Source organism: Solibacillus cecembensis (genome assembly GCF_050272495.1).
GTDB classification, from domain to species: domain Bacteria; phylum Bacillota; class Bacilli; order Bacillales_A; family Planococcaceae; genus Solibacillus; species Solibacillus cecembensis.
Genome location: NZ_JBNNMF010000001.1, coordinates 170,424 through 228,094, shown reverse-complemented (window position 1 = coordinate 228,094; position 57,671 = coordinate 170,424). Strand labels below are relative to the sequence as shown.

The window sequence follows — 57,671 nt, the reverse complement described above, 5'->3', positions numbered from 1 at the left end:
CAAGGAAGGGAGCGTAAACGGATGAGTTTTATGCAAGTTCAAGACTTAAAAGTTCACTATCCGATCCGAGGTGGATTTTTCAATACAGTAGTTGACCATGTATTTGCTGTTGATGGCGTGACGATGGAATTTGAACGAGGGAAAACTTACGGACTTGTAGGGGAATCTGGTTCTGGTAAATCAACGACAGGTAAAGCGATCATTGGCTTAGAAAAAATTACGTCTGGCAAAATTATTTACGAAGGCAAAGAAGTAACGAATCAACGAAGAGATCGTGAATCTGCCTATAATCGTGACATTCAAATGATTTTCCAAGATTCACATTCTAGTATGAATCCGCGAAAGCGCGTGCTCGATATTTTAGCTGAACCGATTCGTAATTTTATGAAGTTGTCACCGCAAGAAGAACGCAAACGTATTAATGAACTGCTTGCGATTGTCGGGATGTCGGAGGATGTTTTATTAAAATATCCACATGAATTTTCAGGTGGTCAAAAGCAACGTTTAGGCATTGCGCGCTCGGTTGCTTGCAATCCAAAAATGATTATTGCAGACGAGCCTGTATCTGCATTGGATTTATCTGTACAAGCCCAAGTGCTCAATTTCATGAAGGAAATTCAAGAGCAATACGGCATTAGTTATTTATTCATCTCGCATGATTTAGGTGTAGTGCGTCACATGTGTGATCACATTTCGATTATGTATAAAGGGCGCTTTGTTGAGACAGGGAAGCGGGAAGATATTTATTCGAATCCAAAACATATTTATACAAATCGCTTATTATCGGCGATACCTAATATTGAACCTGAAACGCGTATAGAGCGCAAGGTAGAGCGCCAAAAAGTTGAAGCAATTTATCAACAAGAGCAGCATAAATATTATGATGAGCAAGGAAAAGTATACCCGTTAAAATCCATTTCAGACTCGCATAAAGTGGCGATGGCTGGAACAGAGAAAGGGGGATTATAGTATGTGGAAAACAGTCATTCGACGTATTTTAATTATGATTCCGCAACTATTTATTTTAAGTCTCCTTATTTTCATATTGGCAAAACAAATGCCGGGAGATCCATTTACAGGTTTAATTACACCTGAAACTGATCCAAACAGAATTGAAGAGTTACGAGTTAAAGCAGGTTTCTATGACCCTTGGTATGTTCAGTACTATAACTGGATTACAAATGCCGCAAAAGGGGATTTTGGGCAAAGTTATACACATACGAAACCGGTTGCAAGCATTATTGGTGACCGTGCAATGAATACGTTTGCACTTGCTTTATTTAGTGTAATTTTAGTGTATTTAATCGCAATTCCTTTAGGGGTTATTGCAGGACGCTATCATGACACCTTCGTCGATAAAACGATTGTTTTGTACAGTTTTATAAGCTTTGCGATACCTGCATTCGTCCTGTATTTAATTTTCATATTTGTGTTCGGTTACCGACTCATGTGGTTCCCGACCAGTGGCTCTGTCGACGTCGGTTTGGACCCTGGGACGTGGGATTATTACTGGAATAAGATTTATCACTTACTATTGCCAGGTATGTCTTATGCAATATTAGGGACAACTGGAATTATTCAATATTTACGTTCAGAAATTATTGATGCAAAAACGATGGACTATGTGAAAACAGCGAGAAGTAAAGGGATTCCGATGAAAAAAGTATATTCACGTCACATTTTCCGTAACTCATTATTACCAATTGCTGCGTTTTTAGGATTTACGATTACAGGCTTACTCGGTGGATCCATTTTCATTGAATCGGTATTTGCCTATCCAGGGATGGGGAAATTATTCGTCGAGTCCATTTTAAGTCGTGACTATAGTGTCATTACGGCACTTGTTATGTTATTTGGCTTCTTAGCATTATTAGGTAGTCTATTGTCCGATATTATTTTAAGTATTGTTGACCCGCGAATTCGCATAGACTAAACACCAAAAAATGACTAAGGAGAGATGATTTTAAGATGGCGAATAAAAATAAAAAAGCAGTAGAAAACTTTAAATCTGAAAGCTCTCCACCAACAGGTATTCAAGTTGTTTTACGAGAGTTTAAAAAAGATAAATTAGCGATGTTTTCAATAATTGGGATTTTCACATTAATGGCAGCGATATTATATTTATATTTCTTCTATATTGATAGAGATACAGTTATGAAAATTAGCTTAATCGACCGCTTTACGGAGCCGGGCGTGCGAGGCTATATTTTAGGGGCAGATGAAGCTGGACGAGATATGTTTGGACAGCTCATTATTGGTGCCACAAACTCGATTGCTATTGCAGTTGGTATTACGATAATCGCGAACATTGTAGGAATTGCGTTAGGGATTATTATGGGGTATTACGGAGGTTTTATCGATAATTTCTTTATGCGCATTATCGATTTTTTCGTCACTTTACCAACGTTAATGATCATCATTGTAGTTATAACAATTGTTCCGAAATACGGAGTTTGGGAGTTAATCTATATTATTGCAGCATTCCAATGGATGTCGACGGCGAGATTGGTGCGTTCCAAAGCGCTATCTGAAGCACGGCGCGATTACATTAGTGCCTCGAAAACGATGGGGACGAGTGATTTTGCGATTATGTTTAAAGGGTTATTACCGAATTTAAGTTCGCTGTTAATTGTGGAAGTTACACTAAGTTTCGCAGGTAACGTCGGCATTGAAACAGGTTTATCGTTTTTAGGATTCGGTTTGCCACCGTCAACACCAAGTTTAGGGACATTAGTTGCTTATGCGATGAACCCAATTGTTTTATCGGGTAAATGGTGGGTATGGTTACCCGCATCAATATTAATTTTAGTGTTGATGCTTGGTATAAATTACGTTGGACAAGCGTTACGCCGAGCAGCTGACGCGAAACAACGACTAGGATAAAGGGGAGGAAAAAAGATGAAGAAAAAGTATTGGCTACTTCTTTCTACAGTTTTCGCCATCATGTTAGTTCTTGCTGCATGTAGCGGGAAAGATTCAGAAACAGGTTCAGAAAAACCAGCAGATAAAGAACCTGCAAAAACAGAAGAAGGTGCAAAAGGTGAAGGTGGTTCAACCGCGGAGCAACCAACACTTTCGTCGGAAGTAACAAATGAAGGAGACGCGCTTACTGGCGGTACATTAAAATATGCTTTAGTAGCAAGCTCTCCATTCAAAGGTGTTTTCAGTTGGGAGTTATATCAAGATGCCTATGATAAGGAAATTATGGACTTAATGACGAACTCGCTTTTCTCTACAGGTGAGGATTTCTTCATCACTGACGAGGGAATTGCAAAATTAGATGTTGACGCAGATAATAATAAAGTTACTGTAACGATTCAACATGATGTGAAATGGTCAGATGGTACGACTCTAACTGCAGATGACCTAATTTACCCTTACGAAATTATTGGTCACCCAGATTACACGGGTATCCGTTATGATGGCGATTTCCAAAATATCGTTGGTGCTGAAGAGTACCATGCAGGTAAAGCTGATACAATTTCTGGTATTAAAAAAATCGACGACAAATCGATTGAAATTACATTTAAGAAAGTATCACCAGCAATCTTCTCAGGCGGTGATGGTTTATGGGGCTATGCCGCTCCGAAACATCAATTACAAGATATTCCTGTAGCTGATTTAATTAGTTCAGATGCAGTTCGTAAATCACCAATTACTTTAGGTGCATTCAAATTAGATAAATTAGTTGATGGTGAATCTGTTCAATTCGTAGCGAATGAAAACTACTGGCAAGGTAAACCGAAATTAGATAAAGTAGTATTGCAAATCGTGCCGCCAGCATCGATTGGGGAAGGTTTACGTACAGGTCAATACGACATTGCGATGTCATACCCTGCCAATCAGTATGATGGTGTGAAAGATTTAACAAACTTAACGGTGTTAGCTCGTCCTGAATTAGCTTATTCTTATGTTGGTTTCAAATTAGGTAAATATGATACAGCTGCAGGTATTAGCACGACAGATGAAAATGCAAAAATGAATGATGTGAAATTACGTGAAGCGGTTGCTTATGCAATGGATATTGAGCAAGTAGGGGAGCGTTTCTACCAAGGTTTACGTTCACGTGCAACAGGATTAATTCCACCAACATTCGCTTCATTCTATGACAGCACTTTAGAAGGATTCAACTATGACCCTGAAAAAGCGAAAGCATTATTAGAAGAAGCTGGATACAAAGATGTGGACGGCGATGGTATTCGTGAAGATAAAGAGGGCAATAAATTCTTCGTTAACTTAGCTGCTATGGCGGGCTCAGATACAGATGAAGCGATCGTTGAGTATTACCGTCAAAACTGGAAAGATGTTGGTTTAGATGTACAGTTATCGACGGGTCGTTTAATCGAGTTCCAAAGCTTCTACGATAAAGTAAAGGCGGATGATCCTGAAATCGATATGTTCATGGCTGCATGGGGTACAGGTACAAACCCATCTCCAGCAGGAATTTATGAAAAAGAGGCGGCATTCAACTATAGTCGTTTCGTATCGGATGAGTTAACAGCTTTACTTAAAGATATTGACTCGAAAAAATCAATGGACGCTGCTCACCGTGGAAAAGCATTCCGTGCATGGGAAGAGTATATGTTTGCACAAGCAACGACTGTGCCAATGTATTTCCGTACAGAAATCATTCCAGTTAACAAACGTGTAAAACATTATAACATCGACTGGGTGAACGAAATTGAATGGCATGAAGTGGAAGTGGTAGCTGAAGATTCAGTGAAATAATCTTAAACGAAAAACCTCGAACTCTTAAGAGTTCGGGGTTTTTGTTTTGAATGAAGTTGTTATTTAGAAAGCTTTGAAATTTTACATAAGATTAAGCCAGTATTAATTATCTTATACCTTAGTGGGATTTATATGAAAAAACATATTGGATAGGTTAAGTTGAAATATTTCTGTTTTGAGAAGGAATTTTATAACTTAATCTAGAATGTTTCTAACCTAAGGGAGAGTTCGTCCGAAAATAGTATTTCATCATTCGTGGTTTCACCTATGTTTTTAAAATCATTTTGAAAATATGATAAGTATAAAAAACTTTTACTGGAGAATGGGGAGGGCATTTATTATGGATACATTATTCAACGCTAGAATTCGTTGCAATGCATTGGAGGACAAGGTTGTAACAGCAGAAACGGCAGCATCTTGGATTAAGGATGGAATGTCACTTGGGATGAGTGGTTTTACTCGTGCGGGTGATGCAAAAACGATTCCGCTTGCACTAGTTGAAAAGGCAAAAACGGAAAAATTCCAAGTGGATGTATACACAGGGGCTTCATTAGGACCTGAAGTTGACCAAATGATGGCAGAAGCAGGCATTATTCGTAAGCGTGCGCCATATCAAGGAGACCCAGCCATTCGTAAAGCCATTAATACAGGAAAAGTTTTATATACGGATATGCATTTATCTCATAACGCGGAATTAATTCGACAAGGAATTATTGGACCTATTGATTTTGCGATTATCGAAGCGACAGCAATTACAGAGGATGGCATGATTATTCCGACGACCTCAGTAGGAAACTCACCGATTCTTGTTCAAATGGCAAAGGAAGTAATTATTGAGTTAAACCCTGAACAACCAAATTTAGAAGGGATCCATGATATTTATTTACCTGCCGACCAAGGAGAACGCGATCCAATACCGATGCTAACAGCAAGTGATCGCATTGGTACAAAGGGAATTCCTGTTGATATTAAAAAAATTAAAGGGATTGTCCATTCAACAATAAAGGATGCGCCTTCATTAATTGTGGAGCCAGATGAAGAAACAGAGCAAATCGCACAACATTTATTGGGCTTCTTAAGAGCGGAAATTAAAAAAGGTCGTTTGCCAAAAAATCTATTACCGTTACAATCGGGTGTTGGATCTGTTGCCAATGCAGTATTAAACGGTTTCTTAAACTCTGAATTTGAGGAACTAGAAATCTATTCGGAAGTGTTACAAGACGCGGTATTCCATCTATTGGATGCGAATAAAATTAAAATAGCATCGGGCACGTCAATTACTTTAAGTGAAGAATGTGGCACGCGCGTTTACGGAAATATTGATAACTATAAGGACCGCTTAGTATTACGCCCACAAGAAATTTCAAACCATCCAGAAGTCATTCGTCGTTTAGGTATTATTGCGATTAATACGGCGTTGGAAGCGGATATTTATGGCAATGTCAATTCAACGCATGTACAAGGTACGCATATGATGAACGGGTTAGGTGGTTCAGGAGACTTTACACGAAATGCCCGAATTGCTATTTTCGTAACGAAATCGTATGCAAAAGGCGGCGATATTTCATCGATTGTGCCAATGGTCGCGCATCATGATCATACGGAACATGATGTGGATGTTATTGCTACAGAACAAGGGATTGCGGACTTACGTGGATTGGCGCCTAAAGAGCGTGTGCAAGCCATTATCGAAAATTGTGTGCATCCTGACTATAAAGAGGCACTGCGCGAATACTATAATCGCGCGGTTGAAGTAACAGGAAATGCGCATACACCACATAATTTAGAAGAGGCGCTTGCATGGCATGTGAACTATAAAAAAACGAAAACGATGAAGAAGTAAGGAGTTTCCGTTAAATAGTCCCAATAAAAAAATCATGTTGACTGGTAATGGTCAACATGATTTTTTCGTGTTTATATTATTTCTTCATTTGCATGACAATAGCTTCATCTGGTGTGACAAATAGTGTTTTTTGTTCGAAATAAATAACAAAGCCGGGCTTGGAGCCATTTGGTTTTTTGACATGACGAATTTCCGTATAATCAACAGGAACAGCAGAAGATTCGCGTGCCTTACTAAAGTAGGCACTTAAAATCGCAGCTTCCTTTAAAGTTGTTTCATCGGGAGATTCGGTATGTACAACCACGTGCGAACCAGGAATATCCTTTGTGTGGAGCCAGATTTCATGACGCTTTGCTAACTTAAACGTTAAATGGTCGTTTTGTTTATTGTTTTTTCCAACTGAAATCATCGTACCTGTCGAAGAAATAAACTTTTCTGGTTCAGGTTTCGTTGGTTTCTTTTTTCTTTTCGCATGGCGTAAACGTAATAAACCTTGATCGGCTAACTCTTCGCGAATTTCTTCAATATCAGATGGTGAAGCTTGTTGTACTTGTTGTGCAAGCATTTCTAAATAGGTAATATCATCCGTTGTTTTTGCTTGCTGCTCTTCAACCATAATAAGTGCTGTTTTTGCTTTATTGTATTTTGTGTAATAGCTTTGTGCATTTTCGATTGGCGATTTGCGTGGGCTAATAGGGATGCGCACTTTTTCAGCGGTTTCACTATAATAGTTTTCCACATCAACGAACTCTAGACCTTTTTGGAAGTTATACAAGTTAGCCATTAATAACTCACCATAAAGTTGAAACTGCTCTAAATTTGCGGCGCGGTCATAATCTTTTTGAAGTTTTTTTTGTTTGAGCTTCAATTTATTGATTTCATTTTGTAACCAGCGCTCTAAATCTCCAGCTTGCTGTTTGACGCGATCTCGCTGGGCACGAGCAAAAAACACGCGGTCCAATAACTCACCAAGCGTAGCATAGAGCGTCACAGTACCGTTCAAATGCGTGAGTTCAGTAGGTGAAAAATACAGTTTGCCATTTTCCTCAACATAAGTTGGTTTGGCAATCGTCGCAATCTCATTCATCAACTGACGACAAGCGGTAACGGAATCTTGTGTTTTCATCCGGTGCAATAATTCATTGGCATGTAGAGGTGAAAAACCTGCAAAATGCGCGACGATTTCATTTGCTGTTACTTCCTGTGCAAAAAAGCTGCGCAATTCATCATCCGTAAGACCTGCCAAGGAAGCTTTATCTTGTTGGGGTGGCGCAATATAAGTTTGCCCTGGAAGCACCGTCCGATAACTATTTACGGAAGGTGGTAAATGCTTCAAACTGTCGATGATTTTATTGTTTTCTGCATCGATTAAAATCAGGTTACTATGGCGCCCCATAATTTCCATAATTAATACACGTTTAACTGCATCACCAATTTCATTTTTACTGTCAATTTCAAATGTAAGGACACGTTCAAAAGCATCATGCGTTATCGCAGAAATAAATCCGCCCTCGATATGTTTTCGCAATAATGTACAAAACATTGGTGGTTCGGCTGGATTTTCGATTGCTTGTTCTGTCAAGTGTACGCGTGAATAGGAAGGATGAATGGAAAATAAGAGTTTATAGTTACTGCCTGCCGCGCGAACTTGGAATACAACTTCTAACGCATTCGGTTGATAAATTTTTGTAATTCGTCCCGATGAAAGGATTGCTAATTCTTTGCTCATCGAACGTGTAAAAAGACCGTCAAATGCCATATTCGTACCTCTTTCGTAAAGATTGTATTTCTTACTAGTCTACCTATCATAACATTTTTTTCTTCGTAAGTAAGTTATGGATCCATACTAAAATCCGCTTTAGTGAATAGAAAGTTGAAAGTGTTGGATAGAACTGCCAGTTTGATAGATAGGGACAAAAATGCGCAAGTTAAAGTAGTTCAATTTTCTATTAAAACGTTAACACGAATTGGTTTAACATATGATATAATTATTATAATATGCAAAGAAGGGCGTGACGAACCTTGGTGCGTAGTATGACCGGATTCGGCAGGGGGGTCACAACGACGAATAGATTTCAACTCACTGTTGAAATTCGTGCTGTGAATCATCGTTTTTTAGAAATTAATACAAAGTTTCCAAAAGAATGGATGGAATCAGAAGTAATTGTGAAAAAAATGTTGTCGGATACTATTTCTCGTGGGAAAATAGATGTTATTATTTTTCTAAAAGAGTTGCAAAATGCAGAGCAAGTAGTCCGTATCAATTGGCCATTACTAGAAGCGTACTTGAAAGTGAAAAACGAGCTATCGCAATCCGTTATGATGGATGCAAAGTGGACAATGCAAGAAATTTCAAACTTGGATCAAGTGCTGCAAATCGAGAAAGAAGAGTTTTTGCAGGAGGAAATTATTCAAGCTGTGAAAGATGCATTAGCACAAGCCATAACAAGTTTAATGACGATGCGTGAGCGTGAAGGACATGAATTACGCAATGTTATGCTACATTATAAGGATGAATTGCAGCAGCAAGTTGCTAAAATTAAACAAGCAGCCCCACAAGCGGTTGCTAAGTATCGTGAACGTTTAATTGCGCGTTTACAAGAAATCAGTAGTGGACAGATGATTGAAGACCGATTATTAACCGAAGTTGCGTTATTTGCGGAACGAATTGATATAACAGAGGAGTTAGACCGTTTAGAAAGCCATTTTGGTCAGCTGACGGAGACGTTAAATGAATCTGTTGCGATTGGTCGTAAACTGGATTTCATTATGCAAGAGATGCATCGTGAAATTAATACAATCGGTTCGAAAAATCAATCGGCAGACTGTTCCATTGCCGTTGTGCAAGCTAAAACCATTTTAGAAAAAATGAGAGAACAAGTTCAAAATATTGAATAGCTTAAAAGGAGTTACACATGAATAAACGACGTGGCTTATTAATAGTATTATCAGGTCCATCAGGTGTTGGGAAAGGGACTGTTCGTAAAGAGCTGTTTTTACAACCTGATACGAACTATGAATATTCGATTTCGATGACAACGCGAAATCCTCGCGAAGGAGAAGTAGATGGTGTAGACTATTTCTTTAGAACGCGTGAACAATTTGAACAATTAATTACACAAGGTGGTTTGCTTGAGCATGCTGAATTTGTTAGTAATTATTACGGCACACCGCTTGCCTATGTAAAGGAAACGTTAGAAGCAGGTCGTGACGTATTTTTAGAAATCGAAGTTCAAGGTGCCGCACAAATTCGAGAAAAAGCACCAGATGCGTTGTTTATCTTTTTGGCACCACCAAGCATTTCTGAATTAGAGCAACGTTTAGTTGGGCGCGGAACAGAAACAGAAGAAGTGATTGCGCGCCGAATTGCAACAGCTCGTGAGGAAGTTGAAATGATGAGTTTATACGATTATGTCGTAGAAAATGATCAAGTTCAAAATGCATGTGATAAAATTAATGCCATTATTGTGGCAGAGCATTGTCGCCGTGAACGTGTAGAAAAACGATATTTGTCAATGTTGAGAGGAGAATAAAATTATGTTATACCCATCAGTAGATAAGTTAAAAACACAAATCGATTCAAAATATTCTTTAGTGAGCCTAGCTTCAAAGCGTGCGCGTCAAATGCAAGAAGAGGGCGGCGAGCAATTAAGCTCATACGTATCTTATAAGCCAGTTGGCCGTGCTTTAGAAGAAGTAGCAGCAGGAAAGCTTAAAAAAGCGGAACAAGATGCATCAACGATTTATGAGGATGAAATTTAACCTGTTTAACTAGATTCAGCCGGGGTTTGAACCCCTGCTGAATCTAGTTATGCCCCGGCGGATGTCACAGATTTTTAGGGGAGTTTTTCGAGCGACCTCGAAAAAAATCTGGACGCAGTTACGCCGAGGCGTAACTGATTAAAGAAGGGACATCATCTTCTGCTAGTTGGTAGAAGGTCGTCCTTTCTTTGTCATTGAATTCGATATTACTTGTAAAGTAGCTCCCTTAGAATTTTTCTTTGGGAGCTTGTCATTTGAAAGGAAGGTTTCGAACATGAAAAAGAGCAATGTGTTAGTGTGCGTTTCAGGGGGAATTGCCGTGTATAAAGCGGTCGCGCTCGTTAGTAAATTATCACAAGCAGGCATGAATGTGAAAGTGATCATGACCGCTTCGGCGCAACAATTCGTCACACCTTTAAGCTTTCAAGTTATGTCAAAAAATGATGTGTTTTATGATACATTTGATGAAAAAAATTCAGCTGTCATTGCTCATATTGATTTAGCGGATTGGGCGGATTTAATTATAGTCGCACCAGCAACCGCCAATATCATTGCGAAAATGGCCCATGGCATGGCAGATGATATGTTGACAACAACATTACTTGCCACAACATCACCGATTTGGGTAGCTCCGGCAATGAATGTACATATGCATGAACATCCAGCAGTGTTACGAAATATTGCCCAGCTAGCAGAAGATGGTATTCAATTTATTGAGCCATCAGAAGGATTTTTAGCATGTGGTTATGTAGGAAAAGGGCGTTTAGAAGAGCCCGAAAAAATTACGGCGCTTGTTGTCAATCATTTTATGAAAAGTGCTGAAAGTGAAGCGAATGGGTAATGGTTATTGCAGAAGTAATTGTGGATGTATCCGCTTATCCAGTCGATCGTCCATTTGATTATGTCATTCCCGATGAGTGGTCGGAGTTAATAGAAAAAGGCTGTCGTGTAAAAGTACCGTTTGGTCCGAGAAATGTTCTAGGATTTGTTGTAGGGATAAAAGATGAAACGGACGTACCATTAGATAAAATGAAGTCCATTGCAGAAATTTTAGATATCGAGTCTGTGTTAACAGATGAAATGTTGAAAATGGCAAAATGGTTAAAAAATCAAACGATCTGTTATGAAATTGATGCCCTTCAAGTAATGCTACCAGGTGCATTACGAGCAAAGTATGAAAAATTTGCTGTCTTGGTAACAGAAGTCGAACAATTGCCTGAAGTGATTCAACCATATTTTGTGAAAAATGCGAGAGTGAATCTCAAAATTATTGAAAAGGATGCTTTACTAAAGCCATTAAAGCAGGCTGTTCATAAAGGGGATCTCCTAATAGATAACGTTGTAAAGCAACAGGGGCAAATTAAGCAAGTGCGAAAAGTTCAAATTGCTTCACTTGCGCAACTGGAGTCCGTTGAAGCAGAAATGACGACACGAGCTCCGAAGCAAAAACAACTTGTGCAATGGATGAAACAAAATGAAAGTCAATTATTCACAGCAGATGAAATTTGTAAAGCAGTGGACATCACGAATGCCGTGTTAAACAATGTGATTGAAAAAGGGGCAGCGGTATATATTCATCAAGAAGTGTATCGTGATCCGTTTACGAAAGAAGTTGCTCGAACGGAATTTTTACAATTATCCAATGAACAAGATGTTGCTTTAACACAAATAAAGAAAGCGTTAGATGAAAAACGCCAAGAAACATTTTTACTGCACGGTATTACAGGTAGTGGTAAAACAGAAGTGTACCTGCAAGCGATTCAACAGGCGATTGCCGAGCAAAAAGAAGCGATTGTCCTCGTACCGGAAATTTCCCTAACGCCGCAAATGACCGAACGCTTTCGGTCGCGTTTTGGCGAACAGGTTGCGGTTATGCATAGCGGTCTTTCAGTCGGTGAAAAATATGATGAGTGGCGCAAAATCCAACAAGGAAAAGTGAAAGTCGTTGTAGGTGCACGCTCGGCTATTTTTGCGCCGTTTACTAATTTAGGCTTAATTATTTTAGATGAAGAGCATGAATCGACTTATAAGCAAGAAGATTCACCCCGTTATCATGCACGCGATGTGGCCATTTGGCGTAGTCAATATTACGATTGTCCTGTCATTTTAGGGAGTGCAACCCCCGCATTAGAATCCTTTGCACGAGCGAAAAAAGGGGTATATACATTATTGACGTTAGAAAATCGTGCGAAAAACCAAGCATTGCCAACCGTTCATATTGTAGATATGCGTGAACAATTGAAGGAAGGCAATCGTTCGATGTTCTCGCAACCATTAGCAGAAGCATTGCGCGTGCGTCTTGAAAAAAGAGAGCAATCCGTCCTCTTTTTAAATCGCCGTGGCTATTCCTCTTTTGTGCTCTGTCGGGATTGTGGTACGACGGTTCAATGCCCCAACTGTGATATTTCGTTAACATACCATCGTTCGAATGAAAAGCTGAAATGCCATTATTGTGGACATGATGAGTATGTTCCGAGCGATTGTCCACAATGTCAAAGTGAGAACATTCGTTATTTTGGAACGGGTACACAAAAAGTTGAAGAAGAAATTTATAAGCTCTTTCCAGAGGCTCGCGTTTTACGGATGGATGTAGATACGACGAAGCAAAAAGGTGCACATGAAAAAATATTAGATGCATTTGGTGCAGGAGAAGCGGATATTTTATTAGGCACCCAAATGATTGCAAAGGGACTAGATTTCCCTAATATTACGCTCGTTGGTGTGTTAAGTGCAGATACGTCCTTGCATTTACCAGATTATCGTGCGGCTGAAAAGACATTTCAATTAATGACCCAAGTAAGTGGACGGGCGGGGCGTCATGACAAACCGGGTGAGGTATTCGTTCAAACGTATACGCCGGAACATTATGCGATTGAATTATCGAAAGAGCAGTTATATACTCCGTTTTATGAACGTGAAATGTATAGCCGACATACAGCAGGCTATCCGCCGTATTATTACATTGCGCTCATTCAAGTTTCGCATGAAGATGTGATGTTGGCAGCGGAATATGCAGGGCGGGCTACAGAATATTTACGTTCGAACTTATCCTTCGATGTTTCTGTCATCGGTCCAACGACGGCAAGCATTAGCCGACTTCAAAATAGATATCGTTACCAATGTTTGATAAAATATAAAAAAGAACCAAATTTAATTCCAGTGCTTTTACAATTAATTAAAATGTATCGTTCAGATTGGATTAAAAAAGGCATCGTGTTAACGGTTGACTTAGATCCAACAATGATCTAAAGATTAGAAAGAGGTATACAAATATGGCTATTAAAGAAGTAGTAAAAAATCCAGCAAAGATTTTATCGCAAAAAACAAAAGAAGTAGAAGTCATCAATGAAGAGATGATTCAGCTTTTAGATGATTTATATGACACAATGGTTGAACATGATGGGGTAGGTATTGCTGCGCCACAAATTAATGTTGGCTTACGTGTTGCGATTGTTGAACTAGGTGAAGATATTTTAGAAATGATTAACCCGATCATTATTGAAACGCGCGGTGAAGCAGAAGATGTAGAAGGTTGCTTAAGCTTCCCAGATTTATTCGGTATGGTCAAGCGTCCAACGTATGTGAAAATCGAAGCTTCTGACCGTGAAGGCCGAGTTTATGAGCTTGAAGCAGAAGATTTTGAAGCGCGTTGTATTTTACATGAAATTGACCATTTAGATGGTGTGTTATTTGATTCGAAAATGACACGTGTATTAACAGCAGCTGAGCTAGAGGAACTATATGCGGACGAAGAGGAGGAATAATCGATGACAAAAATCATCTTTATGGGTACTCCTGCTTTTTCTGCGCCAATTTTGCGCATGCTACATGAAGAAGGTTATGATGTAGCAGCTGTTGTCACACAGCCAGATCGTCCAGTTGGGCGCAAAAAAGTATTAACGCCTCCACCGGTAAAGGAAGAAGCGTTAGCACTTGAAATCCCTGTTATTCAGCCAGAAAAATTACGTGGTTCACAGGAATTACAAGAAATTTTAGCGTTAAAACCTGATTTAATTGTAACAGCGGCATTCGGTCAAATTTTACCGAAAGAATTACTTGATGCACCAGAGTTAGGTTGCATTAACGTACACGCGTCGTTATTGCCACATTATCGTGGTGGTGCACCAATCCACCAAGCGATTATTGACGGACAAGCAAAAACAGGTATTACGATTATGTATATGGCTGAAAAATTAGATGCTGGCGATATTATTTCCCAACGTGAAATCGCGATTGAAGAGACAGATCATACAGGCGGCATGTTTGAAAAATTAAGTGATGTCGGTCGCGAATTATTAAAAGAAACACTGCCATCTATTATTGCACGTACAAATGAGCGTATTGTGCAAAATGAGGATGATGTGACATATGCACGAAATATTAGCCGTGAGCAAGAGTTAATGGATTGGAATAATGAAGCACGTACATTATATAATCAAGTGCGTGGTTTACATCCGTGGCCAGTTGCTTATACAACTTTTGAAGGGGCGAACTTTAAAGTGTGGTGGGCAAAGTTAGGGGAAACAGTGACAACTGCTACTCCTGGTGAAGTCATCAACATTGCAAAGGATCATTTCGAAGTTGCAACAGGTGATGGCAACACATTAGCACTTTATGACGTACAGCCAGCTGGGAAAAAGCGCATGACAGCAGAGGAGTTTTTACGTGGTACGGGCTCGAAATTACAGATTGGGGACCGCTTTGAATGAGTAAAAAAAAGCCAGTAATTTGGGATGGTAATGTACGTGATGCGGCTTTAACGATTTTATTAACAGTCGATAAAAGCCAAGCGTATAGTAACTTACTATTACACCAAACAATTGAAAAATATAAAATTGATGCAAAGGACCGTGGGCTGTTAACAGAGCTTACATATGGAACTTTGCAACATAAGCTAACGTTAGATTATTACCTAGAGCCATTCATTCGTGGAAAAGTAGATATTTGGGTACGTTGGTTACTGCGTATGTCACTATACCAAATGCATTATTTAACACGTATACCTGCACATGCAGCGGTGAATGAAGCGGTTGAAATTGCGAAACGTCGCGGACATCAAGGGATTGCCTCAATGGTCAACGGTATTTTACGTTCGATTTTACGTGAGGGTGTTCGTTCAACAGATTTAATTACAGGTGACAATGAGCGTCTTGCCATTGAAACGAGTCATCCACAGTGGATTGTCGATCGTTGGGTGGAGAGCTATGGCTTTGATGTGACACGTGAAATGCTACAGGAAAATAATATTGCCCCGTTGCAAACGGTTCGTGTCAATACGACAAAGGCAACAGTAGAACAAGTGTTGACAACATTAGAGCGTGAAGGTGTGAAGGCGCGTCGCAGTAAATATATGCCAGAATGTATTCATCTTGAAAGTGGTCAAGCAGCTCGTACAGGTGCTTTTCGTAATGGATTAATTACGATTCAAGATGAAAGCTCGATGATTCCTGCAACGGTGTTAAACCCACAGCCTGGCATGAAGGTGCTTGATATGTGTGCCGCACCAGGAGGAAAAACAACTCATTTAGCTGAAAAAATGCAAAATGAAGGGTTAATTTTAGCGACGGACTTACATTCGAAAAAATTAGATTTAATCGATGAAAATACAACGCGCTTAGGGCTTGATATCGTTCAAACAGCACCACTCGATGGGCGTAAGGCGGCAGGTATCCTTCCCGCAGAAAGCTATGATGCAATTCTTGTAGATGCGCCGTGTTCAGGGTTAGGTGTTATGCGCCGTAAGCCAGATATTAAATATACAAAACGCGAGGAAGATTTAGAAAGCCTACAATCGATTCAACTTGCGATTTTAGAAAATGCAGTTCAATTATTAAAAACGGATGGTCGATTAGTGTATTCTACTTGTACAGTGGATCGTCGTGAAAATGAAGGTACGGTAAACGCCTTTTTAGCTGCACACCCAGAAATGGAAGCAGTACGTTTAGAAAATTTACCAGCACAATTAGAAGCGAAACAACATGACGGTATGCTACAAGTATTCCCGCAAGATATTGGTAGTGACGGATTTTTCGTTGCTGCATTCGTAAAAAAAGGAGCGTCCAATTAAACAATGGAGCAAGAACAATTAAAACAATTTGATGAACGTATTCAGGATTTGGTAGAAGAAACAGCAGAAACACCAGCGCGTCGTGAGAAAAAAGAAAAGCCACAATTAAAGCCTTCTATTTACTCACTTCGTCTAGATGAATTAAAAGATTGGTTAGTAGAGAATGGTGAAAAAGCATTCCGAGCAGGCCAAATTTATGAATGGCTGTATGAAAAACGTGTTAAAACATATGATGAGATGTCAAACCTATCAAAAGGTTTACGTGAAAAGTTGGAACAACAATTTACATTAACGACGTTGTCAACGATTATTAAACAAGAATCAAAAGACGGCACAATTAAATTTTTATTCCAATTACAAGATGGCTATTCAATTGAAACGGTATTAATGCGCCATGAGTACGGAAATTCAATTTGTGTGACAACACAAGTAGGTTGTCGTATTGGCTGTACATTCTGTGCGTCAACATTAGGCGGACTAAAACGTCATTTAATGGCAGGCGAAATTGTGGAGCAAGTTGTAAAAGTACAACAACAGCTAGATGAATTAGATGAGCGCGTATCAAGTATTGTTATTATGGGAATTGGTGAACCATTTGACAACTATGATGCGATGATGAGTTTCTTAAAAATCATGAATGATGATAAAGGATTAAACATCGGAGCCCGTCATATTACTGTATCTACGTCTGGTATTGTGCCGAAAATTTATGAATTTGCGGATGAAGGCATGCAAATTAACTTTGCGGTTTCATTGCACGCACCTAACCAAGAAGCTCGTCAAAAATTAATGCCAATTGCACGTGCATACAAGCTAGAGGCATTAATGGATGCTGTAAAATATTACACGCAAAAATCAGGTCGTCGTGTCACGTTTGAATACGGCTTAATGTCAGGTCAAAATGATACGGAAGAAGTAGCATTAGAGCTTGCTGCATTAATTAAAAATATTAAATGTCATGTGAATTTAATTCCAATTAACTACGTGCCAGAGCGCGATTATATTCGTACATCACGTAGCAAAATTTTTGCATTTGAAAAAACGTTAAAAGAAAAAGGGATTAATGTAACGATTCGTCGTGAGCAAGGTGCAGATATTGCAGCGGCTTGTGGCCAATTACGTGCGCAGGAACGATCAGAAGAAACAAAGTAGGTGGACTTTATGAACTTTACAGTGAAAAGTGATATTGGATTAAAGCGAACGATAAATGAAGATCGGGCGGCGTTTTTTGAGCGCCCCGATCAATATAAGCTTGCAATTTTAGCAGATGGCATGGGTGGGCATAACGCAGGTGATGTAGCAAGTGAAATGGCTATAAATGAAATGCAGCAGTTATTTATGAATATTGATGCACAACAATTTGCAACAACGCAATCTCAGATGGAATGGCTTCGAGATGCCATTTCCCATATAAATTATAAAATTTATCAATATTCATTATCGCATGAAGGCTGTAAAGGGATGGGGACGACACTCATTGCCGTACTACTTGATCAAAATCATTGCATTATTAGTCATGTGGGAGATAGTCGTACGTACTTGTTTACTAATGACGAAGCAAATTTAATTACGCGTGATCATTCATACGTAAATATTTTAGTGGAAAATGGGGAAATTAGTGAAGAAGAGGCACAGCATCATCCACAGCGTAATTTTATTTTGAAGGCGCTAGGCACAGAACCGCATATTGAACCTGATTTTTATGAAATTGATCTACAGGATGAAGGGTATTTACTCATTTGTTCGGATGGTTTAAGCAATAAATTGTCAATCTTTGAAATGGCTGCCATTATTACACTGCCAGTTAAGCTACATGAAAAAGGTCGAAAACTTATCCAGCTCGCGAATGATAGTGGTGGAGAAGATAATATTTCCCTTGTACTAATTACAACCCAGGAGGAGGTGTAGGAATGCTTGTAGGTAAGCACATAAGTAGTCGTTATAAAATATTGCAATTAATCGGCGGCGGTGGCATGTCCAACGTTTATTTGGCACATGACATTATTTTAAATCGTGACGTCGCTATAAAAATTTTACGCTATGATTTTTCGAATGAAGAAGAATTGCACCGACGTTTTCAGCGCGAGGCATTGTCTGCAACAAGTCTTACACATCCGAATATTGTAAGTATTTATGATGTAGGTGAAGACGGAGATATGCACTACATTGTAATGGAGTACATTAAAGGGAAAACATTAAAGCAATACATACAAGAGTTTTCACCGTTATCTCCAGCGCGCAGTGTACACATTATGAAGCAATTAACATCCGCAATGTCTCAAGCGCATGAAAACGGCATCATACACCGTGATATTAAGCCGCAAAATATATTAATGGATGAAGAAGGTAATGTGAAAATTACAGATTTTGGCATTGCCACTTCTTTAGGTGCAACGTCGTATACACAAACGAATTCTGTAATCGGAACGGTGCATTATTTATCACCAGAGCAGGCGCGCGGTGGCATTGCTTCAATGAAGTCGGATATTTATGCACTTGGCATTGTGTTGTATGAATTACTCACAGGAGAATTACCGTTTTCTGGTGAATCTGCGGTGTCGATTGCATTGAAGCATTTGCAATCAGAAACGCCTTCTGTTCGTGAATTTGATGCATCGATTCCACAAAGTATTGAAAATATCGTGTTAAAGGCAACGTCAAAAGATATGCGCCATCGTTATGCATCCACAGAAGAAATGGAAGCGGATTTAGACACAAGCTTATCTGTGAAACGCAAAGATGAACCGAAATTCATGACACCGCTTGATAATGATGCAACGAAATTAATTCCGATTATTAAAGATCCAACACCAGTGCAGCCATCAATTCCAGCAAATATCGAGCCAACTGTTAAAATAGAACCACAAAAAGCAGAGCCCATTAGTAGTCCACAGCAAAAAAAGAAGAAAAAATGGCCGATTTTTGTAGGAATCTTTGCGGCGCTCGTTGTCATTGGAATTGTATTAGCCTTTGTGTTAACGCCGAATAAAATAGAAGTACCAGATGTTAAGAACTTGCCGATTTCAGAGGCGATTCAAACTTTAGAGCGTGAAGGTTTCGTTGTAGGCGAACAGGAAGAACGTAATTCGGAAGAAATTGAATCAGGCTCCGTTATAGAAATGAAGCCAGCAGCTAATTCAATGGAAGTAAAAGGGACGGAAATTAATTTAGTTGTCAGCATTGGTGAAGAAACAATGCTGATGGAAGACTATGAAGGTAGACCTGTCGAACAAGTGAGAACAGTGCTTGAAACACAAGATATTTTTAGCAGTGTAAGGATTGAAGAAGAGCATTCACCCGAAACAGAGGGGACAATTATTGGCCAATTCCCACGAGCGAATGAAGAAATTATCGCAAAAGAGACAGATGTTGTGTTGACCGTAAGTAAAGGACTAGAGCCTGTTTCTCTTATCAGTTTACTCGGCTACAATGAATCGAATCGTAAAGCCTACGAAAGAAGCTCAGGCTTTAAAATAAATGTTACGAGAAAAGAATATCACGCGACAGTACCGGTTGGCGAGGTGATTAGTCAAACACCATCTGCAGGAACGAAGCTGAACGTTGGCGATACGGTGAATGTCGTCATTTCAAAAGGGCCAGAAGCGAAGGCAGAAAAAGTATATAAAAAACCAATTACTATCCCATTTGAGCCACCAATAATTGAAGAAGGTATCGAACAAGCGATTGAACAAACGGTTGTTATTTATATACAAGATAAAACCCATTCATTGGCAGATCCGTTTGAAACAATCACAATTACAGAGCCAATACCTTATACAATCGAATTAACGATTGTTGAAGGGGAGAAGGGCGCGTACCAAATTATGCGTGATAATGTCGTCATTGAAAATCAAACGATTAAGTATGAAGATATTCCAAATAATTAAGGGGGGATTAGATGGAGCAAGGCCAAATTAGAAAAGCATTAAGTGGTTTTTATTATATAGAGAAAGATGGAAAGCTGATTCAATGTCGTGCGCGTGGGATTTTTCGTAATCGTGGAGAATCCCCGTTAGTAGGAGATTTTGTAGAGTATTCTTATGACGGGGAATCGGATGGATCTGTCGAAAAAATTCATGCGCGTAAAAATGAATTAGTACGTCCACCAATTGCAAATATTGACCAAGCACTTTTAGTATTTTCAGCAAAAGAACCGGATTTTAATACGATTTTATTAGATCGTTTTTTAGTCGTTTTGGAATCTTTTCATGTACAGCCGATTATCGTGCTGACAAAGTTAGATTTATTGAATGATGAGGAAAAACAAGCGCTCGGGCAATATGTCGCGGATTATGAGGAAATGGGCTATGAAGTCATCTTAACGTTTAAAGGTGATCCAACATTACTCTCGACATTAGGTCGTTATTTAAAAGGGAAAACATCGGTACTTGCCGGCCAATCAGGCGTCGGGAAGTCGACGTTATTAAATACGTTAATTCCATCATTGGAACTTAAAACAGCACATATTTCGAAAAGCTTAGGACGAGGCAAGCATACGACACGACATGTAGAGTTGATTGATATAGGTGAGGGTTTGCTTGCGGACACACCTGGATTTAGCTCGTTTGATTTTGATACTATTGAAAAAGAAGAACTATCAGCATGTTTACCAGAATTCCAACGTATTAGTGAAAACTGCAAATTCCGAGGTTGTTTACATATAAAAGAACCGAAATGTGCAGTGAAGGAAGCGGTTGAATCGGGAGAAATTCGTACTTATCGTTATGAACATTATCAACAGTTTTTACAAGAAATTATTGATCGAAAGCCGAGGTACTAAATTATGATTAAAATTGCACCATCTATTTTAGCAGCAAATTTTGCGAAATTAGGCGAAGAAGTGAAAGTAGTTGAAGCAGCAGGTGCTGAGCTGATTCACATCGATGTAATGGACGGTCATTTTGTTCCGAATATTTCATTTGGTGCGATTGCGCTTGAAGCGATTCGCCCTTTATCAACATTACCAATGGATGTTCATTTAATGATCGAAAATCCAGATCAGTACATTGAGCAATTCGCAAAAGCTGGGGCTGATTATATTACAGTCCATGTAGAAGCATGCCGTCATTTACACCGTACAATCCAGTTAATTCGTTCATTTGGTGTGAAACCAGGCGTTGTATTAAATCCGCATACGCCAATCGAAAGTATCCAACATGTATTAGAGGATATTGATATGGTGTTATTTATGACAGTAAACCCTGGCTTCGGTGGACAAAAATTCATTCACTCGGTCGTGCCGAAAGTGGCGGCCTTATCAGAAATTATTAAAGAGCGTGGTTTAAATATCGAAATTGAAATCGATGGTGGGATTAACGCAGAAACAATTATTCCATGTGCTAAAGCAGGAGCTACTATATTCGTAGCGGGCTCTGCTATTTATAGCAAAGAAGATCGCGCACAAGCTTTACAAGAAATTAAACAAGCAGGATTGGACGCTATTAAGTGATTGTAGCAATCTGTGCAGGCGGCCCTATAAAAGAGGTCGCCTTTTCTTTAATGCCTGATAAATGGATTGGTGTCGATCGTGGCGCGCTACATTTAATTGAGCAAAACATCCTGCCACATACAATTGTAGGGGATTTTGATTCAGTGACAGCAGCTGAATTTGCGCGAATTTCAGAAGTTGTCAATCATGTAGAGACGTTTCAAGCTGAAAAAAATGAGACAGATACGGATTTAGCTTTGCAACGAGCATTGCACTATGAACCGACGGAAATATGGCTTACAGGTGTGACAGGTGGCCGTTTGGATCATTACGAGGCCGCATTACGCTCCATTTATTCACTTCAAAAGCAGTTCCCTTCCATAATATTTAAAATCATTAACAGCCAAAATGAAATGCGTTTCTTATTGCCTGGGAAGCATCCTTTACATAAATCGGATTATCCGTTCCTATCTTTTTTTGCATATGGGCAAACAGTAAGAGAGGTGACGTTACGAGGGGTTAAGTATGAAACGACAAATGAAGTGATTGAGCAAGGAACATCTCGCTTCACAAGCAATGAAATCGAACAAGACGGGTATATCTCATTCAGCGAAGGCATATGTTTAATGATAACAAGCAAAGATTAAAGGGGGAGCCAAGCTGAGAGTTTATACTTTTCAATTACCGAGATGGATTAGTGGTATGGCAAGAGGATGCGTTAAATTATTTAGGAGAGATAAGAAAAACTAAGGCTTTTCATTTTAATAAGACTGGTTTAAGTTCATCCTAAAGGTGGGCTTGAATCAGTTTTTTTGTTGGCAAAAATTACGCAAAAAAGAGCATCAGCAAATGCTGATGCTCAGAACGCGATTAAACGCGCTCGATTTTACCTGATTTTAAAGCACGGGCAGAAACCCATACACGTTTAGGCTTACCGTCTACTAAAATGCGAACTTTTTGAAGGTTAGCACCCCAAGTACGCTTCGTTGCGTTCATAGCGTGTGAACGGTTATTGCCTGTACGAGCTTTACGGCCAGTAATTACGCATTGTTTTGGCATTGTAAAATTCCTCCTTACAGCTGAATCTGAAAGCTACATTTCAGTTCGATATTTCACATACCATAATAATTTAACATACCTATCGAATGAGTGCAAGACATTTTACACAACCTTTCAAGAAAAAAACCTTTACACCTATTTTAGCTTGAAAAGTTTAGAAATTGGTGGAAAAGAGAATGTGAAATAGATGGAATCCGTTCAGCATTTCATGGAGGACATAAAAAGAGGATAAACGTGCAAATTAATAGAAATGGTATGGCTGAATATAGCGGAATTAATAGCATAAAAAAATAAGAACTTTATTCTTTATCATGTCGAATTTTGAAAAAATAATAACTTCCAGCTAGACGTAAGTGAACGTTTTCTTTTATAATCGGTTTTTGTGTAGTACAATAGAGATTAGTCAAATAGAGCCAAGGGGGCATTATTATGTCAGTAGAATTGAATAACGAATTCGGCCATATTGATATTTCAAATGATGTGATTGCACAAATTGCTGGTGGAGCGGCAATCGAGTGTTATGGTATTGTAGGAATGGCGTCTAAACACCAAATTCGTGACGGATTAACAGATATTTTGCGTAAAGAAAATTTTGCAAAAGGTGTACTAATTCGCCAAGAAGGTGAAGACTTACATATTGATATGTATATCGTCGTAAGCTATGGTACGAAAATTTCTGAAATCGCATATCAAGTTCAATCGAAAGTAAAATATACAGTAAATAAAACATTAGGTATGAGCGTTAAATCGGTCAATATTTTTGTTCAAGGCGTTCGTGTTGCGAATGTGTAAGAGGAGGAAATGAATCGGATGAAGTCTTTAGACGGAATTAAATTTGCAGAAATGGTTCAAATGGGTGCACATCACCTTTACCAAAATGCAGGTTATGTAGATTCTCTAAATGTATTCCCTGTGCCAGACGGGGATACGGGGACAAATATGAATTTGTCTATGACATCTGGTGCGGATGAAACGAAATTACATGCGAGTGCACATATTGGTAAAACAGCACAAGCATTATCAAAAGGTTTACTTATGGGAGCGCGCGGAAATTCAGGCGTTATTTTATCGCAATTATTCCGTGGTTTCGGTAAGGCAATTGAGAAAAATTCTGAAATCGATGCAAAAGGCTTAGCAAATGCATTCCAAGCGGGTGTTGATACAGCATATAAAGCGGTGATGAAGCCTGTTGAAGGGACGATTCTGACAGTTGCGCGAGAAGCAGCAGCTAAAGGTGTCGAAGTTGCTGAAACAGAGGACAATCTTATTGCTGTTATGGAAGCATTTATTGAAGAAGCGCGTGCATCGCTTGATCGTACGCCTGATTTATTGCCAGTCTTAAAAGAAGTTGGCGTCGTGGATAGTGGTGGACAAGGATTACTTTTCGTTTATGAAGGATTCCTTGCATCGATGAAGGGTGAACCATTACCAGCAAGAAATGAATCTTCTTTAGATGATTTAATTAATGCAGAACATCACCGTGTACAAGACTTCATGGATACTTCTGCAATTGAATTTGGTTACTGTACGGAAATTATGGTTCGTCTTGAAGACGGAAAAGAACCGTTCGATGAAGAGCAATTCCGCCAAGAGCTAAATCCAATGGGGGATTCATTACTTGTTATTTCAGATGAGGAAGTGGCAAAAGTCCATATTCACTCTGAAACACCGGGTGCTGTGCTAGAAGCAGGGCAAAAATATGGTAGCTTAATTAAAATCAAAGTAGATAATATGCGTGAACAACATTCGGCTATTGTCAATGAAACTTCAAAAACACCAGCTAAAGCAAAACAGCAAAAGATTCCATATGCAATCGTTACAATTGCAATGGGTGAAGGTGTAGCTAATTTATTACGTTCAATTGGTGCATCGTATGTAATTGAGGGCGGTCAAACAATGAACCCTTCTACGGAAGACATTGTAAAAGCTGTTCAAGAAATTGGTGCAGAACGCGTACTTATTTTACCGAACAATAAAAATATTATTATGGCAGCAGAGCAAGCGGCAGAGCTTTTAGAAATTGAAGCAGCTGTTGTTCCGACAAAAACAATTCCACAAGGGATGGCGGCGATTTTAGCATTCAACCCAGAGGAATCTGTTGCAAATAATAAAAATTACATGGCAGAAGGATTTGCGCATGTAAAAACAGGTCAAGTTACATTTGCGGTTCGCGATACGTCAATTGACGGTGTCGAAATTCGTAAAGATGACTATATGGCTTTAGCAGAAGGAAAAATCATTTTATCGACATCTGAAATGATGGACGCTGCGAAACAAGTACTTGATAATTTAATGGACGAGGATTCTGAAATCGTGACGATTATTTTTGGTGAGGATGCAACGGCTGAGCAAGCAGAGCAGCTGCAAAGCTTCATTGAAGAAAATTATGAAGATGCAGAAGTAGAAATTGTTGATGGTAAACAATCACTTTATCCATTTATTCTTTCAGTCGAATAATGAATTGAAATTTATATTTTTCTGATAATCGACTCCCATTTACTAAACGGGAGTCGATTATTTAATTTGTAAGGTAGATTAAAACAGGAAATTTGTTTATTGTAGAATAAATAGGTACACTACTATTAATATAGTACATGAACTAGAAGGAGGTTGCACGGTGAAATTTACATCGGTTTTTGATATTATTGGTCCGGTAATGATTGGCCCATCCTCTTCACATACAGCGGGGGCCGCTCGAATCGGGCGTGTTGCAAGGGATTTATTTGGACGTCAACCAAAATGGGTGAAAATTTATTTATATGGATCTTTTGCTGAAACATATCGTGGTCATGGGACAGATGTTGCTTTAATAGGCGGCTTATTAGATTATGATACGGATGATGAAAGAATTAAAACCTCTTTTCAGGAAGCACAGGTAGCTAATTTACAATTTGAATTTTTCCCGGAAACGGCTAATAAAGAGCATCCGAATACAGCCCGACTTGTTATGGGTGATGACGACAATGAAATGAGCGTTGAAGGTATTTCAATTGGCGGAGGAAAAATTGAAATTAGTGAAGTGAATGGTTTTAAATTGCGTTTAACAGGTGGGATGCCAGCAATTTTAGTTGTGCATGATGACCGCGCAGGATGCATCGCTAATGTTGCGAACTGCTTAGCAATGCACAGTGTCAATATTGGGCATATGGAAGTATCGCGTATTGAACGTGGTTTAACAGCATTAATGGTTATTGAAGTGGACCAAAACATAGATAAACGGATTATCGACCAAATTTCGTATATTCCACATATTACGAAAGTGTCGAAAATTAACAACTAAGGGGTGACATGAATGGATGTATTATTCCATAGTGTGCGTGAGCTTGTAGAACGAGCTGAAACTGAAGGGAAGCTTATTTCTGAACTGATGATTGAGCAAGAAATATTAATAAGTGGGCGCACGCGTGAAGAAATTTTCGCGCAAATGGATCGCAATTTAGTTGTGATGGAAGAAGCGGTAGAACGTGGGTTACGCGGTGTTCAATCCGTGACGGGTTTAACAGGTGGCGATGCAGTATTAATTCAAAATTATATCGCTAGCGGTAAGTCATTAGCAGGCGATTTAATGTTAGATGCTGTTAGTAAAGCGGTCGCAACGAATGAAGTCAATGCAGCGATGGGGACGATTTGTGCCACACCAACTGCAGGTTCAGCGGGTGTCGTACCAGGTACATTATTTGCAGTAAAAAATAAATTAAATCCAACGCGAGAGCAAATGGTTCGTTATTTATTTACGTCGGGTGCATTCGGCTTTATTGTTGCGAATAATGCGTCAATTTCAGGTGCTGAAGGTGGCTGTCAGGCGGAAGTAGGAAGTGCTTCGGCAATGGCGGCAGCAGCAATTGTTGAAATGGCTGGAGGTACACCGCAACAATGTTCAGAAGGCTTTGCGATTACATTAAAAAATATGCTAGGTCTTGTATGTGACCCAGTTGCGGGACTTGTTGAAGTTCCTTGTGTAAAACGTAATGCAATGGGGGCATCTAACTCGCTCGTTGCAGCGGATATGGCACTTGCAGGAGTAACAAGTCGTATTCCATGTGATGAAGTCATTGGTGCGATGTATCGTATCGGACAGGCGATGAGCCCGAACTTAAAAGAAACGGCTCGTGGTGGACTTGCGGCAACACCTACTGGTAAAGCGATTACGCATGCCATTTTCGATGGTGGCGACTTAAAGAGTCTATTAAAATCACGAACGGCAAATAATTAAATGAAGGTTAAAAACACGTATTGATTCAGAATGATGAATGCGTGTTTTTTTTCTTGCTTAAAAATAGTGAAATCGACTTCACAAATTGCAACGATTTTTGTCATATGATTTTCAATCGAATTTCACAATTATTCAGTAAACTGAGGTTATATAAATGTTCGACAGGCAAGAGGTGGGAATTTGAATAGAATTCGATTTTCTGTGCGAACATTATAACTAACTGAAAAGAGGGATACATAGTGAGAAAATGGCTTGTGACAATTCCGCTGTTATTTACATTAGCAGCATGTGGAAACGATGAAAATGTGCAAAAAAATGATGCAAACAGTGAGACAAAAGTAAAAACAGAGACAGCTGTTGCACCACAAGCACCGACGTATTTATCGGCTACGGAAGACTGGGAAGTAGATGATCGTTTACAAGAGCCGACAGAGGAATCACTTTGTGAAATGTGTAATATGAAAGTGTATACACGTGAACATGACATGGGCGTGTTTTCTGCACAGGCGATAAAAGCTGATGGGACGACCGCGTTTTATGATGATATCGGTTGTTTAGTGAATGCGGAGTTAAAATTTAAAGAGCAAAATGAAAAATATGTAAGAGACTATATTTCATTGAAATGGCTAAATGTTGAAGAAGCCACAATTGTTAAAACCGAATTAAAATCACCGATGAACTGGGGTTATATTTTCTTTAAATTTGAAGAAGATGCGAAAACATATATAGCAGAAAATCCAACAGCATATGTGGAGGAATTAACAATCATTCAAACAGCTGCAAAAGAACGTATGATGAAAAAGATGAAGGAAAAAGAAGCCCAAGGTAAAGGTTCTGAGGAAATGGATGTTGAAGATCACGACGGTCATATGGAAACAGAATATGAGGAAAATGGGCATGAGTAATAGTGAAAAGGGCGTGTTATTGGCCCTTTTTTTCCTGTTGCATGTATTTTTTTCGGTAAATACTGCGGTGGCTAGCCCATTACAACAGCAAATCGATACATTAGAACCAGGTAAAGAGCTGTTGCTAAATGATGTTGTAATAAAGGAATCACTCACACTGACAAAGCCGATAACGATTCGTGCAAATAATGTCATAATGGACCAACCTTTAAAAATTGAATCTGACGATGTTCGAATTGAAGGGGTTCATTTTCGCGGTGAGCAAGGAATTGTTATGAAAAATGTAAAAAATATAACTCTTTTTAATGTTACATTTGCAACGAGTGGAGAGGGGATTTTTATTGCCGACTCACAAAATATTACACTCAAACAAATTGCGCTAAAGGGCATTTCGGACCAATTAGCTAAACGCAAGCACGGTATAACAGTTTTACGCTCTAAAACGATTTTAATTGATGATGCCAAATTAACGGGAACGCTTGATAGCATTTATGTAGAGGAGAGCAAGCAAGTTCGTATCCTCAATAGCCAATTACGAGATGGTCGATACGGTGTCCATAGTATGTATAGTGAGGATATTATCGTAGAAAGCAGCAATATTTCCGAGTATACAACTGGGATTATGGTGATGATGTCCAAAAATATTATGCTCAAGGATAATTTGGTCGCTCATCAGCAATCCGTTCATGGGACAGCATTGACGATTTATGACAGTCAATTGGCAACGATTCAAGAAAATGAATTACGTGAAAATAAAACGGCCATTCAGCTGCAAAAGGCGTCCGATATCGATATGTTGGGAAATGAACTCGTCATGAATGTTATTGTGATTAGTGGGATGGACGTTTGGGACAGTGTTTTTTCTAATAATCGTTTACGCATGAATGTATTAACAACAGCAAGTTCGATTGAAGGATTAACGTTGGCGCAAAATGCTTACGATGACTATGATGGCTATGATTTAGATGGGGATTATTTTGGGGATTCTCCTTATATTGCAACTTCTACATTTGGTCAATGGGTGTTAAAAAGACCAAGCTATCAATATTTTTTAGGAAGCAGTAGCGTGCAATTATTGACGACTTTAGATGAACTTTTATTGCTATCGTCACAAAATATATTGCTTGATGAACAGCCGAAATACGTTAAAAATGCATCGATTGAAATGAATTTTAAGTGGCCTTATTTCATGGTGAGTTTATTGCTTTTAGGGCTATTAATGACAGGGTGGAGGAAATTACGATGAAACGTAAAGTAATTTTATTATTTATGATGGTGCTTGTATTAACAGGCTGTGGCAATGCAAATTTAACCGCGCGTGAAATTCAGTTGGAAACGGATATTTGTGAAATATGCAATATGGCAATTTCTCATCCAGATTATGCAGCGCAAGCGATTTTTAATAATAACGATTATCAAGTTTTTGATGATTTAGGTTGCTTAATGGATTTTTTGAAAAGTGATTCGGCTAACGATGTCACAATTGCCTATATTTTTTCAGAGGATACAGGGCAATGGATTGATGTGAAGGAAGCACATTATGTTTACAATGCAGATTATTGGACGCCGATGAATTATGGTGTGCTTGCATTTGAACAGGAACAAGCTTTGACGGACTATGTGCATGAAAATGGAGATGGCCAATTAGTAAGCTATGACGCATTATTAACGGACTTTAAATGGGGAGTGCATACGCATTGATACTTTCAGAATTGAAGCAGCTCATTCGCAGTAAATGGCTATATATTGTCCTTGGCTTATTTTTATTATTATTTGTTTCCATTATGCTGTTACAGCAACTAAACGCTGGGCAGCAAATGATATTTGATCGCTACAATGCCTCTTTAGTGAATGTTTTATTATTTTTACTGCCATTATTTATTTTAACAATCGGTGCAATGGGGGTCGCACAAGATACGGAATCCGGGTGGTATCGCTTGCTTCGAACGTATCCACTATCTATTGGCCGTTATGTCTTTTCGAAATTCATTGCACTCGTCATCTTATTTTTACTTATTTTAGGAACAACAGAAGCGATTGTTCTACTAATCGGAAGTTTTCTTGGGGGCATGTCCATTCATCCAACATTTTTACTTTTGGCACTAGTACTTGTACTCATTGTAAGTGCATTAAGCATTTGGATTGGTACATTTGCGCGCCATCGACTTCATGCGCTCGGTTTAAGCTTAGGAGTATGGGGATTCTTTGCGCTGCTAAGTAATTATATCGTAATGGCTCTAGGGACGATTTTACCGAATTATGTGATTGAAAAGCTACTATATGTACACTTACATAGTAATCCATTTGAATGGCTGCGTTTTTTATTTTTATTAATGATTGAACAAACGGGTGTTTTAGGGAAATCCTTTTATAGCCTAACGCAATTTTACGAATCCGCAACGGGCATTGTAGTTGCAATTGCTTTGACACTGCTTTGGATAGTTTTACCGCTCCTACTTGCGGTGTGGCAATTGAGATGGAAGGAGAAGAATTCATGATTGAACTTATAAATTTAACGAAGCGCTATAAAGGCAATCGCGGCATCGGTCCGATTAACTACACGATACAGCCAGGGAAAATTACGGCACTTGTTGGTGAAAATGGGGCGGGGAAAAGTACGCTCATAAAGTTATTAATGCGTCAAATTCAACCTAAAGTTGGTGCGATTACCGGTATCGATTCGAATCGTATTCGCTTTATGCCAGATGACTTAGAGTTTCCGACAACATTAAAAATAAATGAAATTATGCAGCTATTAGGACAGCTGAAAAAATGCTCAGATGCCCTGCAGCAACAAGTATTGCAACATGTTGGATTGGAACGTGCAAGAAACGATGTAGTACGCAGCTTATCTAAAGGGATGCGTCAGCGCCTAAACTGGGCTCAGAGCATGTTAGGAGAAAGTGATTTATATATTTTAGATGAGCCGACAAACGGGTTAGATCCTTATTGGATTGCCAAGCTAAAAAAACATTTGCTAGAGGAAAAAGAGCGAGGGCAAACGATTTTATTTTCAACGCATTTATTAGCAACGGTGGATGAAATTGCAGATGAAGTATTGATGATTCAAAACGGAGAAGTTATTTTAGCGGGTTCTGTACAGCAACTAAAATCACAGTATGGCGTGCCCCATTTAGAACAGCTATGGCTCATGCTACGCAAGGAAAACGAAGGGTAGAGTGAAGGGGCACAGTTTAATTTGCTGTTGCCCTATTTTAATGCAATAAACCCGAACGTGTGCGCCTATTTTATGCTATGCTATAAAAAATAGATAATGCGTAAAGGAGGTCTCGGGAGATGATACAGGAACCGGTATCGAATTTAAAGGGAGTCGGTAAGGAAACGGCAGAAAATTTAGAGAAGCTAGGCATTCATACAATTGCTGATTTAATCTGGACATTTCCGTACCGACATGAAGACTTTCGTTTAAAAGATTTAGTGGAGACCCCTCATAATGAACGCGTGACGATTGAAGCGCGTGTGGAAAGTGCTCCAACCGCTTTATTTTTAGGGAAAAACAAATCGCGTTTGCAATTTTCAGCCCTTGCTGGGAGGCATTTAGTTAAGGTTGTGTTTTTCAATCAAAATTATTTGCGCCAAAAATTAGTTCCAGGGATGGTAGTCACGATCACTGGGAAATGGGACCGTGGGCGCCAAGTGATCGTTGGCACCTCGGTATCTTTTGGACCTAAAACAGAGCAGGTCGATTTTGAACCGGTATATAGTTTAAAAGGGAATATTCAACAAAAACGTTTCCGTAAATATATGCGTCAAGCGCTAGATGTAGCGGCAGCTGAACTTCCTGAATCATTGCCGTTAAAATTGCGGGAAGATTATCAATTGCTAGCTCTTCAAGATGCGCTGGAAGGGATACATTTTCCGACGGATGCCCAACACTCTAAACAAGCCCGTCGTCGTTTCGTTTATGAGGAATTATTAGAATTTCAGTTGCGCATTCAAGCGTTACGAAAAGTGAATAAGGAAAACGAAAAAGGGATTACGATTCATTATAATTTAAATAAACTCAAGGAATTTATCGCAACATTACCGTATGAACTAACGGGTGCGCAAAAACGGGTTGTCAATGAAATTTGTAAAGATTTATTGCTACCGCAGCGCATGAATCGTCTACTACAAGGAGATGTAGGGTCGGGGAAAACAGTCGTTGCTGCACTTGGGTTATACGCAGCTGTCACAGCAGGTTTTCAAGGGGCACTGATGGCTCCGACGGAAATTTTAGCTGAGCAGCATGCAGAAAACTTACATGCTTGGTTCGATCCGATTGATGTAAAGGTAGCCATGCTCTCGGGCTCGACAAAAGCAAAAGCGCGCCGTGAATTACTGGCGCAATTAGCAAATGGAGAAATTGATATACTTATCGGTACACATGCATTAATTCAACCAGATGTTGTCTTTCATAAATTAGGCTTTGTTATTACGGATGAGCAGCACCGCTTTGGCGTCGAGCAACGTCGGGTTTTACGTGAAAAGGGTGAAAATCCAGATGTGTTATTTATGACAGCAACACCAATTCCTCGTACGCTTGCCATTACAGCGTTTGGAGAGATGGACGTTTCCATTATTGACGAGTTGCCGGCTGGTCGTAAGGAAATTGAGACACACTGGATGAAAAAAGAACAAATGAATAGTGTATTAATGCGTATGGCACAGGAGTTAGAAGCGGGTCGCCAAGCGTATGTCATTACACCGTTAATCGAGGAATCCGACAAATTAGATGTGCAAAATGCGGTAGAAGCATATGAACATTTGCAAGCTTATTTTGGCAATCGATTTAAAGTTGGTTTAATGCATGGGAAACTGCATTCAGATGAAAAAGATGCGGTCATGCGTGCGTTTAGTGAAGGATCAATTCATGTACTAGTTTCCACAACGGTTGTCGAGGTCGGGGTAAACGTTCCAAATGCGACATTTATGACCATTTATGATGCCGAACGTTTTGGGCTCGCACAGTTGCATCAGTTAAGGGGACGTGTAGGGCGTGGTGAGCATCAATCGTACTGCGTGTTAATAGCCGATCCGAAATCTGATGAAGGAAAAGAACGAATGACGTCCATGACCGAGACGAATGATGGTTTCCGACTAGCTGAAAAGGATTTAGAATTACGTGGTTCGGGTGATTTTTTCGGTAAAAGACAAAGTGGCCTTCCAGAATTTAAATTAGCCGATCTCGTTCATGATTACCGTGCGCTTGAAACAGCAAGACAAGATGCGGCTCGTATGCTGTATGAGGAAGATTTTTGGCAGCAACCAGAATATGCCGTGTTAAGAGAAAAACTAGTCGATTCAGGTATTCTTGAAGGAGAACGAATAGATTAACGTGTTTAAAAAGTGAACTTTAAGGTAAAATTAAACAAGGATAATTCATAATTACAAAAACGATTATAAATGATGAAGAGGTGCAGAAGAATGTCTAAAATGACTCCTTATTTAGTATTCAACGGTGAAACGAGAGAAGCGGTACAACTGTATGCAAAAGCTTTTAATGCAAAGAATGTGGTTATTTCAACATTTGGTGAAATGCCACCTAATCCAGAGCATCCGATTCCAGAAGAGGCGAAACAATTAGTTATGCACGCATCGTTTGAATTAGAAAATAGTAAAATGATGTTTTCAGACACTTTTCCAGGTTCTCCTCAAGTAACGAAAGGTGACAATATTACGCTGGCCTATACGTCTGACAATGAGCAAGAATTACGGAAGATTTTTGAACTATTTGCTGACGGAGGAAATGTAACGATGCCGTTGCAAGAAACATTTTGGAGTAAATGCTATGGACAAGTAACGGATAAGTTCGGAATCGCGTGGCAATTAAGCTATGAATTAGAGTAGAATTTGAGGAACGTAACAAAAAACTGTTGCGTTCTTTTTTTTATCCATGTATATTGGTATTAGTACCAAGTGCTAATACTAATCAAATAGAAAATTGAAGGCAGGTAATAAGTGCGTATGAAGCGTTCCAAAAAAGAGCGTCAGTCGTTATTGACGGAAAAAATTACCGATAATCCATTCGTCACAGATGAACAACTAGCAGCTGAATTTAATGTGAGTGTTCAAACGATTCGATTAGATCGTATGGAGCTTGCAATACCGGAATTGCGGGAACGCATTAAAGATGTAGCAGCCAAAAATTATGATGAAGTAAAATCACTGCCACTAGATGAAGTAATCGGGGAAATAATTGACATAGAGTTAGATAATCGTGCATTATCGATTTTTGATGTAAGCTCAGAACATGTTTTTCAACGTAATGGAATCGCTCGTGGGCATCATTTATTTGCACAAGCCAATTCGCTTGCGGTGGCAGTAATTAATGATGAGCTCGCATTAACGGCAAAATCCAATGTGGCTTTTGTGAAACCTGTTCGCGCAGGTGATCGTGTTGTAACAAAAGCGATCGTTACGGGAAAGCTTCCTGAAAAAAATCGTACATTTATTGAAGTGACTTCTACCGTTGATAATGAAGTTGTATTCAAGGGTGATTTTGAAATGTACCGCACGAAAGGTGAAGAGAAATGATGAAATTAGCAGTAGATGGTATGGGTGGAGATAACGCCCCACAAGCGATTGTCCAAGGTGTTTTATTAGCGCTTGCGGATTTCCCGAATGTTGAAATCCAGCTTTACGGCGATGAACAAAAAATGGCGCCATTTATTCAGCAGCATGAACGCTTACAAGTAATTCATTGTACAGAAGTGGTTGAAGCAGAGGATGATCCGGCAAGAGCGGTACGTCGTAAAAAAGATTCGTCGATGACACGTATGTTAGAAGCGGTGGCAGAAGGTCGTGCAGATGCATGCTTATCTGCGGGGAACACAGGTGCTTTAATGGCAGGCGGATTATTTAAAGTAGGTCGTATCGATGGTGTTGCGCGTCCAGCACTTGCTACAACATTACCGACGATGAACGGCGATGGCTTTTTAATGCTTGATTTAGGCGCAAATGCAGAAGCAAAGCCTGAAAATTTATTGCAATATGCAATCATGGGCGATATTTATGTGAAAAAAGTGCGTGCTCAACAATCGCCGCGTATTGGGTTATTGAATATCGGTACGGAAGAAAAAAAGGGAAATGATTTAACAAAATCCGCGTATACACTGCTAAACGAAGCCAATTTTAATTTTGAAGGTAATGTGGAAGCACGTGAATTATTAAATGGGGTAGCGGATGTTGTTGTAACAGATGGCTTTACAGGAAATATGGTGCTTAAAAGTATTGAAGGAACAGCAGGAACGATTTTCAAAATGTTAAAAGACTCGTTTATGTCTTCTACAAAATCAAAGCTAGCCGCTGTTTTAGTTAAAAATGACTTAAAACAATTAAAAGATAAAATGGATTACACCGAGTATGGTGGTGCAGCATTATTTGGCCTGAAGTCACCGGTCATTAAAGCGCACGGTTCATCCAATCCAAAGGCAATTTACAGTGCGATTCGTCAAGCGCGTATTATGGTAGAGCATAATGTATGTGAAACGATTGCTGAAACGATTGCACAAATGCCAAAAACAGAGTAAGAGTTATTCACAAAGGGGAACTTATAATGACAAAAATTGCTTTTATTTTTCCAGGGCAAGGTTCGCAAACAGTAGGGATGGGAGCGAGCTTTGTTGCTAATAACGAAAAAAGTAAAGGATTTTATGAGCGTGCAGATGAAGTGTTAGGTTTTTCATTAACGGATTATATGTTAAATGGTCCACAAGAAACATTAACATTAACATATCATGCTCAGCCTGCTTTATTAACAACGGGTGTAATGATTGCACAGCAATTACAAGATGCAGGGATTACACCGGATTTTACAGCGGGGCATTCACTAGGGGAGTATAGTGCGTTTGTTGTCTCGAACGTAGTAACGTTTGAAGATGCGGTAACGACAGTTCATAGACGGGGTGTATTTATGGACGAGGCAGTACCTGCTGGACAAGGCGCAATGGCTGCGATTTTAGCGTTAGATGGTGAAACGTTAGCAGCTGTTTGCAAGGAAGTGTCCGGTGCAGGAGAAGTCGTACAAGTAGCGAACTTCAACTGTCCTGGTCAGATTGTGATTTCAGGGACGAAACAAGGTGTCGATCTGGCATGTGTGAAAGCGAAAGAAGCGGGTGCAAAACGAGCGCTACCGTTAGTTGTGAGTGGTCCATTCCATTCGTCATTAATGCAACAGGCAGCGGATAAGTTGGCAACGGTTGTAGAGGAACTTTCATTAAATAAGCCGCAAATTCCGGTTGTTAGTAATGTAACATCACAAATTTTAACAGATGTAGAACAGGTCAAGCGCGAAATGGTTGACCAAGTAACGAATTCTGTTCAATGGGAAAGTAATATTGAAAAGCTTATTGCAGAAGGTGTTACGGTATTCATCGAATGTGGTCCAGGTAAAGTGTTATCTGGTTTAGTGAAAAAAATCGATCGCAGTGTGCAAACATATTGTGTCTATGACGAAGAGAGCTTAGCGCAAGTTGTTGAAGCATCAAAGGAGTGGACACAATGGGTTTAACAGGGAAATGCGCGGTTGTAACAGGTGCCTCGCGCGGTATTGGGCGTGCAATTGCACTCGAACTAGCAAGTCAAGGGGCACAAATTGTTGTAAACTACAGTGGTAGCGCACAGCATGCCCAAAACGTGGTTGAAGAAATTCAAGCGCTTGGTGGGCAAGCCATTGCAGTACAAGCAAATGTTGCGGATACAGATTCTGTCCAACAATTAATGAAAACAGCAATGGATACGTTTGGCTCTATTGATATATTAGTCAATAACGCGGGCATTACACGTGATAATTTATTGATGCGTATGAAAGATGACGAGTGGGATGATGTCATCAATACGAATTTAAAAGGCGTATTTTTATGTACGAAAGCCGTAACACGTCAAATGATGAAACAACGTGCAGGTCGCATTATTAATATTTCATCTATTGTAGGTGTTGCGGGCAATGCAGGTCAGGCAAACTATGTCGCGGCAAAAGCAGGCGTTATTGGATTAACGAAAACAACAGCTCAGGAATTAGCGAGTCGCAATATTTTAGTGAATGCGGTAGCACCAGGCTTTATTACAACAGAAATGACAGACGGGCTGCCAGCAGATTTAAAAGATGCGATGCTTAAGCAAATTCCGTTAGCAAAATTAGGGCAACCAGAAGATGTCGCAAAAGCAGTAGCGTTTTTTGCCTCAAATAATGCGAACTATATTACCGGACAAACGTTACATATTGATGGCGGTATGGTCATGGTATAAAAATAGTACTACCTACACAATCTTTGAGGGGAGGTGACTGATTTGTCTACAGTAATTGAACGTGTTTCAAAAGTAATCATTGACCGCCTTGGCGTTGATGAAAGCGAAGTAAAAGCTGAAGCATCATTCCGTGATGACTTAGGTGCAGATTCATTAGATGTTGTTGAACTAGTAATGGAACTTGAAGATGAGTTCGATATGGAAATTTCTGATGAGGATGCAGAGAAAATTGCTACAGTTGGTGATGCAATTTCTTACATCGAGAAAAAAATTAGCTAATTCCATATAGAGGCATACTATCGCAAATTCGTTTTGTGATAGATGCCTCTTTTTGATAGTCAAAAAGGATGAAATTCCAAGATAATACATATTAAATACATGTAAATAGGTTGTAAAATGGCAAATGTGGACGCAATTATGCTGAAGCGTAATAGATCATCAATTTTTTGACTGAATACCTTTGCACATTGCTATGGAACAAGGTAAACTAAACGATAGAAACTAGAAGGAAGGCAGAATAGTCTATGATGCAAAGAAGAAAAGGGAATAGTCTAAAAGCAGGTGTACTCCCTGAAAAAGTAAGAAATCAATTTCAAGTTTTACAAGAGGAACTAAATATCCATTTTCAAAATACAAATTTATTACACCAAGCTTTTACGCATTCATCTTATGTGAATGAGCATCGCCGAAAATTATTTACTGACAACGAACGTTTAGAATTTTTAGGAGACGCGGTTTTAGAACTATCTGTGTCGAAATATTTATTTGAAAAATTCCCGCATATGAGTGAAGGTGAATTGACAAAGTTACGTGCTTCGATTGTATGTGAGCCGTCATTAGTCATTTTTGCCAATGAATTAAATTTCGGGCATTTTGTCCTTTTAGGTAAAGGGGAAGAATTAACGGGAGGTCGTGAACGTCCAGCATTATTAGCAGATGTTTTTGAATCATTCGTTGGTGCTCTTTATTTAGATCAAGGTTTAACGGTAGTTGTCGAATTTTTAGAGCGAATTATCTACCCTAAAGTAGAAATCGGTGCTTTTTCGCATGTGATGGATTTTAAAAGTCAATTACAAGAAATTATCCAACAAACGAATAACGGCTTATTGCACTATGAAATTGTGGATGAAAAAGGTCCAGCGCATAATCGAACATTCGTGTCGCGCGTATTATTAAATGACCAAGAGCTAGGCATTGGAAAAGGGAAATCCAAGAAAGAGGCTGAACAGCAGGCCGCGCAAAGTGCCATGCAAATGTTAAAGCAGTCAAAGCAAGAGGGGGAATAATATGTTCCTTAAACGACTTGAAGTAATCGGCTTCAAATCATTCGCAGAAAGAGTAGGAATTGATTTCGTGCCAGGTGTTACGGCGGTAGTTGGGCCGAATGGTAGCGGAAAGAGTAATGTCACGGATGCGATTCGTTGGGTACTAGGCGAGCAGTCGGCCAAATCACTACGTGGTGCAAAGATGGAAGATGTCATTTTTGCAGGGAGTGAATCGCGCAAACCGTTAAATTTTGCTGAAGTGACGCTAGTTTTAGACAATACAGATGAACGAATTGCTGTTCCATATACGGAAATTAGTGTGACAAGACGCGTGTATCGTTCAGGTGACAGTGAATATTTATTAAATAATCAGCAATGTCGCCTAAAAGATATTACGGATTTATTTATGGATTCCGGACTGGGGAAAGAAGCATTTTCAATAATTTCTCAAGGCCGTGTCGATGAAATTTTAAACAGCCGTCCGGACGATCGACGAAGTATTTTCGAAGAGGCTGCCGGTGTTTTGAAATATAAACTACGCAAGAAAAAAGCAGAGCATAAACTGGTTGAAACAGATGAAAACTTAAATCGTGTACTCGATATTTTACATGAAATTGAAGTGCGTTTGGAGCCATTGGAAATACAAGCTTCCAGTGCAAAAGACTATGTTCGAATGACAACGGAGCTAAAAGATTTTGATATTTCGCTTATGGTTCATGATTTATTAGCACATGAACAAACATTGAAGGCTTTCGTTGCGGAACATCAAACACTTGCCACGACGGAAAAAAAGCATGCGACAACGATTGTGGCATTAGAAGAAGTGATTCACAAAATCCGAACAGATTTAAAAGCAATTGATGCCATTCTTGATACCTCACATGCTCAGCTTGTCGAGGCAAGCTCGGAAGTAGAGCGTTGGGAAGGGCGAAAAGCGTTAGTGAATGAAAAACGCTCCAATGCTGAAAAGCAAATTCAACAATTGCGTGGGAATTGGACGGAAGCAAAACAAGCTGTAACTGATTTGGAACTAAACGAGCAAGAAAAACGCCAGCAGTTTACTGAAAAAAAGGAAGATGTGCAGCAAATCCGTTCTACTTTAAAGCAACTTGAACAAGCATTAACACGTAGCGCTTCAGAAATTGAAGAAGAGATTGAAGAAGCAAAAAACACGTATATTAACCGATTAAATGAAGAAGCAACAGTAAAAAATGAACTGAAAAATATTGAACAACAGCTTACGCAAGAGCAAGAATCTGTCGAACGTATGACGGGTCGCTCTACAGAAATGCAAAAGGATTTAGATCAGGCAGTAACTTTGAGAGAAGTAACATTAAAAACATTAGCGCAAGTAGAAGCAACGATCAAAGAACAGTTAGGTCGTTATGATAGTGCGCAAATTCAGTTTAAAAATGTATCTACTGATTTAGATGAAAAGCAGGAACTTTTATATAAAGCGTATCAGCATCATCAGCAGTTAAAAGCACGAAAAGAAACATTAGCAGAGCTAGAAGCTGATTTTTCAGGATTTTTCCACGGTGTTAAGGAAGTGTTATTGGCGCGTGATCGTGCACAATTACAAGGAATTGAGGGCGCGGTAGCTGAACTGATTCAAGTAAATGCTTCGTACTCACAAGCGATTGAAACGGCATTAGGTGCGGCTTCTCAACATATCGTGACCGAAACGGAACAGCATGCGCAAAAAGCAATTGGTTGGTTAAAACAAAAGCGTGCAGGTCGTGCTACATTTTTACCAAAAACGGTCATGCGTTCTCGTAAATTAATGCCACAACAGCTTATGGGGGTACAAGATCATCCCGCATTTATTTCGCTTGCCTATGAATTAGTTAGTTTTGAAGAAGAAAACCGTGCGATAGTTGAAAATTTACTGGGCAATGTTCTCGTTGCGAAAAATTTAGAAGGTGCGAGTCAAATTGCCCGTCTATGCGGCTTTAAATACCGTATCGTGACACTTGAAGGCGATATTGTAAATGCAGGTGGATCGTTAACGGGTGGTGCGGTTAAGCAACAAAGTTCATTGTTTTCAAGAAAAGCAGAGCTGGATAAATTAATCGATACATTAGCAGAGATGGATTCAACGATTTCGATTGCAGAGCAAACCGTTGCTACGAAAAAAGCAGAGATTGCGCAATTACGTCATGATTTAGATGAGATGAAGCTGCAAGGGGACGCAATGCGTGAACAGGAGCAAATTCATCGCGGGAAATTATTGGAATTGGAAATGATTGTTAAAAGTGTGCAATCGACATTTTCGATTACGCAATCAGAACAATCGACGCTATCTTCACGAAAAGAATCGTTATACGAGCAAAAAGAACATGCGCAAAAACGCCTTGCTGAGTTAAAGGTAGAATTACAAACGGTGCAACAAAACGTTGATGAGTTAACATATGCGAAAGCGCAAAGTGAAACACAAAAAGATGTATTAAGAGAGCAACTGGCACAGCAACGTTCAGCACTTGCAGTTGCACAAGAACAATTAACGCAAGTTCAAGTTTCGATAGCTGGTATTGAATTAGATTTATCGAAGGCACAAACATTGGTCGAAAAAATTTCCCAGGAAATCGCATGGGTTGAATCAGATGACGGGTTAAATGGGCCTTCAACAGAGGAACTAGCAAGCACAATTGTCGAATGGACGAATAAAAAGAATGTGCTTAACGAAACGATTCAACAAAAGCGAGAATCTCGAACAGCACTTCATCTGCAAGTAACGGAATCAGAATCACAATTGCAAGAAGTACAACGTGTACATAAAAGCTTTGTGGATGCGTTACGGTCGTTAGAATTAAAACGAAGCCGTATTGAATTCGAAATCACAAACTTGCAAGAACAATTATTAGAACAATACGGTTTAGATAGTATTTCTGCGCAAGAGGAAGCAATTGAAATTGTAGAAGAAGAACAAGTTCGTCGGAAGGTTAAGCTATTAAAACAATCGATTGAAGAGCTAGGTCCCGTTAATTTATCTGCGATGGATGAATACGAACGTGTACAAGAGCGCTATGTTTTCTTAAGTGAGCAACGTGAAGATTTAGTCGCTGCACAAGAAACGTTACACCAAGCGATTAGTGAAATGGACCAAGAAATGTCGGAACGATTTAATGAGACGTTTAAATTGATTCGTAAGCAATTTGCTATTTCATTCCGCGAGTTATTTGGTGGAGGTACAGCAGATTTAGTGTTGCTTGAGCCAGATAATTTACTGGAAACTGGGATCGAAATTATTGCCCAACCACCAGGGAAAAACTTGCAAAATTTAAGTTTATTATCAGGTGGAGAACGCGCATTAACGGCAATTGCCCTGTTATTTGCTATTTTAAATACGCGCCCCGTGCCATTCTGTATTTTAGATGAGGTAGAGGCTGCTTTAGATGAATCAAATGTAGCGCGCTATAGTAGTTACTTGCGGAAATTTAGTGAAGACACGCAATTTATCGTTATTACGCACCGTAAAGGGACGATGGAAGGCGCCGATGTACTGTATGGTATTACAATGCAAGAATCAGGGGTTTCGAAGCTTGTATCGGTAAAACTAGAAGAAGAAGTGGATATAGTAGGTCAAGGGAGTGTTAAATCATGAGTTTTTTTAAACGACTAAAAGAGAAGTTAATCGGTAGTAGCGAAGAAAAAGAGACCGTACAACAATTAGAACAAACACAACAAGATGACGATCAATCACCTTTGCAATTAGCGGAAAGAGCTGAGCTAAATACGCCTGTTGAAGAACAAAAGGTGGAAGAGGTTATACAGGCCGAACTTCCTGAGCAACATGAAGAAACTTCGAAGCCAGTAGAGCTAGAAGTAGCGCAAAATGAAATCGTAATGAGTGAAGAGGTTGTTGCAAAAGAAGACGAGAAACAACCATCTGCTTGGTCGATTACACAAAAATTTAAAGCAGGTCTTGAAAAAACACGTCAATCATTTACATCTAAAGTGAATGATTTAGTCGCACGTTACCGTAAAGTTGATGAAGATTTCTTTGAAGAGCTAGAAGACGTTTTGTTACAAGCGGATGTAGGCGTTGAAACGGTAATGGAATTAATGGATAAATTACGTTTCGAAGTACAGCGAAAAAATATTAAAGATACAAACGGCATTCAAGCACTGATTTCTGAAAAATTAGTAGAAATTTATGAATCAGGTGGCGAAAATTTAACTGAATTAGCAATACAGCCTAAAGGTGAATTGACAGTTATTTTATTTGTTGGAGTAAATGGTGTTGGTAAAACAACGACGATTGGCAAGTTAGCGCATCGTTTAAAATCAGAAGGCAAAACAGTGATGCTTGCTGCAGGTGATACGTTCCGTGCTGGAGCGATTGACCAATTGCAAGTATGGGGAGAGCGTGTCGGTTGTGAAGTCATTGCACAATCAGAAGGTTCTGATCCAGCAGCTGTCATGTATGATGCCATTCACGCAGCGAAAACGCGAAATGCGGATGTTTTAATTTGTGATACGGCAGGTCGTCTACAAAATAAAGTAAACTTAATGAATGAGCTTGAAAAAGTGCATCGTGTTATTTCGCGTGAAATTCCGAATGCACCACATGAAGTGTTATTGGCATTAGATGCAACAACAGGTCAAAATGCATTAGTACAAGCTCAAACATTTAAAGAAGTAACAAATGTAACGGGTATTGTATTAACGAAGCTTGATGGTACAGCTAAAGGTGGTATTGTATTAGCAATTCGCAATAAGCTACACATTCCAGTGAAATTTGTTGGGCTTGGTGAGAAAATGGATGACCTGCAACCATTTGATGCAGAACGCTATGTATATGGCTTATTTGCAGAAGGTTTAGAAAAAGAATTAAATGAAGTAGAAAACGACTAAAATAAGCGCAAATCAAAAACTCACCATTTTCATAACGTTGAAATGGTGAGTTTTAATATTTAGTATTGTTGTTAGGGAAACTTTATGTTCATACCATTAGAAAGCACACTAATTTAGCCCAACGTAGTTATGAGGAATAAACCAATTAAAACGGTGATGAACAGAAGGTGAAAAAAGGACATGGTCGAACCATACGACTCAGGTCGTGTACAAAAAACGTATTAGCGTTTTTTGTTCTTAAAGACAAGGGAATTACCTTGACAGCAAACCTGTTCAGGATTATGATAAGATGGACTAATTATGATTGGAGAGATAAAGATGCTGCTTGAAAAAACAACACGCATGAACTTTCTCTTCGACTTTTATCAAGCGTTATTGACAGAAAAACAGCGTAGTTACATGGAACTTTATTATTTAGATGATCACTCACTCGGTGAAATTGCTGAAAGTTATAGCATTTCTCGACAAGCTGTTTACGATAATATTCGCCGTACAGAGGCGATGCTTGAAGAATATGAAGATAAATTAAGGTTATTTGAAAAATTCCAACAACGTCAACAAGTGTTAAAACAGATGACGGATGCGATAAAAGGTAATTCTGCTACGGTAGAAGAACAACTCGCATTAATTGAACAATTGAAGGAATCGGATTAGGAGGCGAACAAAGTGGCTTTTGAAGGTTTAGCAGAACGACTCCAAGGTACGATCCAAAAGATTAAAGGTAAAGGGAAAGTTTCGGAACAAGACGTTAAAGAAATGATGCGTGAAGTCCGATTTGCCTTAATCGAAGCGGATGTAAACTTAAAAGTAGTCAAAGAATTCGTGAAAAAGGTTAGTGAGCGCGCGGTCGGTGTAGATGTTATGAAGTCATTAACACCAGGTCAACAGGTCATTAAAATTGTACAAGATGAATTGACTATTTTAATGGGTGGAGAACAAAGCCCGATTAAATTTAGCAACCGTCCACCGACTGTCATTATGATGGTAGGTTTACAAGGTGCTGGTAAAACGACGACTACCGGAAAGTTAGCGAGTGTTTTACGTAAAAAATATAATAAAAAACCACTTTTAGTCGCTGCCGACGTCTATCGTCCAGCCGCGGTTCAGCAATTACAAACATTAGGAAAGCAATTATCGTTACCGGTATTTTCACTGGGAACAGATATTTCACCTGTGGAAATTGCAAGACAAGCGATTGAACATGCGAAGGAAGAACATCATGACGTTGTATTAATCGATACAGCGGGGCGTCTACATATTGACGAAGAACTAATGCAAGAATTAAAGGATATTCGTGCATTAAAAGAGCCGGATGAAGTGTTTTTAGTTGTGGATGCGATGACGGGGCAAGATGCAGTCAATGTGGCACAAAACTTTAATGATGCAGTTGGCATTACAGGCGTCGTTTTAACCAAGTTAGACGGTGACACACGTGGTGGTGCCGCGCTTTCGATTCGCTCTATTACAGAAAAACCGATTAAATTTGTTGGTATGGGCGAAAAAATGGATGCACTTGAGCCATTCCACCCAGAACGTATGGCATCTCGTATTTTAGGGATGGGTGACGTTTTATCATTAATCGAAAAAGCACAGGAAAATGTAGATATGGAGAAGGCGAAAGAACTTGAAGAGAAGTTCATGACGCAATCTTTTACATTTGATGATTTCATTGAGCAGTTGCAAGCAGTGAAAAAAATGGGCCCACTAGATGAAATTTTAAAAATGTTACCGGGCGCAGGGAAAATGAAAGGCTTAGATAATGTCAAAGTCGATGAAAAGCAAATGGGGCGCATTGAAGCGATTATTTATTCAATGACACCTGCTGAAAAAACGACGCCTGAAATTATGAATGCAAACCGTAAAAAACGGATTGCGCAAGGTTCAGGGACATCGATTCAAGAAGTAAATCGCTTATTAAAGCAATTTGAAGAAATGAAAAAAATGATGAAACAAATGACTGGAATGGCATCTGGTAAAGGAAAGAAAAAGATGAAAATGCCAGGCTTTGACTCATTATTTAAATAAATAATAGGGTGTTAAGAAAAAACACTTTACAAACAACCAAGACATTGCTAATATAATATCTTGTGTGAAACTTATTCGGAGGTGCTTAAAAAATGGCAGTTAAAATTCGCTTAAAACGTATGGGAGCTAACAAATCTCCTTTCTATCGTATCGTAGTAGCAGACGCTCGTTCACCACGTGATGGTCGTCAAATCGAAACAGTTGGTACTTACAACCCACTTACTCAACCAGCTACAGTACTAATTGATGAAGAGAAAGCTCTTAAATGGTTAGCTGACGGTGCTAAACCATCTGATACTGTACGTAACCTGTTCTCAGAACAAGGTATCATGGAAAAATTCCATAACGCTAAATACAGCAAATAATTCAGTAAATAATTCGGAGGTGGCTTAATGCAGCAGCTGATTGAAGCGATTGTGAAACCATTAGTCGATTATCCAGAAAAAGTCCGTATAGAGACGGACGAAAGCTCTAATCGAGTTGTTTATAAGCTTTTTGTTCATCCAGAGGATCGAGGAAAAGTCATAGGCAAGCAAGGACGCGTTGCGAAAGCGATTCGAACGATTGTGTATTCAGCGGCAAGCAGTCACCATAAGAAAAAGACTTACGTCGATATATTGGATTAAGAAAAAGGAGGGGGCAGTTGCTTTCCCTTCTTTTTTTTCATATCAATTAATCAATTATGCCACAATATAATTATATCTACTAGCAGTGGACTTCTGCTAAATAAAGTGAAATATTAAATTTACGAGGTGAATAAGTATGGAATGGTTTAATGTGGGGCGTATCGTGAACACCCATGGGATTCGTGGAGAATTACGTATTTTATCGACAACGGATTTTGAAGAGGAACGTTTTGCAGTGGGGACGAAATTAGCAGCATTTAAAAAAAATGATAGCAAGCCAACTTGGATAACAATTGGCTCAAGTCGTCGTCATAAAAACTTTATACTAGTAACGTTTGAAGGCATGGAAAACTTCAATTTAGTAGAGCCTTTTAAAGAAGGGATGCTAAAAGTAACGATTGACCAATTAGCAGACGATGAACTAGAAGAAAATGAATTCTACCACTTTGAAATAGTGGATTGCGAAGTGTTTTCTGAAGAAGGCGAAAGAATTGGGATCGTAACTGAAATCTTAGAAACGGGTGCTAATGATGTTTGGGAAATCCAAGCACAAGGCGGGAAAAAACATTATATTCCGTATATCGAGGATGTTGTAAAAGAAATTGATGTCGACAATAAAAAAATTATTATTCATGTGATGGATGGACTATTATAATGAAAATTCATGTACTTAGCTTATTTCCACCTATGTTTAGCGGTGTTTTTGGGGCATCTATTTTAAAAAAAGCACAAGAAAAGCAAGCTGTAGAACTGACTGTTTCGGATATTCGGGAATACAGTGAAAATAAGCATAAGCAAGTAGATGATTATCCATATGGTGGTGGTGCTGGGATGGTATTAAAGCCAGAGCCGATGTTTAATGCGGTAGAAGCGATTACAGAAGGCCGTAAACCACGTGTTATTTTAATGTGTCCTCAAGGCGAGCGCTTCACGCAAAAAAAAGCAGAAGAGTTAGCACAGGAAGAGGAGTTAGTGTTCTTATGTGGGCATTATGAGGGCTATGATGAGCGTATTCGTCAATATTTAGTAACCGATGAAATATCGATTGGAGATTTTGTTTTAACGGGTGGCGAACTCCCTGCGATGACTGTAATCGATGCGGTCGTTCGTTTGCTTCCGGGTGTACTTGGTCAGGCGGATTCTCATATTCAAGATTCCTTTTCAACAGGATTACTGGAACACCCTCATTATACCCGCCCTGCTGATTTTAGAGGGATGAAGGTACCAGACACTTTAATATCGGGTAACCACGCGAAAATTGATGAGTGGCGTGAGGAACAGTCTTTTAAGCGAACACTTGAAAGACGTCCGGATCTTCTGGAGGCGCTGGAATTAACGCCGAAGCAACTAAAAATCATCGAAAAAATAAAGTCTGAAATGTAAAGCAAAACTACTTGCAAGCTTGTATTTTTTATGATATTATTCAGTCTGTACTTCTATGTGGAGTACTGAATTACGATGTTCCGCTGTGGCTAATAGATAGCGTGCATGAGCATCTGTCTAAGGAGAGAAAACAATGTCAAACATTATTACTGAAATCACTAAAGATCAACTACGTTCTGACCTACCTTCATTCCGTCCTGGTGACACAGTTAAGGTACACGTTAAAATTGTAGAGGGTACTCGTGAGCGTATTCAATTATTCGAAGGTGTAGTTATCAAACGTCGTGGTGGCGGAGTTAGCGAAACTTTCACAGTACGTAAAATTTCTTACGGCGTTGGTGTTGAGCGTGCATTCCCAGTACACACACCAAAAATCGCTAAATTAGAAGTAGTTCGTAAAGGTAAGGTACGTCGTGCTAAACTTTACTACCTACGTAACTTACGCGGTAAAGCAGCTCGTATTAAAGAAATTCGATAAGATCTGTTTAGAAAGGGGCTTGTTCTTACAAGTCCCTTTTCTTTCATCATTTAAAAGTGTCCCAAAATTGAATAAAAATATAAGAAGGCTTATTTTTTTGCTTGAAATACATATTTCGATTACAATAAATGTGATAGGTCAAGGGGGAACGCTACATGGAGAGTACTGGAAAAGAAAAAAATGAGCTTTGGGAATGGACAAAAGCTCTACTCATTGCATTTGCAATTGCAGCATTTATTCGCTATTTTTTATTTACACCAATTGTAGTGGATGGGGATTCGATGATGCCAACCCTTGAAAATGGCGACCGAATGATTGTTAATAAATTCAGCTATAAAATAGGAGAGCCAGAGCGTTTTAATATTGTAGTATTCCATGCGCCAGAGCAAAAGGATTATATTAAGCGTGTAATCGGGTTACCTGGTGACTATGTTGAATATAAAGATGACCAGTTATATATTAATGGTGAGCCGATTGATGAGCCCTATTTAGATGCGTACAAAGCAGAAATTAGCGAAGGCAATTTAACAGGCGATTTTTCACTAAGAGATATTGATCCAGCCCTTGAAAATGGAATTCCAGAAGGTTATGTATTCGTAATGGGTGATAACCGTCGTTTCAGTAAGGATAGTCGCCATATTGGTATTGTTGATCAAAAAGAGATTATCGGTAACACAAGCATCATTTTTTGGCCTTTAAATGAAATTGCAGTCGTAAAGTGAATAGGCAATGACTGAGGAGGTGCGAGTAATCTCCTCATTTTCTATTGGATAAGGCAACGGAAATAGAATGTAATAAATATTTTGGAGGTATACATCATGACGATACAATGGTTCCCAGGGCATATGGCGAAAGCACGTCGCCAAGTGTCGGAAAGCTTAAAATTAGTTGATATTATTTTTGAGCTTGTGGACGCACGCTTACCCATTTCATCTCGTAATCCGATGATTGATGAAGTGATCCATCAAAAGCCACGTTTATTAATTTTAAACAAGCAGGACATGGCGGATGAGCACCAAACGCGTCGCTGGATTCAATATTTTAACGAACGAGGGCATAAGGCGGTTGCGATTAACTCGTTAGAAGGTAAAGGGTTACAAGCCGTTACAAAGGCTGCTCAGGAAATATTAGAAGAAAAATGGGCGCGTATGAGGGCAAGAGGTATGAAGCCCCGTGCAATTCGCGCGATGATTGTCGGCATACCGAACGTAGGAAAGTCGACACTTATTAATCGTTTAGCGAAGAAAAATTTAGCGAAAACAGGAAATATGCCAGGTGTTACGAAAGCCCAACAATGGATTAAAGTAGGGAAAGAAATTGAGTTACTTGATACACCAGGGATTTTATGGCCAAAATTCGAGGATCAAGAAGTTGGTTATAAACTTGCGTTAACTGGCGCGATTAAAGATTCAATTATGAATATGGAAGACCTTGCTGTTTATGGCTTGCAATTTTTATCTTTGCGTTATCAAAACCGTATGCAGGAACGCTACGGCATTGAAGCGATTGATGCGGATTTAGTTGTAACGTTTGACCATATTGGCAAGTTGAGACGCGTTTTTGGCCAAGGTGGCGAAATTGATTATGATCAAGTTGCATTATTGATTGTACGAGACATTCGCAATCAAAACTTAGGGAAATTAACGTTTGATTTTGTTGAAGAACAAATTGAAAAAGAGCAACTCCAAGAAACTGAACAATAAAATGAAAGTCTACGCAAATTATGTGTAGACTTTTTGTTGTTAGGGGAAGTTCCTGATATTGGCGCAATTCCGCCGAGTCATAATTGATTTTTTGGAAAAAGAACCGATACAATGGATAGAGATTGGTAAGGAGAACAAAATGAAAACAATTAAAGAAATTACACAAGCATTAAAATTGGCGCAGCATTATGAGCAGTGGATGGATGCGATACAACAAGATGAAAGAAGTGGCGTTCAAAAAGCGTGGCAGCAATTTTGTAAACGACAAGAAAAGCAACGTCAATTACAGTTGGCACATCAGGAAAAGTTGGATTTTGACGCTTCCTATTTGCCTCATGCAACAGCTTATATCGCTGGTACCGATGAGGCGGGGCGTGGTCCATTAGCGGGTCCTGTTGTAACGGCAGCTGTTATTTTACCCAACTATTGCGAAGAACTGCTCGGAATAAATGATTCGAAGCAACTATCAAAAGAGCTGCGTGAAAATTATGCGAAACGAATTAAAGAACACGCAGTAGCGTACGCGATTCATTTTCAAAGTGCCGATGAAATTGACCGTCTCAATATTTATGAAGCAACGCGCCAATCGATGAAACAAAGTATAGAAGGACTTACCGTTCAGCCGGATTTCGTTTTAGCGGATGCTATGACGTTGCCAATCGATATTGCGCAAGCATCTATCGTGAAAGGGGATGCCAAAAGTTTGGCGATTGCAGCAGCCTCTATTTTAGCGAAAACAGCACGTGATCATTATATGGATGACTTGCATGAACAGTTTCCACAGTACGGATTTACGCAACATGCTGGGTATGGTACGAAACAGCATTTAGAAGCGTTAGCACAATACGGTCCGACAATCCATCACCGAAAAACATTTGAACCAATAAAATCTATGATTGCAAAAAGGGAGTAACCTTTATGACATCTACTTCATTTAATCCAATACAAGTGAATGCGCAGCAACCGACAACGAATCAGCCAATGACGTTTAGGCAAGATCAAGTATTTCACGGTACGATAAAAAAACTGTACCCCGATCAAATGGCAGAAGTTCAAGTCGGAGGACAAAAAATAATGGCGAAACTTGAGACGCCATTAAAAGTGGGAGATGCTCACTTTTTTCAAGTGACAAATACAAATCCTCAAACAGAATTAAAAGTCGTAACGGGGCCAATGTCACAAACGATGACACCCGCACAACAAATGAACCAATTGCTAGATACAATGAATTTACCAAAGACATCAGAAATGCGACAAGTGCTTGCTCATTTTATGAAAGAACAGCTCCCGATTTCGAAAGAGCAGTTAGTTGCTGCTGAAAATTGGATGAAAAATTTGCCCGACGGTGTATCGAAAAATGATGCATTACAAGCGTTACAGCGTATGGTAGAACTAAAAATGCCCTTTACAACTACGGTATTTCAGGCATTGACACAAGGGGCGAAAACAGATGGTATGTCTGCTAATTTAGCCAACTTAGCCCAATTATTAGCGACACAACAAGGTGGAAATGATGCATTAAAAACGAATTTATTACAACAAATTCAGCAGTTAGCGAAGCCTTTAGATGCAGAAACAGGTGGTGTTTTACTCGCTCGTAATTTGCAATCATTAATGGATTCTTCCGCCCCGATATCAACTAAACTGCAAGCGCTGGCGGTGTTGAAAGAAGCCGGGATATTGCCGAGAAATGCAACGTTACAAAATTGGCAATCGATGCAGCCATCATCGACGACACAGCCTATACAGTCGGCGCAAAACACCTTACCGCAACAAGCGGGGCAAATGATTCAACAGCTTGCCGGGACGTCACCAGAACAAATGAAACCCGTAATCGAGCAATTAAAAGCTTGGGCGGCAAATGAAAGTTTATTAAATACATCACAAAAAGAGCAAATCCAGCAACTCATCGGACGATTTTCACAAATTCCAGTGTCAAAGCAGACCGTCGAAGTGTTCACGAAACAATTGCAAGAGCAGCTCACAAAAGCCTTTACGGACAATAGCTCTTCAAGACTATTCACACAAGATGAGCGGGGGATGACTGTCAAAGACCAGTTGCTATCGCTAATTAAACCGGATTCAAACGTATCTATGAATGATGCGTTATTGAGAAATTTAGTAAAAGTCTCAGCGGATAATCCGCAACCTGCTATTCAAAGTACACTAGTACAGGCTGAAGCACAAGTTCAGTCAGCGGCAGATAGCAAGGCGATGGAGCAGGCGATTAAAACGGTGCTAAAAGGTTTAGGAGTGAGTTACGAAGCGGCTTTGTCGAGTAAGGCAGGAGATATTCAAGCGGTTGCAAATCAAATAAAACCGCAATTGTTGGCGTTAATACAAGATTTACAAACACCACCTGCATTGCGTGATGCGGCGGATAACGTTTTAGCTCGAATGAATGGCATGCAGCTTTTATCAGGTGAAAATGGACACCAACATCAAATTGTCATGCAAGTGCCACTTGAATTTTTCGGTAAAAGAATGGATGCTACATTACAATGGAATGGGCGAATGAAGGATGACGGTAAAATCGATGCCAATTTTGCGCGCATTTTATTCTATTTAAATATGGAATCAATTCAACAAACGGTTATCGACATGCAAGTGCAAAATCGCGTTGTAACGATTAATGTATTTAATGATCATCCGAGGTTAGAACAATTAGCCGCACCGTTAAAAGAAACGTTAAAAAAAGGGCTTACTGAAAAGGAATATCATTTATCGGGCATTTTTATTAAGCCATTTGAAGATCAAGTTCAAAAAGTTGACACAAAAAAACAAGTACAGCCAGATGAACAGCAAGGTGGTGTGGACATTCGCGTATGACCGATAAAAAAATTATACGAAAAGAAGCCATTGCGTTAACTTATAACCCTACCAAAAGCGATGGACCAACTGTTGTGGCAAAAGGTAAAGGGAAAATTGCCGAAAATATTTTACAGCAGGCAGCTATGAATGATGTGCCGATTTATGAGGACCCTAGCCTTGTAGAGTTGTTGGGACAGCTGGATTTAAATACATCGATACCAGAAGAGTTGTATCAGGCGGTTGCAGAAGTGTTTGCTTTTATTTACCGATTGGACGAACAGCATAAATTACAATCAAATAATGATAAATGGTAAGCTTTTTGAGCTTGCCATTTTTTAATTTATCTGACTGAATAGAACGTTTCGTGATAAAGCAGCATTAAAAAGGTTTTTACGACAAACATAGACATTTTCAGAATTATTGTTTAAAATGAATGTGTTAGTAGAATAATTTCTAAATGTCCGATGGGAGGATGTAACATGAATATCCATGAATATCAGGGGAAAGAAATTTTAAGAAAATATGGTGTAGCTGTTCCAAAAGGGAGCGTAGCCTTTTCACCAGATGAAGCAGTAAAGGTAGCAAAAGAATTAGGGGCAAATGTAACGGTAGTGAAAGCACAAATCCATGCTGGGGGTCGCGGGAAAGCTGGCGGTGTTAAAATTGCTAAAAACCTTGATGAAGTGCGTTCATACGCAAAAGAATTATTAGGGAAAATTTTAGTAACACATCAAACAGGCCCAGAAGGTAAGGAAATCAAACGCCTTTACATAGAGGAAGGGTCTGACATTCGTAAAGAGTATTACTTAAGTTTAGTACTTGATCGTGCGACTTCTTGTGTAACGATGATGGGTTCTGAAGAAGGCGGCATGGATATCGAGGAAGTAGCTGAATCAAATCCGGAGAAAATTTTCAAAGAAGTGATTGATCCGGTAACAGGCTTAATGCCATTCCAAGCAAGACGTATGGCATTCAATATGAATATTCCAGCAAACTTGGTGAACAAAGCATCTAAATTAATGTTAGGTATCTATCAAGCATTTATTGACAAAGATGCATCAACAGTTGAAATTAATCCACTTGTTGTAACAGGTGATGATCAAGTTGTAGCACTAGATGCGAAGTTCAACTTCGATTCAAATGCGCTATATCGTCAAAAAGATATCGTAGAATTACGTGATTTTGACGAAGAAGATCCAAAAGAAATTGAAGCGTCGAAATATGACTTAAGCTATATTTCGCTAAATGGTAACATTGGTTGTATGGTAAACGGTGCAGGTCTAGCGATGGCAACGATGGATACGATTAGTTATTATGGCGGCTCACCCGCGAACTTTTTAGACGTTGGGGGCGGCGCGACGGCAGAAAAAGTAACAGAAGCATTTAAAATCATTCTATCCGATCAAAATGTTAAAGGGATTTTTGTTAATATTTTTGGTGGAATTATGAAATGTGATGTTATTGCTGAAGGTGTTATTATCGCTGCGAAAGAAGTAGGGTTAGCAGTACCTTTAGTTGTTCGATTAGAAGGAACGAATGTTGACCTTGGTAAAAAACTATTAAATGAATCAGGTTTAAATATTGTGGCTGCAGATTCAATGGCAGATGGTGCACAAAAAATTGTGAAGCTAGTAGAGGCTGAAGGCGGGGTTAAGGCATGAGTGTGTTCATTAACAAAGAGACAAAAGTTATTGTACAAGGGATTACAGGGGAAACAGCCCTTTTCCATACAAAGCAAATGCTTGAATACGGTACAAAAATCGTGGCAGGCGTTACACCAGGTAAAGGCGGCTTAGAAATCGAAGGCGTACCTGTATTCAACACCGTTCAAGAAGCAGTAGATGCGACAGGTGCCAATGTTTCGGTTATTTATGTACCAGCTCCTTTTGCAGCAGATGCAATTATTGAAGCAGTAAATGCTGGGCTTGATATGACGATTTGTATTACGGAGCATATTCCAGTACTCGACATGGTAAAAGTAAAGCGCTATATGGAAGGCAAAAAGACGCGTTTAGTCGGACCAAACTGCCCAGGCGTAATTACGGCTGATGAGTGTAAAATTGGTATTATGCCAGGTTATATTCATACAAAAGGTCATGTTGGCGTTGTTTCACGTTCAGGTACACTTACGTATGAAGCGGTACATCAGTTAACGCAAGAAGGTATTGGTCAAACGACAGCTGTTGGAATTGGTGGAGACCCTGTAAATGGGACAAACTTTATCGATTGCTTAAAGGCGTTCAATGAAGATCCAGAAACTTATGCGGTTGTTATGATTGGTGAAATCGGTGGTACGGCAGAGGAAGAGGCTGCTGAATGGGTTAAAGCGAATATGACTAAACCGGTCGTAGGATTCATTGGCGGGCAGACAGCACCTCCAGGGAAGCGTATGGGGCATGCTGGTGCTATTATTTCAGGTGGTAAAGGTACAGCGGCAGAAAAGATTAAAGCGATGAATGCAGCTGGAATCGAAGTTGCACCTACGCCTTCAGTAATTGGCGAAACATTAATTAAAGTAATTAAAGAAAAAGGTCTATACGAAGCTTGTAAAACACATTAAAATGAAAGATGTAGCGTCGCCATGCGCTACATCTTTTTTTACAATAAAGGTTAAAATGATTAAATTGACTAAATCGATGCTTACACTTCGCTACAAACCCCAAACAAAAAATAGCGGTCATTTCACTTTCTTCTATTAAAAATAAGGAGTGTTTAAATGACGAATTTTTTCAAAAATCAATTACTTGCATTACATTATGTGTATCCTCTTACATGGCATAAATTCCAACGGTTGCACCAACATTTAGGTGATTTAAACGAACTTGCAACTTGTCCAGTTGACATGCTGGCAAAAATCTTGAATATTAAAGAAGAGAATGCAAGTCGTTTGTTATTTCATTATAAAAAAATGCTTGAAATCGTGTTAGAGGAGCATTATTTAACGCATAACATTACTGCAGTTCCGTATGTGAGTGATTTGTATCCGAAGGCGTTAAAAAATATATATGACCCGCCAACTGTCCTTTATGTGAAAGGTGATGTGAGCCTATTACAAGGAACTAAAAAGCTTGCGGTAATTGGTTCGAGGAATGCGACTAAGTATAGTGAGGAAGCGTTAAAATTAATATTACCTCCACTTATAAATGAACAATTTGTCATAGTAAGTGGACTGGCAAAAGGTGCGGATCGATTCGCGCATGAGGCGACGATAAGATATGGTGGGAAAACAATTGCTGTATTAGGACATGGTTTTTTTCATTTTTATCCGAGGGAAAATCAAAAACTAGGCGAGCAAATGGCAAAAGAACAGTTACTTTTAACAGAGTACCCGCCCTATGTCGGTGTACAAAAATGGCATTTCCCCGCCCGAAATCGAATTATTAGTGGCTTAAGCCAAGCGTTAATTGTGACAGAGGCCGCACTAAAAAGTGGGACGCTTATTACGACAGAGCTTGCACTAGAGCAAGGGAAGGATGTTTTTGCTGTTCCGGGTTTAATCACTTCAGAGCAATCAAAAGGCACGAATAAATTGATTAAAGAAGGGGCAATTCCCATATGGAATGGACATCAAATACTAGAATCGACTGTCAATCGTTGATGCATAAGGGTTAGTTGGTTATTATACAGGTCATAAAAACTCTTCGTGCCGATTTTGTGCCGATTCAGTTTTTTTTGAGGTGTAAGCGGTGAATTTTTTCAGTTCATCTTCTTCTATCTTTTCTGTGATATCTAAATAAATATCCGATGTAGTTTTAATTGATTTGTGCCCTAAGCGATCGGCAACAAACTTAATACTTGCATCAGCCTCTAATAGTAAAACGGCATGAGTATGTCTGAATACATGTGTACCTTTGTAATCGACACCAGCGCGTTTACAATATCGTGAAAAAGATGTTCGTATAGCTTTCGTATCTAAATAATCGCCTAGATAATTTTGAAAGATGATATCATCTTTATTTTTGGGTATATGAGCGTTTCCGATAATTAGTTCATTTTGAGCCAATTTAAATTTCTTGAGCATTTTTAACGTTTCTTCATCGATACCGATAGTTCGATAAGAAGAGCTATTCTTTAGTGTACTCAACACTTTACCTTGTTTTGTCTTTTTTATTTGTCGTTCGACTGTTATTTTATTGCCGTTAATATCCGACCACCTCAACGCGATAGCTTCACTTATCCGCAATCCAGTTTGGCTTAAAAAATACATTAACATATAATATAGTTGGTAGTCACCATAACGTTGCGTTTTCCTACTCTCCATAAAATTCAACAATTGAGTGAGTTCGGCGAGTGAATAATATTTAACGTCGTTATCAGCTTCTATATCATCCACAACGGGCATTGATAACTTATCAGTAGGATTCTTCTCTAATATTTCTAAATCGTGTACAGCGTAATGGAATATGCTTTTTAATGTTGATAGGTATTTCACTTTCGAACCATATGCATAACCTTGTTTAGCGTGATGTTCAATCCAATTTCGGATATCTATTCTTCTGATTTTCATGATTCGTTTATTAGTGAAATGAGGGAGTAAGTGCAACCGAACATTCCTTTCCAATGATTCGAATGAATTCTCGTTTACATCTAACTTTTTAAACCTCAACCATTCTTCAACAACATCATCGAATAACATATTGCGATCATTAAGTGCCTGACCGTAATAAATCCGTTCTTCTACTTTGGCAGCTTCAATTTCAGCTTCTTTCTTAGTTCGAAATGTACCGATACTAAATTCTTTCCCATCCCTCGATACACGCGCTTGCCATTTGCCGCTGGGTAATTTTCTGAATGTAGCCACAAATTTTTCTCCCTTCAATAATTAAATCGCATATTACAATTTTAACTATCACCACCTTTAATGGGAATGTTTGTTCTTTTTAGGGTAAATTTTTTTTACCATCTACACTTTTTAAAGAAAGAAGTTCAATTGGAATTCCTTTTTCTTCTATAGCATCATAGATGGTAAAACTTGAACAATTTTGAACTTCGAACAATTCGTCTGGTAATAATAATTCAACAGCAAACGTATTAGCTTCTATTTCTAATTTATCTGTAGAAAAAAGAGTGTTCCTTTTCAAAAATGAAGTGTTGGTATTTGGGTGTTGAACGGCATGACCTAATTCATGGCCGCAAATAAAGTGCTGAGATTTTCTGTCTGCATCTTGATTAATATGAATAATGGGTACTCTAAAGTGTTTACTGTAATAACCTAATGCATTACCTAAAGGTTCAAATACGATGATTATCCCCATAGATTCAGCAATTA

At 39.2% G+C, this 57,671-nt stretch carries 57 protein-coding genes and 1 pseudogene (2 of these 58 cut by a window edge); 54 read left to right on the top strand and 4 right to left on the bottom strand.

Features of this window, described 5'->3' with window-relative positions; all coding sequences use genetic code 11:
* From ACQKIH_RS01235 to scpC, 6 genes are all read left to right on the top strand, one after another.
* Window positions 1–25 carry the 3' end of an ABC transporter ATP-binding protein gene (locus ACQKIH_RS01235; RefSeq protein WP_427762986.1) on the top strand. The gene continues 986 nt to the left of window position 1, outside the view, so only the last 25 of its 1,011 coding nucleotides appear in the window; the start codon falls outside the window, past its left edge; the stop codon is at window positions 23–25.
* On the top strand, window positions 22–969 hold the full coding sequence (locus tag ACQKIH_RS01230) for an ATP-binding cassette domain-containing protein (RefSeq protein ID WP_427762984.1): 948 nt from the start codon (window positions 22–24) through the stop codon (window positions 967–969). Before ACQKIH_RS01235 ends, ACQKIH_RS01230 begins: the two co-directional genes overlap by 4 nt.
* 1 nt (window position 970) lies before the next feature.
* Entirely contained in the window at window positions 971–1,933 is a 963-nt protein-coding gene (opp4B, locus tag ACQKIH_RS01225) for an oligopeptide ABC transporter permease (RefSeq protein ID WP_427762982.1), read from the top strand.
* A gap of 35 nt (window positions 1,934–1,968) precedes the next feature.
* A complete protein-coding gene (locus tag ACQKIH_RS01220) occupies window positions 1,969–2,883 on the top strand; it encodes an ABC transporter permease (protein WP_427762981.1) in 915 nt (304 codons plus the stop codon).
* A 15-nt stretch (window positions 2,884–2,898) separates the two neighbouring features.
* On the top strand, window positions 2,899–4,728 hold the full coding sequence (locus tag ACQKIH_RS01215) for an oligopeptide ABC transporter substrate-binding protein (protein ID WP_427762979.1): 1,830 nt from the start codon (window positions 2,899–2,901) through the stop codon (window positions 4,726–4,728).
* Window positions 4,729–5,068: 340 nt separating this feature from the next.
* Complete coding sequence (gene scpC, locus ACQKIH_RS01210; protein WP_427762977.1) at window positions 5,069–6,571, top strand: succinyl-CoA:acetate CoA-transferase ScpC; 1,503 nt, start codon at window positions 5,069–5,071, stop codon at window positions 6,569–6,571.
* A 76-nt stretch (window positions 6,572–6,647) separates the two neighbouring features.
* On the opposite strand, the gene ACQKIH_RS01205 is transcribed toward scpC, so the two are convergent.
* The gene (locus tag ACQKIH_RS01205; protein WP_427762975.1) at window positions 6,648–8,330 is read right to left on the bottom strand and encodes an Rqc2 family fibronectin-binding protein; all 1,683 of its coding nucleotides are present in this window, start codon (window positions 8,328–8,330) and stop codon (window positions 6,648–6,650) included.
* Window positions 8,331–8,593: 263 nt separating this feature from the next.
* Between ACQKIH_RS01205 and ACQKIH_RS01200 the strand changes: the two genes are divergently transcribed.
* From ACQKIH_RS01200 to ACQKIH_RS01135, 14 genes and pseudogenes are all read left to right on the top strand, one after another.
* On the top strand, window positions 8,594–9,469 hold the full coding sequence (locus tag ACQKIH_RS01200) for a YicC/YloC family endoribonuclease (RefSeq protein WP_057985864.1): 876 nt from the start codon (window positions 8,594–8,596) through the stop codon (window positions 9,467–9,469).
* A 17-nt stretch (window positions 9,470–9,486) separates the two neighbouring features.
* Window positions 9,487–10,104, top strand: a complete 618-nt coding sequence (gene gmk, locus ACQKIH_RS01195; RefSeq protein ID WP_057985865.1) for a guanylate kinase — start codon at window positions 9,487–9,489, stop codon at window positions 10,102–10,104.
* A 4-nt stretch (window positions 10,105–10,108) separates the two neighbouring features.
* Window positions 10,109–10,333 carry a DNA-directed RNA polymerase subunit omega gene (gene rpoZ / locus ACQKIH_RS01190; RefSeq protein ID WP_057985867.1) on the top strand — a complete coding sequence of 75 codons (225 nt, stop codon included), beginning with the start codon at window positions 10,109–10,111 and terminating at the stop codon, window positions 10,331–10,333.
* A 274-nt stretch (window positions 10,334–10,607) separates the two neighbouring features.
* Window positions 10,608–11,156: pseudogene (coaBC, locus tag ACQKIH_RS01185) on the top strand (bifunctional phosphopantothenoylcysteine decarboxylase/phosphopantothenate--cysteine ligase CoaBC); the annotation flags it as partial.
* A 17-nt stretch (window positions 11,157–11,173) separates the two neighbouring features.
* Window positions 11,174–13,582 carry a primosomal protein N' gene (priA, locus tag ACQKIH_RS01180; RefSeq protein ID WP_427762974.1) on the top strand — a complete coding sequence of 803 codons (2,409 nt, stop codon included), beginning with the start codon at window positions 11,174–11,176 and terminating at the stop codon, window positions 13,580–13,582.
* A 23-nt stretch (window positions 13,583–13,605) separates the two neighbouring features.
* A complete protein-coding gene (gene def, locus ACQKIH_RS01175; protein ID WP_057985871.1) occupies window positions 13,606–14,097 on the top strand; it encodes a peptide deformylase in 492 nt (163 codons plus the stop codon).
* 3 nt (window positions 14,098–14,100) lie between these two features.
* Window positions 14,101–15,042, top strand: a complete 942-nt coding sequence (gene fmt / locus ACQKIH_RS01170; protein WP_427762972.1) for a methionyl-tRNA formyltransferase — start codon at window positions 14,101–14,103, stop codon at window positions 15,040–15,042.
* Window positions 15,039–16,400 (top strand): 16S rRNA (cytosine(967)-C(5))-methyltransferase RsmB, encoded by a 1,362-nt coding sequence (gene rsmB / locus ACQKIH_RS01165; protein ID WP_427762970.1) that lies wholly within the window; start codon window positions 15,039–15,041, stop codon window positions 16,398–16,400. Before fmt ends, rsmB begins: the two co-directional genes overlap by 4 nt.
* Window positions 16,401–16,403: 3 nt before the next feature.
* A complete protein-coding gene (gene rlmN / locus ACQKIH_RS01160) occupies window positions 16,404–17,552 on the top strand; it encodes a dual-specificity RNA methyltransferase RlmN (RefSeq protein ID WP_057985876.1) in 1,149 nt (382 codons plus the stop codon).
* Window positions 17,553–17,561: 9 nt separating this feature from the next.
* The gene (locus tag ACQKIH_RS01155) at window positions 17,562–18,308 is read left to right on the top strand and encodes a Stp1/IreP family PP2C-type Ser/Thr phosphatase (RefSeq protein WP_057985878.1); all 747 of its coding nucleotides are present in this window, start codon (window positions 17,562–17,564) and stop codon (window positions 18,306–18,308) included.
* 2 nt (window positions 18,309–18,310) lie between these two features.
* Entirely contained in the window at window positions 18,311–20,287 is a 1,977-nt protein-coding gene (gene pknB, locus ACQKIH_RS01150; RefSeq protein WP_427762967.1) for a Stk1 family PASTA domain-containing Ser/Thr kinase, read from the top strand.
* A gap of 11 nt (window positions 20,288–20,298) precedes the next feature.
* Window positions 20,299–21,180, top strand: coding sequence for a ribosome small subunit-dependent GTPase A (rsgA, locus tag ACQKIH_RS01145; protein ID WP_427762965.1), 882 nt, complete (start codon window positions 20,299–20,301; stop codon window positions 21,178–21,180).
* 3 nt (window positions 21,181–21,183) lie between these two features.
* Window positions 21,184–21,849, top strand: coding sequence for a ribulose-phosphate 3-epimerase (rpe, locus tag ACQKIH_RS01140; RefSeq protein ID WP_427762963.1), 666 nt, complete (start codon window positions 21,184–21,186; stop codon window positions 21,847–21,849).
* Entirely contained in the window at window positions 21,846–22,475 is a 630-nt protein-coding gene (locus ACQKIH_RS01135; RefSeq protein ID WP_427762961.1) for a thiamine diphosphokinase, read from the top strand. Before rpe ends, ACQKIH_RS01135 begins: the two co-directional genes overlap by 4 nt.
* 223 nt (window positions 22,476–22,698) lie before the next feature.
* Here the strand turns inward: ACQKIH_RS01135 and rpmB are convergent, their stop codons facing one another.
* A complete protein-coding gene (rpmB, locus tag ACQKIH_RS01130; protein ID WP_057985888.1) occupies window positions 22,699–22,887 on the bottom strand; it encodes a 50S ribosomal protein L28 in 189 nt (62 codons plus the stop codon).
* A gap of 429 nt (window positions 22,888–23,316) precedes the next feature.
* On the opposite strand from rpmB, the gene ACQKIH_RS01125 reads away from it, so the two are divergent.
* The 34 genes from ACQKIH_RS01125 to dprA all read left to right on the top strand — a co-directional run bounded on the left by ACQKIH_RS01125 (window position 23,317) and on the right by dprA (window position 56,000).
* A complete protein-coding gene (locus tag ACQKIH_RS01125) occupies window positions 23,317–23,679 on the top strand; it encodes an Asp23/Gls24 family envelope stress response protein (RefSeq protein WP_057985890.1) in 363 nt (120 codons plus the stop codon).
* 18 nt (window positions 23,680–23,697) lie between these two features.
* Window positions 23,698–25,344, top strand: a complete 1,647-nt coding sequence (locus ACQKIH_RS01120) for a DAK2 domain-containing protein (RefSeq protein ID WP_427763121.1) — start codon at window positions 23,698–23,700, stop codon at window positions 25,342–25,344.
* Between the two features lie 160 nt (window positions 25,345–25,504).
* Window positions 25,505–26,167 (top strand): L-serine ammonia-lyase, iron-sulfur-dependent subunit beta, encoded by a 663-nt coding sequence (sdaAB, locus tag ACQKIH_RS01115; protein WP_057985895.1) that lies wholly within the window; start codon window positions 25,505–25,507, stop codon window positions 26,165–26,167.
* Window positions 26,168–26,179: 12 nt separating this feature from the next.
* Window positions 26,180–27,100, top strand: a complete 921-nt coding sequence (gene sdaAA / locus ACQKIH_RS01110; RefSeq protein ID WP_427762958.1) for an L-serine ammonia-lyase, iron-sulfur-dependent, subunit alpha — start codon at window positions 26,180–26,182, stop codon at window positions 27,098–27,100.
* Window positions 27,101–27,339: 239 nt separating this feature from the next.
* The gene (locus tag ACQKIH_RS01105; RefSeq protein ID WP_427762957.1) at window positions 27,340–28,005 is read left to right on the top strand and encodes a nitrous oxide reductase accessory protein NosL; all 666 of its coding nucleotides are present in this window, start codon (window positions 27,340–27,342) and stop codon (window positions 28,003–28,005) included.
* Window positions 27,998–29,251, top strand: a complete 1,254-nt coding sequence (locus ACQKIH_RS01100) for a right-handed parallel beta-helix repeat-containing protein (RefSeq protein WP_427762955.1) — start codon at window positions 27,998–28,000, stop codon at window positions 29,249–29,251. The genes ACQKIH_RS01105 and ACQKIH_RS01100 overlap by 8 nt, the downstream gene beginning before the upstream one ends.
* A complete protein-coding gene (locus ACQKIH_RS01095) occupies window positions 29,248–29,706 on the top strand; it encodes a nitrous oxide reductase accessory protein NosL (protein WP_427762953.1) in 459 nt (152 codons plus the stop codon). The genes ACQKIH_RS01100 and ACQKIH_RS01095 overlap by 4 nt, the downstream gene beginning before the upstream one ends.
* Window positions 29,703–30,503, top strand: a complete 801-nt coding sequence (locus ACQKIH_RS01090) for an ABC transporter permease (protein ID WP_427762951.1) — start codon at window positions 29,703–29,705, stop codon at window positions 30,501–30,503. Before ACQKIH_RS01095 ends, ACQKIH_RS01090 begins: the two co-directional genes overlap by 4 nt.
* Window positions 30,500–31,183 (top strand): ABC transporter ATP-binding protein, encoded by a 684-nt coding sequence (locus ACQKIH_RS01085; protein ID WP_427762949.1) that lies wholly within the window; start codon window positions 30,500–30,502, stop codon window positions 31,181–31,183. The genes ACQKIH_RS01090 and ACQKIH_RS01085 overlap by 4 nt, the downstream gene beginning before the upstream one ends.
* Before the next feature lie 119 nt (window positions 31,184–31,302).
* A complete protein-coding gene (gene recG, locus ACQKIH_RS01080; protein WP_057987108.1) occupies window positions 31,303–33,342 on the top strand; it encodes an ATP-dependent DNA helicase RecG in 2,040 nt (679 codons plus the stop codon).
* Between the two features lie 90 nt (window positions 33,343–33,432).
* Window positions 33,433–33,855: a VOC family protein gene (locus tag ACQKIH_RS01075; protein ID WP_427762947.1), complete on the top strand. Its 423-nt coding sequence runs from the start codon at window positions 33,433–33,435 to the stop codon at window positions 33,853–33,855.
* Window positions 33,856–33,972: 117 nt separating this feature from the next.
* Window positions 33,973–34,542, top strand: a complete 570-nt coding sequence (gene fapR / locus ACQKIH_RS01070; protein WP_057987123.1) for a transcription factor FapR — start codon at window positions 33,973–33,975, stop codon at window positions 34,540–34,542.
* Window positions 34,542–35,537 (top strand): phosphate acyltransferase PlsX, encoded by a 996-nt coding sequence (gene plsX / locus ACQKIH_RS01065; RefSeq protein ID WP_427763120.1) that lies wholly within the window; start codon window positions 34,542–34,544, stop codon window positions 35,535–35,537. The genes fapR and plsX overlap by 1 nt, the downstream gene beginning before the upstream one ends.
* A gap of 26 nt (window positions 35,538–35,563) precedes the next feature.
* A complete protein-coding gene (fabD, locus tag ACQKIH_RS01060; RefSeq protein WP_427762946.1) occupies window positions 35,564–36,517 on the top strand; it encodes an ACP S-malonyltransferase in 954 nt (317 codons plus the stop codon).
* Window positions 36,508–37,254 (top strand): 3-oxoacyl-[acyl-carrier-protein] reductase, encoded by a 747-nt coding sequence (gene fabG / locus ACQKIH_RS01055; protein WP_427762945.1) that lies wholly within the window; start codon window positions 36,508–36,510, stop codon window positions 37,252–37,254. Before fabD ends, fabG begins: the two co-directional genes overlap by 10 nt.
* Window positions 37,255–37,296: 42 nt before the next feature.
* Entirely contained in the window at window positions 37,297–37,533 is a 237-nt protein-coding gene (locus tag ACQKIH_RS01050) for an acyl carrier protein (protein ID WP_057987098.1), read from the top strand.
* A gap of 245 nt (window positions 37,534–37,778) precedes the next feature.
* Window positions 37,779–38,540 carry a ribonuclease III gene (rnc, locus tag ACQKIH_RS01045; RefSeq protein ID WP_057987096.1) on the top strand — a complete coding sequence of 254 codons (762 nt, stop codon included), beginning with the start codon at window positions 37,779–37,781 and terminating at the stop codon, window positions 38,538–38,540.
* A 1-nt stretch (window position 38,541) separates the two neighbouring features.
* Window positions 38,542–42,123, top strand: coding sequence for a chromosome segregation protein SMC (gene smc, locus ACQKIH_RS01040; RefSeq protein ID WP_427762943.1), 3,582 nt, complete (start codon window positions 38,542–38,544; stop codon window positions 42,121–42,123).
* Window positions 42,120–43,376, top strand: coding sequence for a signal recognition particle-docking protein FtsY (ftsY, locus tag ACQKIH_RS01035; RefSeq protein WP_427762942.1), 1,257 nt, complete (start codon window positions 42,120–42,122; stop codon window positions 43,374–43,376). The genes smc and ftsY overlap by 4 nt, the downstream gene beginning before the upstream one ends.
* A gap of 318 nt (window positions 43,377–43,694) precedes the next feature.
* On the top strand, window positions 43,695–44,030 hold the full coding sequence (locus tag ACQKIH_RS01030) for a putative DNA-binding protein (RefSeq protein WP_057987091.1): 336 nt from the start codon (window positions 43,695–43,697) through the stop codon (window positions 44,028–44,030).
* 12 nt (window positions 44,031–44,042) lie between these two features.
* Window positions 44,043–45,401 (top strand): signal recognition particle protein, encoded by a 1,359-nt coding sequence (gene ffh / locus ACQKIH_RS01025; protein WP_427762941.1) that lies wholly within the window; start codon window positions 44,043–44,045, stop codon window positions 45,399–45,401.
* A gap of 92 nt (window positions 45,402–45,493) precedes the next feature.
* A complete protein-coding gene (rpsP, locus tag ACQKIH_RS01020; protein WP_057987087.1) occupies window positions 45,494–45,766 on the top strand; it encodes a 30S ribosomal protein S16 in 273 nt (90 codons plus the stop codon).
* 27 nt (window positions 45,767–45,793) lie between these two features.
* Window positions 45,794–46,027 (top strand): KH domain-containing protein, encoded by a 234-nt coding sequence (locus ACQKIH_RS01015; RefSeq protein ID WP_057987085.1) that lies wholly within the window; start codon window positions 45,794–45,796, stop codon window positions 46,025–46,027.
* 136 nt (window positions 46,028–46,163) lie between these two features.
* Window positions 46,164–46,682 carry a ribosome maturation factor RimM gene (gene rimM, locus ACQKIH_RS01010; RefSeq protein ID WP_057987083.1) on the top strand — a complete coding sequence of 173 codons (519 nt, stop codon included), beginning with the start codon at window positions 46,164–46,166 and terminating at the stop codon, window positions 46,680–46,682.
* The gene (gene trmD, locus ACQKIH_RS01005; protein WP_427762939.1) at window positions 46,682–47,410 is read left to right on the top strand and encodes a tRNA (guanosine(37)-N1)-methyltransferase TrmD; all 729 of its coding nucleotides are present in this window, start codon (window positions 46,682–46,684) and stop codon (window positions 47,408–47,410) included. The genes rimM and trmD overlap by 1 nt, the downstream gene beginning before the upstream one ends.
* Before the next feature lie 133 nt (window positions 47,411–47,543).
* Entirely contained in the window at window positions 47,544–47,888 is a 345-nt protein-coding gene (rplS, locus tag ACQKIH_RS01000; protein WP_057987079.1) for a 50S ribosomal protein L19, read from the top strand.
* Between the two features lie 155 nt (window positions 47,889–48,043).
* Entirely contained in the window at window positions 48,044–48,610 is a 567-nt protein-coding gene (gene lepB / locus ACQKIH_RS00995) for a signal peptidase I (protein ID WP_057987077.1), read from the top strand.
* Window positions 48,611–48,706: 96 nt separating this feature from the next.
* Complete coding sequence (gene ylqF / locus ACQKIH_RS00990; RefSeq protein ID WP_057987075.1) at window positions 48,707–49,591, top strand: ribosome biogenesis GTPase YlqF; 885 nt, start codon at window positions 48,707–48,709, stop codon at window positions 49,589–49,591.
* A 139-nt stretch (window positions 49,592–49,730) separates the two neighbouring features.
* Window positions 49,731–50,504 carry a ribonuclease HII gene (locus ACQKIH_RS00985; RefSeq protein ID WP_057987119.1) on the top strand — a complete coding sequence of 258 codons (774 nt, stop codon included), beginning with the start codon at window positions 49,731–49,733 and terminating at the stop codon, window positions 50,502–50,504.
* Between the two features lie 5 nt (window positions 50,505–50,509).
* On the top strand, window positions 50,510–52,420 hold the full coding sequence (locus tag ACQKIH_RS00980) for a hypothetical protein (RefSeq protein WP_427762937.1): 1,911 nt from the start codon (window positions 50,510–50,512) through the stop codon (window positions 52,418–52,420).
* A complete protein-coding gene (locus tag ACQKIH_RS00975) occupies window positions 52,417–52,716 on the top strand; it encodes an EscU/YscU/HrcU family type III secretion system export apparatus switch protein (protein ID WP_057987071.1) in 300 nt (99 codons plus the stop codon). Before ACQKIH_RS00980 ends, ACQKIH_RS00975 begins: the two co-directional genes overlap by 4 nt.
* A gap of 165 nt (window positions 52,717–52,881) precedes the next feature.
* Window positions 52,882–54,063, top strand: a complete 1,182-nt coding sequence (sucC, locus tag ACQKIH_RS00970) for an ADP-forming succinate--CoA ligase subunit beta (protein ID WP_427762935.1) — start codon at window positions 52,882–52,884, stop codon at window positions 54,061–54,063.
* Complete coding sequence (gene sucD, locus ACQKIH_RS00965; RefSeq protein WP_427762933.1) at window positions 54,060–54,962, top strand: succinate--CoA ligase subunit alpha; 903 nt, start codon at window positions 54,060–54,062, stop codon at window positions 54,960–54,962. Before sucC ends, sucD begins: the two co-directional genes overlap by 4 nt.
* Window positions 54,963–55,118: 156 nt before the next feature.
* Complete coding sequence (gene dprA / locus ACQKIH_RS00960; RefSeq protein ID WP_427762932.1) at window positions 55,119–56,000, top strand: DNA-processing protein DprA; 882 nt, start codon at window positions 55,119–55,121, stop codon at window positions 55,998–56,000.
* 30 nt (window positions 56,001–56,030) lie between these two features.
* Here dprA and ACQKIH_RS00955 read toward each other — a convergent pair whose 3' ends face one another.
* Window positions 56,031–57,203 (bottom strand): tyrosine-type recombinase/integrase, encoded by a 1,173-nt coding sequence (locus ACQKIH_RS00955; RefSeq protein WP_427762931.1) that lies wholly within the window; start codon window positions 57,201–57,203, stop codon window positions 56,031–56,033.
* Window positions 57,204–57,282: 79 nt separating this feature from the next.
* Window positions 57,283–57,671 carry the 3' portion of an ImmA/IrrE family metallo-endopeptidase gene (locus ACQKIH_RS00950; protein ID WP_427762930.1) on the bottom strand. 61 nt of this gene lie beyond the right edge of the window, so 389 of the gene's 450 nt are visible here — the last part of the coding sequence; its start codon lies beyond the right edge, outside the window; it ends in the stop codon at window positions 57,283–57,285.

What these genes read in the sequence shown, in the direction of transcription:
- ACQKIH_RS01230 (WP_427762984.1), top strand. Translation starts at nt 22, where the DNA reads ATGAGTTTTATGCAAGTTCAAGACTTAAAAGTTCACTATCCGATCCGA.
- opp4B (WP_427762982.1), top strand. Translation starts at nt 971, where the DNA reads ATGTGGAAAACAGTCATTCGACGTATTTTAATTATGATTCCGCAACTA.
- ACQKIH_RS01220 (WP_427762981.1), top strand. Translation starts at nt 1,969, where the DNA reads ATGGCGAATAAAAATAAAAAAGCAGTAGAAAACTTTAAATCTGAAAGC.
- ACQKIH_RS01215 (WP_427762979.1), top strand. Translation starts at nt 2,899, where the DNA reads ATGAAGAAAAAGTATTGGCTACTTCTTTCTACAGTTTTCGCCATCATG.
- scpC (WP_427762977.1), top strand. Translation starts at nt 5,069, where the DNA reads ATGGATACATTATTCAACGCTAGAATTCGTTGCAATGCATTGGAGGAC.
- ACQKIH_RS01205 (WP_427762975.1), bottom strand. Translation starts at nt 8,330, where the DNA reads ATGGCATTTGACGGTCTTTTTACACGTTCGATGAGCAAAGAATTAGCA.
- gmk (WP_057985865.1), top strand. Translation starts at nt 9,487, where the DNA reads ATGAATAAACGACGTGGCTTATTAATAGTATTATCAGGTCCATCAGGT.
- rpoZ (WP_057985867.1), top strand. Translation starts at nt 10,109, where the DNA reads ATGTTATACCCATCAGTAGATAAGTTAAAAACACAAATCGATTCAAAA.
- priA (WP_427762974.1), top strand. Translation starts at nt 11,174, where the DNA reads ATGGTTATTGCAGAAGTAATTGTGGATGTATCCGCTTATCCAGTCGAT.
- def (WP_057985871.1), top strand. Translation starts at nt 13,606, where the DNA reads ATGGCTATTAAAGAAGTAGTAAAAAATCCAGCAAAGATTTTATCGCAA.
- fmt (WP_427762972.1), top strand. Translation starts at nt 14,101, where the DNA reads ATGACAAAAATCATCTTTATGGGTACTCCTGCTTTTTCTGCGCCAATT.
- rsmB (WP_427762970.1), top strand. Translation starts at nt 15,039, where the DNA reads ATGAGTAAAAAAAAGCCAGTAATTTGGGATGGTAATGTACGTGATGCG.
- rlmN (WP_057985876.1), top strand. Translation starts at nt 16,404, where the DNA reads ATGGAGCAAGAACAATTAAAACAATTTGATGAACGTATTCAGGATTTG.
- ACQKIH_RS01155 (WP_057985878.1), top strand. Translation starts at nt 17,562, where the DNA reads ATGAACTTTACAGTGAAAAGTGATATTGGATTAAAGCGAACGATAAAT.
- pknB (WP_427762967.1), top strand. Translation starts at nt 18,311, where the DNA reads ATGCTTGTAGGTAAGCACATAAGTAGTCGTTATAAAATATTGCAATTA.
- rsgA (WP_427762965.1), top strand. Translation starts at nt 20,299, where the DNA reads ATGGAGCAAGGCCAAATTAGAAAAGCATTAAGTGGTTTTTATTATATA.
- rpe (WP_427762963.1), top strand. Translation starts at nt 21,184, where the DNA reads ATGATTAAAATTGCACCATCTATTTTAGCAGCAAATTTTGCGAAATTA.
- rpmB (WP_057985888.1), bottom strand. Translation starts at nt 22,887, where the DNA reads ATGCCAAAACAATGCGTAATTACTGGCCGTAAAGCTCGTACAGGCAAT.
- ACQKIH_RS01125 (WP_057985890.1), top strand. Translation starts at nt 23,317, where the DNA reads ATGTCAGTAGAATTGAATAACGAATTCGGCCATATTGATATTTCAAAT.
- ACQKIH_RS01120 (WP_427763121.1), top strand. Translation starts at nt 23,698, where the DNA reads ATGAAGTCTTTAGACGGAATTAAATTTGCAGAAATGGTTCAAATGGGT.
- sdaAA (WP_427762958.1), top strand. Translation starts at nt 26,180, where the DNA reads ATGGATGTATTATTCCATAGTGTGCGTGAGCTTGTAGAACGAGCTGAA.
- ACQKIH_RS01100 (WP_427762955.1), top strand. Translation starts at nt 27,998, where the DNA reads ATGAGTAATAGTGAAAAGGGCGTGTTATTGGCCCTTTTTTTCCTGTTG.
- ACQKIH_RS01095 (WP_427762953.1), top strand. Translation starts at nt 29,248, where the DNA reads ATGAAACGTAAAGTAATTTTATTATTTATGATGGTGCTTGTATTAACA.
- ACQKIH_RS01085 (WP_427762949.1), top strand. Translation starts at nt 30,500, where the DNA reads ATGATTGAACTTATAAATTTAACGAAGCGCTATAAAGGCAATCGCGGC.
- recG (WP_057987108.1), top strand. Translation starts at nt 31,303, where the DNA reads ATGATACAGGAACCGGTATCGAATTTAAAGGGAGTCGGTAAGGAAACG.
- ACQKIH_RS01075 (WP_427762947.1), top strand. Translation starts at nt 33,433, where the DNA reads ATGTCTAAAATGACTCCTTATTTAGTATTCAACGGTGAAACGAGAGAA.
- fapR (WP_057987123.1), top strand. Translation starts at nt 33,973, where the DNA reads ATGAAGCGTTCCAAAAAAGAGCGTCAGTCGTTATTGACGGAAAAAATT.
- plsX (WP_427763120.1), top strand. Translation starts at nt 34,542, where the DNA reads ATGAAATTAGCAGTAGATGGTATGGGTGGAGATAACGCCCCACAAGCG.
- fabD (WP_427762946.1), top strand. Translation starts at nt 35,564, where the DNA reads ATGACAAAAATTGCTTTTATTTTTCCAGGGCAAGGTTCGCAAACAGTA.
- fabG (WP_427762945.1), top strand. Translation starts at nt 36,508, where the DNA reads ATGGGTTTAACAGGGAAATGCGCGGTTGTAACAGGTGCCTCGCGCGGT.
- rnc (WP_057987096.1), top strand. Translation starts at nt 37,779, where the DNA reads ATGATGCAAAGAAGAAAAGGGAATAGTCTAAAAGCAGGTGTACTCCCT.
- smc (WP_427762943.1), top strand. Translation starts at nt 38,542, where the DNA reads ATGTTCCTTAAACGACTTGAAGTAATCGGCTTCAAATCATTCGCAGAA.
- ftsY (WP_427762942.1), top strand. Translation starts at nt 42,120, where the DNA reads ATGAGTTTTTTTAAACGACTAAAAGAGAAGTTAATCGGTAGTAGCGAA.
- ACQKIH_RS01030 (WP_057987091.1), top strand. Translation starts at nt 43,695, where the DNA reads ATGCTGCTTGAAAAAACAACACGCATGAACTTTCTCTTCGACTTTTAT.
- rpsP (WP_057987087.1), top strand. Translation starts at nt 45,494, where the DNA reads ATGGCAGTTAAAATTCGCTTAAAACGTATGGGAGCTAACAAATCTCCT.
- ACQKIH_RS01015 (WP_057987085.1), top strand. Translation starts at nt 45,794, where the DNA reads ATGCAGCAGCTGATTGAAGCGATTGTGAAACCATTAGTCGATTATCCA.
- rimM (WP_057987083.1), top strand. Translation starts at nt 46,164, where the DNA reads ATGGAATGGTTTAATGTGGGGCGTATCGTGAACACCCATGGGATTCGT.
- trmD (WP_427762939.1), top strand. Translation starts at nt 46,682, where the DNA reads ATGAAAATTCATGTACTTAGCTTATTTCCACCTATGTTTAGCGGTGTT.
- rplS (WP_057987079.1), top strand. Translation starts at nt 47,544, where the DNA reads ATGTCAAACATTATTACTGAAATCACTAAAGATCAACTACGTTCTGAC.
- lepB (WP_057987077.1), top strand. Translation starts at nt 48,044, where the DNA reads ATGGAGAGTACTGGAAAAGAAAAAAATGAGCTTTGGGAATGGACAAAA.
- ylqF (WP_057987075.1), top strand. Translation starts at nt 48,707, where the DNA reads ATGACGATACAATGGTTCCCAGGGCATATGGCGAAAGCACGTCGCCAA.
- ACQKIH_RS00985 (WP_057987119.1), top strand. Translation starts at nt 49,731, where the DNA reads ATGAAAACAATTAAAGAAATTACACAAGCATTAAAATTGGCGCAGCAT.
- ACQKIH_RS00980 (WP_427762937.1), top strand. Translation starts at nt 50,510, where the DNA reads ATGACATCTACTTCATTTAATCCAATACAAGTGAATGCGCAGCAACCG.
- ACQKIH_RS00975 (WP_057987071.1), top strand. Translation starts at nt 52,417, where the DNA reads ATGACCGATAAAAAAATTATACGAAAAGAAGCCATTGCGTTAACTTAT.
- sucC (WP_427762935.1), top strand. Translation starts at nt 52,882, where the DNA reads ATGAATATCCATGAATATCAGGGGAAAGAAATTTTAAGAAAATATGGT.
- sucD (WP_427762933.1), top strand. Translation starts at nt 54,060, where the DNA reads ATGAGTGTGTTCATTAACAAAGAGACAAAAGTTATTGTACAAGGGATT.
- dprA (WP_427762932.1), top strand. Translation starts at nt 55,119, where the DNA reads ATGACGAATTTTTTCAAAAATCAATTACTTGCATTACATTATGTGTAT.